The sequence below is a fragment of the Actinacidiphila sp. bgisy160 genome, from assembly GCF_057707815.1.
Genome location: NZ_JBYIQW010000008.1, coordinates 1 through 55705, shown reverse-complemented (window position 1 = coordinate 55705; position 55705 = coordinate 1). Strand labels below are relative to the sequence as shown.

Below are 55705 nucleotides of genomic sequence, written 5' to 3'. Positions count from 1 at the left end.
GTCCACGCCATCCTGGAGACCGCGACGGGCGTCGCGAACGTCGAGGAGATCGCCGGGGCCAGCCCCCGGATGCAGGGCATCTCTCTCGGCCCGGCCGACCTCGCGGCGAGCCGCCGTATGAAGACCACCCGCGTCGGCGGGGGGCACCCGGGGTACCTCGTGCGGGAGGACCCCAAGGACCCCGGGATGGAGCTGCCGCGACTGACCTTCCAGCAGGACCTGTGGCACTACACGATCGCACGCATGGTCGACGCCTGCGCCGCGCACGGGATCCTGCCGTACTACGGCCCCTTCGGCGACATCAAGGACACCACCGCCTGCGAGGACCAGTTCCGCAACGCCTTCCTGCTCGGCTGCGTCGGCGCGTGGAGCCTGCACCCGGGACAGATCGACATCGCCAAGCGGGTCTTCTCCCCGGCGCCGGCCGACGTGGCCTGGGCGCGCCGGGTCATCGACGCCATGGGCGACGGCACCGGCGCGGTGATGATCGACGGCAAGATGCAGGACGACGCCACGGTCAAGCAGTGCCACGTCGTCGTCGAGCTCGCCGAGGCGCTGGCCGCCCGCGACCCGGAGCTGGCCGAGGCCTACGCGGCCGCGTACAAGGAGCAGGAGCACAACCGATGACCGACGCGATCCTGCGGCCGCGCCGCTCCGTCCTCTACATGCCCGGCGCCAATGAGCGCGCCCTGGAGAAGGCGAAGGTCCTCCCCACCGACGCGCTCATCCTCGACCTGGAGGACTCCGTGGCGCCCGACGCCAAGCCCGACGCCCGCAAGCGGGTCGCCGCGGCCGCCGCCTCCGGCGCGTACGGGTACCGGGAGGTCACCATCCGGGTGAACTCGCCCGGCACGCCCTGGCACGAGGACGACCTGCGGGCCGCCGCCGAGGCGGGCCCGGACGCCGTGGTGGTTCCCAAGGTCGACTCGGCCGCCACCGTGCACGCCATCGAGCGCGCCCTGGAGGCCGCCGGCGCCCCGGACCACACCGCCATCTGGGCGATGGTGGAGACCCCCCGCGCGATGCTGGACGCCCGAGCCATCGCGGCGGCCTCGGAGCGGCTGCGCGTTCTCGTCATGGGCACCAACGACCTCGCCAAGGAACTGCACGCCGAGCACATCCCCGGCAGGGCCCCGCTGCTCACCGGGCTGTCGCTGGCCCTGCTGGGTGCCCGAGAGGCCGGCAAGGTCATCCTGGACGGCGTCTACAACGACGTCACCGACGAGACCGGCTTCGAGGCGGAGTGCGTCCAGGGCCGGCAGTTCGGCTTCGACGGGAAGACGCTGATCCATCCCGGGCAGGTGGAGATCTGCAACAGGGTGTTCGCTCCCTCGAAGGAGGAAGCCGACAAGGCCCGGCGCGTCATCGAGGCCTTCGAGGAGGCCGTGGCCGAGGGCCGCGGGGTGGTCACGGTGGACGGCCGGATGATCGAGAACCTCCATGTGGATGACGCCCGGCGTGTCCTTGCGCTGGCCGAGGCGGTATCCGGAAGGTAGCGCTCCCGTTGAGTCCGGGTGGACGACCGCTACAAAGAAAAGGTCCCGCACGTGCCGTGCGGGGCCTTTCTTGTGTTGGTTCTGTCCAGATGCTCCATGAAGCGGGTCCGGACACTGTACGAAGTCGACGCCGATTTTGACGGCCCTCCGCTCGTATGGTCGATGGCATGAGCGTTTTGGACGAGGTGCCGACCCAGCCCGCCGAGGCCGAAGGGGCCGACGAGGCCGCGCAGCCGGCGAACGACGCCCGCGGGCGCGTCGCGGAACTGCACGCCATCCGCGAGCAGGTCCGGCTCGGCCCCAGCGAGAAGGCCACCCAGGCCCAGAAGGCCAAGGGCAAGCTGACCGCGCGCGAGCGCATCGAGCTGCTGCTCGACGAAGGCTCCTTCAACGAGGTGGAGCCGCTGCGCCGGCACCGCGCCAGCGGGTTCGGCCTGGAGGCGAAGAAGCCCTACACCGACGGTGTCATCACCGGTTGGGGCACCGTCCACGGGCGGACCGTCTTCGTGTACGCCCACGACTTCCGGATCTTCGGCGGCGCTCTGGGCGAGGCCCACGCCAGCAAGATCCACAAGATCATGGACATGGCCATCTCGGCCGGCGCCCCGCTGGTCTCGCTCAACGACGGGGCCGGCGCCCGTATCCAGGAGGGCGTCTCGGCGCTCGCCGGCTACGGCGGCATCTTCCAGCGCAACACCCGCGCCTCCGGTGTGATCCCGCAGATCTCCGTGATGCTCGGCCCCTGCGCCGGCGGCGCCGCGTACTCCCCGGCCCTGACGGACTTCGTGTTCATGGTCCGGGAGACCTCCCAGATGTTCATCACCGGCCCGGACGTGGTCCAGGCCGTCACCGGCGAGAAGATCTCCCAGAACGGGCTCGGCGGCGCCGACGTCCACTCCGAGGTCTCCGGTGTCTCGCACTTCGCGTACGACGACGAGCAGACCTGCCTGGAGGAGGTCCGCTACCTGCTGTCGATGCTGCCGCAGAACAACCGCGAGAACCCCCCGTCGGTCCCCGCCGCGGATCCGGCCGACCGGCGCGGCGACGTCCTGCTGGACATCGTCCCGGCCGACGGCAACCGCTCCTACGACATGCACCAGGTCATCGAGGAGCTCGTCGACGACGGCGAGTACCTGGAGATCCACGAGCGCTGGGCGACCAACATCATCGTGGCGCTGGCCCGCCTCGACGGCCAGGTCGTCGGCATCATCGCCAACCAGCCCGCCTCCCTCGCCGGCGTCCTCGACATCGAGGCCAGCGAGAAGGCCGCGCGGTTCGTGCAGATGTGCGACGCCTTCAACATCCCGCTCATCACCCTTCTGGACGTCCCCGGCTTCCTGCCCGGCGTCGACCAGGAGCACGGTGGCATCATCCGGCACGGCGCCAAGCTGCTGTACGCGTACTGCAACGCGACCGTGCCGCGGATCTCACTGATCCTGCGGAAGGCGTACGGAGGTGCCTACATCGTCATGGACAGCCAGTCGATCGGCGCCGACCTGACCTACGCCTGGCCGACCAACGAGATCGCCGTCATGGGCGCCGAAGGCGCCGCCAACGTGATCTTCCGCCGCCAGATCGCCGAGGCCGACGACCCCGACGCCATGCGCGCCCGCATGGTGAAGGAGTACAAGTCCGAGCTGATGCACCCCTACTACGCCGCCGAGCGCGGCCTGGTGGACGACGTGATCGACCCCGCCGGGACGCGTGAGGTCCTCATCCGCTCGCTCGCGATGCTGCGCACCAAGCACGCCGACCTGCCGTCCCGCAAGCACGGCAACCCGCCCCAGTAAGGGAGAGACGAACCCCGTGAGCACCCCTGCCGACAGCACCTCCGCCGCGCTCGTGCGCGTGGAGCGCGGCCACGCCAGCGACGAGGAACTGGCCGCCCTGACCGCTGTCCTGCTCGCCCGCGCCGCGGCCCAGGGCCAGGACGCGACCGACTACGTCAAGCCCCGCTCCACGGCCGGCTGGCGCCGCCTCGAGCGGCAGTCCGGCTTCAGCGCGCCGCACAGCTGGCGCAGCTGACCCTCCGGCCACCTACGGCGGCGCGGCACCCCCTGGGCGCCGCGCCGCCGTCGTCGTACCGCAGGAGCGGTCGTCCCATCCCCGGGGCCACACGGCCGAGCCGGTACGACGCGAAGGCCCCGCACATGGCGTGCGGGGCCTTTCGCGTCGTACCGGAAGCGGGAACCGCTACCGCAGCCGCGCCATCAGCGCGTGCTCGACCAGCGTGATGAGCGCGCTCTTCGCCTCGCCGCGGTGACGGGCGTCGGTGGTGATGATGGGGGCCTCGGGGCCGATCTGGAGGGCCTCGCGGACCTCCTCGGGGTTGTACGGCTGGTGTCCGTCGAAGCCGTTGAGGGCGATGACGAACGGCAGGCCGCTGTTCTCGAAGTAGTCGACGGCCGGGAAGCAGTCGGCCAGCCGGCGGGTGTCCACGAGGACGACCGCGCCGATGGCGCCGCGCACCAGGTCGTCCCACATGAACCAGAAACGGTCCTGGCCCGGCGTACCGAACAGGTAGAGGATCAGGTCCTCGTCCAGCGTGATGCGGCCGAAGTCCATCGCCACGGTCGTGGTGGTCTTGTCCGGCGCGTGCGTCAGATCGTCGATCCCCGCGGAGGCGGAGGTCATCACGGCTTCGGTACGCAGCGGGTTGATCTCCGATACGGCACCGACGAACGTGGTCTTGCCCACGCCGAAGCCGCCCGCCACCACGATCTTCGCCGAGGTGGTTGAGCGAGCTGGACCGCTAGAGCTTGCGAAGTCCACTGAGCACCCTTTCGAGCAGTGTCACGTCTGGCTGTCCACCCGAGGCGTCGTCGCCACCGGGCTGGTGAATGGCGACGAGCCCGGCCTCCGCCAGGTCGGCGACGAGGATTCGGGCGACGCCGAGGGGGATGGAGAGGAGCGCGGAGATCTCCGCGACCGACTTGATCTCCCGGCAGAGGATGCAGATCCGCTGGTGCTCCGGCAACTGGCCCCGCAGCTGGACCGGGTCAGCGGTCGTGCTGACCAGTGCCTCGATGGCGAGCTGGTAGCGCGGCCGGGTGCGGCCGCCGGTCATGGCGTAGGGGCGTACCAGACCGGACGGCGGCTTGGAACGCCCGGTCTGCGCTGTCCGAGGCGGTGGCGCCTGCGGAGGTTCGTACGGCTGGATCCTCGGCTGCCGGTGCGGCGGCATGGGGCCCGGACCGGGGTTCCCCCCACCGTAGGAGGGGGGCGGCTCCTGGCTCGGTGCCGAGGGGAAGTCGAACCGCTTGAGGGGCGGCTGCTGTTGGTGATTGCCGTACTGATCTCCGCCTGGGGGCGTTGCCACGGTTCCTCCTCCAGCTGGGTAGCGCGTCTGAAAACCCTACGGGTCCCCAGACGCGCCCGCATGCCTGTCCGTTAGTTGAGCAGGCTGCCCTGCAATTCCGCACGCAGATCGGGGGTGAGCACATTGCCCGCCCGGTCGACCAGCAGGGCCATCTCGTAGCCCACGAGGCCGATGTCGCACTCCGGGTGCGCCAGCACGGCCAGCGAGGAACCGTCCGAGACGGACATGATGAAGAGGAAGCCGCGCTCCATCTCGACGACGGTCTGGTTCACGTGGCCGCCCTCGAAGATGCGCGAGGCACCCGCGGTCAGCGAGGTCAGACCGGAGGCCACCGCGGCCAACTGGTCCGCGCGGTCCCGCGGGAATCCCTCGGACATCGCCAGCAGCAGGCCGTCGGCAGAGACCACAACCGTATGGGAGACCCCCGGGGTCTGGTCCACGAAACTGGTGATCAACCAGTTCAGGTTCTGTGCCGCCTGGCTCATCGGACTCAACTAACGCTCCTGGTGCTTGGGGCCGAAGCCCTGGCCGTTCGTGTCAGTTCCCGCAGTGCGTCCCTGCTGGACGCCGCGCCGCAGATTGCTCAGCCGGCCGCGGACGTCCTCGGGTGCACGGGAGACCATCGGTCCGCCCTGCGGAGTCTGCTGTGCGGTACCCGGGACCAGGTTGGCCTTGGGGACCCGCCGGGGCAGGCCGGAGGGGGTGACCCCGCCCGCCTTGGGCTTACGGGCCTGTTCGGCCCGCTGCCAGTTCTCGTCGTTCGTGGAGCGCCACTCGGTGGACTCCCCGTCCGACGCCGGTGCGGAGGGCGCCGGCTGTGCCGGGAAGCCGTCCGCCGACTGGGGCTCCGGCTGCGCCGGGGCCGCGGGGCCGGACTGCTGCCATCCGCGGTCGCGCCGCGGCAGGCCCGCGTCGGTCACCGAGGAGTGCAGCGGGCCGGTGGCCGGACCCGGTCGGTCGAAGCCTACGCGCTCGGGGGCCTCGAAGGGGGCGGCTGTGACGGAATCGGCCGCGGCCTGGGCCGGGAAGCCCTGGGTCTGGGCCGGCTGCGGCAGCTCGCCGCCGGGTGCCGGCGTCCACTGCTCCTGGGCGTAGCCGTTCTGCTGCTGCCACTCGTCCTGGGCGTAGCCGTTCTGCGGGGCGGGGTACCCCTGCTCGGTGTAGCCGCCCTCGGCGAACGCCGGCTCCTGGAAGCCGGGCTGCGCGTCGAAGCCGTGCTGCTCCTGGAACGGCTGGGCCTGCGGCTCCTGGTAGCCCTGTTCGGCGTAGCCGTTCGCCTGGAAGCCGCCCTCCTGGAAGCCGCCCTCCTGGAAGCCGGCCTCCTGGAACGCGGTCTCGGAGCCGGCCTCCTGGTAGCCGCCCTGGAAGTCCTGCTCCTGCGCGTCCCCCTCGAAGGGCGCGCGCTCCGCGGTACGGTCACCGGCCGCGGCCCCGAGCTGGGCGCGGCGCTGGTCGCGCATGAGCGAGCGGCCGACGGGGTCGAGTGAGCGGGCGTCCTCGGGGCCGTCGGGGCGGTCGTAGCGCGAGTCGTCGAAGCCGAGCTCCGCGGCGGTCGGCCCATAGGCGGCCAGCTGCGGGGTCTCGAGCTCCGGCACGATCCGGGACACGGTGAAGTCGTCGTCCAGCGGCATCTCCTCGCCGCCGCCGCCATGGGTGATCGGCTCGGGGAGCATCACCAGCGAGGTGGTGCCGGCCTGCTCACCGGACGGGCGGAGCTGGACGCGGATGCCGTGCCGGTCGGCGAGACGGCCGACCACGAACAGGCCCATGCGCTTGGAGATCGACGCGTCGACGATCGGCGGGTCGGCCAGCTTGTGGTTGATGTCCGCGAAGTCCTCGGCGGTGAGGCCGATGCCCTTGTCGTGGATCTCGACCATGACGCGGCCGTCGGGCAGCCGGGTGGCGGTGACCCGCACCTTGGTCTGCGGCGAGGAGAACGTGGTGGCGTTCTCCAGCAGCTCGGCCAGCAGGTGCACGAGGTCGGTCACGGCGGTGCCGTGGATCTCGGTCTCCGGGATGCCGACCAGCTCGATGCGCTCGTACGCCTCCACCTCGGAGGCCGCGGCGCGGAGCACGTCGACCAGCGGGACGGGCTGGTTCCAGCGGCGGCCGGGCTCCTCGCCCGCGAGGACCAGGAGGTTCTCGCCGTTGCGGCGCATACGGGTCGCCAGGTGGTCCAGCTTGAAGAGGTTCTCCAGCTGGTCCGGGTCCGCCTCGTTGTTCTCCAGGTCCGTGATCAGCGTCAGCTGGCGCTGGATGAGGCCCTGGTTGCGGCGGGAGAGGTTGGTGAAGATCGCGTTGACGTTGCCTCGCAGCAGCGCCTGCTCGGCGGCGAGCCGCACGGCCTCGCGGTGGATCTGGTCGAAGGCGCGCGCGACCTCGCCGATCTCGTCGTTGGAGGTGATCGGGATCGCCTGGACGCGGGTGTCGACCTTGCCCGGGTCGGTGCGGGAGAGCTGGTCGACCAGGGCGGGCAGGCGCTGCTCGGCGACCTCGAAGGCCGAGGTGCGCAGGCGGCGCATGCTGTTGCTCATGGAGCGGGCGACCATCGCGGCCACGATGAAGGCGATGATCAGCGCGACCAGCACGACGGCGGAGTTGACGATGGCGTCGATGCGGGCGCTGTCGGCGATGTCGCTCGAGTCGTTGTACGCCTGGTTGGCCAGGTGCTGCTCGACGTTCTTGTAGGCGTCGAAGGCGAGGGTGGTCGCACCGAACCAGCTCTCCGCGGTCACGCCGTCGGCCTTGAGCTCCTCGGGGCTCGCGCCGGAGGCGATCTTCCTGATCATCTCCTCCAGAGCCGGCGGCGCCTTGAAGGGCTGGCCCGCCTGCTTGGCGGCCTGGGCGGCCTGGGCGACCTGCTCCTTGCCCTTCTCCAGAGCCGCGGCCTGCTCGTCCTGCAGACGCAGGTAGTCGGCGTCGGTCCCGCCGCCCCGGTACTCCTCGAGGGCGACCTGCTGGAGGTAGGCGTACGAGGTGAAAGCGGTGAGCTGGAGCTGCAGTTCGCCGCCTGCCAGCTTCCTGCGGTCCTCGACGAGGAGGTGGGTGCCGATGGAGCGGGTCAGCGACTCGGCGGCCTTGGCCAGCTCGAGCGCGTAGAGGGTGCGGCCGTAGGAGGCGACGCTGGTGGTGCCGAAGCCCAGTTCGTTGGCGAGCTCCATCAGCGGGTGCTGGACCTCGACGTACTTCTCCTCGGTCTGCACGCCCGGGAGCTGTCGGGTGAAGGCGGTGTCGCGCAGCTTCGTCAGGACCTTCTCACCCTCGCGGATGTTCGCCACGCGGCGCTGCAGCCGGTCGTTCACGGGCAGTTCGGCGGCGGCGGCGTCGAACTTCGCGGCGGCCTGGTCGGTGGCCGCGCGGGCCGCGACGACGTTCTTGTTCTCGGTGTCGCCGGCCAGCAGGGGAACGACGCTGAGGTCGCGTTCGTTCAGAATGGCGTTGGCATAGTCCACGGCGGCGCGCACGGCGTTGGCGGTCCGCACCGCGTCGTCGGCGTCCTGCCAGGTCTGCACCGAACTCTGCACCCGGAAGCCGCCGAAGACCAGGGCGACGAGCACCGGGATGAGGAGGATGACGTTCAGGCGGGTGGCCACCCGCCAGTTGCGCATGGCGAAGCGGCTGCCCGTGCTCGCCACCGGCTCGGGAGCGGTGGCGACCTCGGGGGCGGCGGCCTCGACCGTGCCGTGTCGCGCAGGCGGGGTGAAATTGCCACGCGGGTGGTCCGCGGGACCCGGCTCTGCTCGCCTCGTGTTCCTCACTCGACCAACAACCTCTCGGCGACGGCGCGGGCGGCGCCGTTCGTACTCTCGGGTTTCGATGAATTCCAGCACGTCATGGGGGTGCTCCACAAACGTCCGGCGAGGAGTGTGAAGTCATGATCACGCGCCGGTTAAAAGGGGCATAAGCATAAAGCGGTGGCAATTCACTGGGTAGATGTGTGCGCAGTGAAGCCGATTGGGCGCGGGCGGTGTTCGGGTTGTTCCGATTCGCGGTCGAAACGTTATGAACAGAAGGACCGGCCATGTCAAAAGACACAGCCGGTCCATACGCGAAGTGGCAAGCTGGAACGCTTACTTGAGGCGAGCGAGCAGCGCGTGTTCCACGAGCGTGATGAGCGCGCTCTTCGCCTCGGCGCGGTGCCGGGCGTCTGTGGTGATGATGGGAGCGTCCGGGCCGATCTGCAGCGCTTCCCGGACCTCGTCGGGCGTGTACGGCTGGTGGCCGTCGAAGCCGTTGAGGGCGATGACGAACGGCAGGCCGCTGTTCTCGAAGTAGTCGACCGCGGGGAAGCAGTCGGCCAGCCGGCGGGTGTCGACCAGGACGACGGCGCCGATGGCACCGCGGACCAGGTCGTCCCACATGAACCAGAACCGGTCCTGGCCCGGCGTACCGAACAGGTACAGGATCAGGTCGTCGTCGAGCGTGATACGACCGAAGTCCATGGCCACGGTCGTCGTGGTCTTGTCGGCCACGTGCGTCAGATCGTCCACGCCCGCGGACGCCGAGGTCATCACGGCCTCCGTACGGAGCGGGTTGATCTCCGAGACCGCTCCGACGAACGTGGTCTTGCCCACGCCGAAGCCACCCGCCACCACGATCTTCGCCGAGGTGGTGGACCGGGCCGCGGGCGGCGCACCGTACGCCGCCTGCTGCTGCCCCGGCCTAGAGCTTGCGAAGTCCACTGAGCACCCTTTCGAGCAGTGTCACATCAGGCTGTCCGCCGGCCTCGCCACTGCTCGGCTGGTGGATGGCGACCATACCGGCCTCAGCCAGGTCGGCCACCAGAATCCGGGCCACCCCCAGCGGGATCCCCAGCAGTGCGGAGATCTCGGCGACCGACTTGATCTCCATGCACAGGTGGCAGATGCGCTGGTGTTCGGGGAGCAGCCCCTGGAAGGCTCCCGGGTCCGCAGAGGTACTGACCAGTGCCTCGATGGCGAGCTGGTAGCGCGGCCGGGTGCGACCACCGGTCATGGCGTACGGCCGCACCAGCGGCTGGTCGCCTTCGCCCCCGTACGGCGCATGGTGGGGCGCGCCGTACGGGCCGGGCGAGGCGGGCGGCGGGGTCATGAATGGTCCTCCGGGTAAGAGCGGACGCGTGTCGCGAGTAGTCATGGGGCGTGCATTCGGCTGGGCTCCGGGGAGCTCAGCCCATCAGGCTGCCTTGGAGTTCTGCGCGCAGGTCGGGTGTGAGAACGGCGCCCGCCCGGTCGACGAGCAGGGCCATCTCGTAACCCACGAGGCCGATGTCGCACTCCGGGTGCGCCAGTACGGCCAGCGAGGACCCGTCGGAGATCGTCATCAGGAGGAGGAAGCCGCGTTCCATCTCCACGACGGTCTGGTTGACGCTGCCGCCCTCGAAGATGCGGGAGGCGCCCGCGGTCAGCGAAGTGAGACCGGAGGCCACGGCCGCCAGCTGGTCGGCACGGTCACGGGGGAAACCCTCGGACATGGCCAGCAGCAGGCCGTCGGCGGATACGACAACGGTGTGGGACACCCCGGGGGTGTTGTCCACGAAGTTGGTGATCAACCAGTTCAGATTCTGTGCCGCCTGGCTCATCTGACTCAACTAACGCTCCTGCTGGTGAGTGGTGCCAAAGCCGCGGCCGTCGGTCATTCCCGTACCGGCCTGGCGACCCTGCTGGATACCGCGACGGAGGTTGGTCAGGCGTCCGCGCACGTCGTCGGGGGCCCGGGAAACCTGCGGACCGCCCTGTGGGGCTTGCTGGGGAGCACCGGCTCCCGGGACGAGGTTGGCCTTGGGGACCCGCCGGGGCAGGCCCGAGGGGGTGACCCCGCCCGCGGACGGCTGTCGCACCTGGCCGGCGCGCTCCCACACCTCGTCGTTCGGTGAGGAACGCCACGTCGCCGGTTCGCGTCGCGGGGGCTGCGGCGGCTGCGCCGGCTGTGCCGGGTGCGAGGGCGGCGCCGGGTACTCGGCGGCGCGGGACCGCTGCGGCTGCTGGGGGTGCTGCTGCGGCGCGGGCTGCTGCGGACGCTGCGGCGGCCGGGTCGGCGCGCCGGCACCGGGGCCGTTGCCGTTGCGCTGAGGGGCGACCGGGCCGCTTTCGACGTGCACCTGCTGCATGCGCTCCGCGCGACCGGTGCGGAACCAGTCCGACTCGAGGGAGTCGAAGATCGGGCTCGCCTCGTCCCCGCGTACGGGGGCCGGGGGCAGCGCCATAGGCTCACTGGCGGCCGGCAGCGGCTGCCGGTCGGCCTGCGGCGCCGTGGGTTGCTGCTGCTGGCCGGCACCGGGGCCCTGGGCGTACGCGGCGGAGTGCCGCGGCCCCTGCGGCGCTGCCGGGGCGGGCGGCGGGGTCTGCGGGACGTGCGGGGTCTGCGGCGGAGCCGCGGGGCGCTGGAAGACGTCGCTGCGGGTGAACTGGCCCTGCTGCTGCGGGACCTGTCCACCGTGCTGCGGCATCGCCGGCGCCTGCGGGGCCTGGGGCATCTGCGGGGCCTGCGGCATCTGCGGGGCCTGGGGCATCTGCGGACCGCCGTACCCCTGCGGGGCGTGCGGCATGGCGTTGAAGTCCGGACGCTCGAACTGCGCCGTGGACTCCAGGTCTTCGTGACCGCGCGGCATGTCGGCCTCGGGGCCGTGGGCCGCGCCCATCGGCTGCGGCGCAGCCGGACGCTGCGGCGGAGCCGCGTGCCGCTGCGGTTGCTGCTGCGGCCTGCCCTGGCCACCCGGGACCTGCTCGTTGGCCCAGCTCGGGCCCGAGCGCTGCGGGCCGGGCGCCGCCGGAGCACCGGGGCCGCCCGGACGGCCGCCCTGCGGGCCCGTACCGGGACCGGAGTTGAGCGCCGGACGTGCGGCGGAACCGGACACCTGGCCGCGCTGCCCTCCGCGGTGCATGCCGGCCAGCCCCGTGCCTGGGGCGCCGGCGCCCATGGCCGCCGCGGGACCGCCCGGAACCGCGTCGGGGGCACCGCCCGGCTGCTGGCCGCGGTTGCCCGCGCCGGGCTGCGGCTTGGCGCCGCCCTGGGTGACGTCCACCGGCAGCATGACGAGCGCGGTGGTGCCGCCCGAGTCGGACGGACGGAGCTGGATCCGGATGCCGTGTCGCAGGGACAGGCGGCCGACCACGAACAGACCCATGCGGCGGGAGACGGAGACGTCCACCGTCGGCGGGTTGGCGAGCCGCTCGTTGATGTCGGCGAGGTCCTCCGGGGAGAGGCCGATGCCGGTGTCGTGGATCTCGATCAGCACGCGGCCGTCGGGCAGCGCGTGACCGGTGACCCTGACCTTGGTCTGCGGGGAGGAGAACGAGGTCGCGTTCTCCAGCAGCTCTGCGAGCAGGTGGACGAGGTCGTTGACGACGCGGCCGGTGACCTCGACGGCCGGCACCGAGGTGAGCTCGATGCGCTCGTACTGCTCCACCTCGGAGGCCGCGGCACGGAGGACGTCGACCAGCGGGACCGGGCGGGTCCAGCGGCGGCCGGGCTCCTCGCCCGCGAGGACGAGGAGGTTTTCGCCGTTCCGGCGCATACGGGTCGCGAGGTGGTCGAGCTTGAAGAGGCTGGACAGCTGGTCCGGGTCGGCCTCGCGGGACTCCAGTTCGGAGATCAGGCTCAGCTGACGCTGGATCAGGCCCTGGCTGCGGCGTGAGAGGTTGGTGAACATCGCGTTGACGTTCCCTCGCAGCAGCGCCTGCTCGGCGGCGAGGCGGACCGCCTCGCTGTGGACCTCGTCGAACGCGCGGGCCACCTGGCCGATTTCGTCCCGGGTGTGGATGCCGATCGACTCGACCGAGGTGTCGACGTCCTGCGGGTCGGACTCGGAGAGCTGCTTGACCAGCTCGGGCAGTCGCTTCTGGGCGACTTCCTGGGCGGTGTCCTGCAGCCGGCGCAGCGAGCGGACCATGGAGCGGGCGACGACGAAGGCGCCGACGACCGAGATGCCGAGCACGAGGAGGATCAGCGCACCGCTGATGATCGCCTCTTGCTGGGCCTCGTCGCGCAGCTTCAGGGCCTGCTGCTGCATCTGCTGCAGCAGGGTCTGCTCGATCTGGCCCATGAGCTGGAGCTTGGTCTTGGCGTCGTCGTCCCAGTCCAGGTAGGTGCCCTGGAAGTTCTGGATGCTCGACTCGGAGGCCGCGATGCGCTCGGCCTGCTCGTCGACCTTGGTGACGATGTCGTTGCCGCCGCTCAGGCCCTTGAGGAGGTCCTCGGAGTTCGCGCGGCCGTAGATCTGGCTGAACTGCTTGAGTTCCGTGCCCTCGGAGCGGTGGGCGCCCGCCAGGTAGCGGTAGTCGTTGGCGCTGAGGCGGCGGTCGTTGGCCAGCGCGGCACTGACGACGGCGCGCTGGATGGAGTCGTACTCCTTGGCGGCGGAGAACGCCGCCAGCGCGCGGGTGCTGGCGATCATGTCCGAGTTACCGGTGGCCTCGGCCATCTCCTGGGAGAGGTCGATCAGCGACTGGATGAGCTCGTCGTACTCGCTGACCGTCTGCGCGATGTAGCCGTCCTGCTCGTACGCACCCTCACGAATGGCGCTGAGGGAGCCGAGCTGACGGTTGATCGCGGTCAGGGAGGCGTTGACGCCCGTGAGGTCCGGCGAGACCTCGTTGGAGGCGTTGACGAAGGCCGTGCGCGCCAGCTTGGTCTTCTGCAGGGCCGCCTGGATGTTGTCGTCGTTCTCGTCCCGGGGCTTGCTGGACAGCGGGCCGGCCGAGACGTCTCGCTCCTCCTGGAGCGCGGCGGCGAGCTTGGTCGCCTGCTCCGTGAGGTCGGTCAGCGAGGTCATGGCCTCCAACTGCTGCACGTTCTCCAGCGAGCTCTGGATGCGCAGGGCACCCAGCGTGGTCGCGGCGACCACCGGCAGCGCGAGCAGCGACACCAGACGAGTGCTGATGCGCCAGTTGCGCATGGCTATTCGGGAGCCGTGCTTCGGGCCGGTGCGCACACCGCTCCCCGGCGTGGCGCCGCTCTGCGCGCCCGCGGTTCCGGCGTCTGCGGTCTCATCCCGGCGGGTGGGGCCGTGTTCGGTCCCACCGCGCTGTTCCGGGTCGCCCGCAGCGCCGCCATCCCTCTTGAAACGTCCCTGCACTAGCGTCGCAACCTCTGGACCAGGCGTCCCCCGCACGGGCGGCAGGACGGTGTCGAGTCTTCGGAGTCCCGCCCTCCCCGGCGGATACCCATTGGCCGCCGCCGCTCGGCGATCGCACGCTCCCCCCTGCGCGCCGGCATCTGTTGATACGGCGGTCCGGGGAATTCCAGCACAGTGCCGCACGTCCAACAAGGGCCGACAGGTTTCGAGTGGAACACGTGACTCAGCGCGTCCGGGTGATCACGCGGCGTCGGTGCGCTTTCGGATGTCTTCCGGCAATCCGGGCTTTCTCCAGGGGTGTTGGGGCATCCCGGCCGGTGCCCGGCTGTCACCAACCGGGGGTGAAGAGTCCGGATCGGCCGTGATGTCGGTTTCGGTGGTATCGACGAGCCGACCGATTCGCCCCGCTTGTCCTTGCGTTCGTGAGGAAAATCACAGGCTGGCCGTTGTATTGGTCATCCGAATCGGGGAATGGGCGCCGATAGATTGACGTTTGACACAGCCGTGTACTACGTCAACCGCGCCCCGGCGGGCGCCCGGTAACCACACGAGGTTCTGACCGTCCCATGAAGACGACCATGATCATGCGACCCATAGCCAACCCGCGCCGCACCACCCTCGCGCACCTCACGGACGCCGAGGACACGCGGACCGCAGAGGTCGCCCCGGCCGTCGAGGGCGCGGAAGCCGTTGTGCTGCCCCGGCAGACCGCCAACCCCCGCCGCACCGTCCTGACGGAGCTGCCGACCGCCTGAGGCGCGGCTCGGCGGGCGGGTCCGCAAGCCACCCCCGGGATAACCTGGAGCGTCAGTCTCCGGCCAGTGAGGTGAGCTGCTTCCCGTGCGCATCGCCAGGTTCTCCATCGACGGCAATGTCGCCTTCGGCGTCGTCGAGGGCGACGAGTCCGTCCCCGACGGACTCGTCCTCGACATCATCAAGGGCATCCCGTTCGCCGAGTTCGAGCGCTCCGGCACCAAGGTGCCGCTGAGCAAGGTCCGGCTGCTGCCGCCGGTGCTCCCCAGCAAGGTCGTCGCGATCGGCCGCAACTACGCCGAGCACGCCGCAGAGCTGGGCAACGAGGTGCCCGAGGTCCCGGTCGCCTTCTTCAAGCCGTCCACCTCGGTGATCGGCCCGGGCGACCCCATCGTGTACCCCTCCTTCTCGCACGAGGTGCACCACGAGGCCGAGCTCGCCGTCGTCATCGGCCGGATGTGCCGCGAGGTCCCGCGGGAGCGCGTGGCCGAGGTCATCCTCGGTTACACCTGCGCCAACGACGTCACCGCGCGGGACGCCCAGAAGGCCGAGAAGCAGTGGGCGCGCGCCAAGGGCTTCGACTCCTCGTGCCCCATCGGCCCCTGGATCGAGACGGACCTCGACCTCGCCGCCGCGAACGACCTCGCCGTCACCGCGACCGTGGGCGGCGAGTTGCGCCAGTCCGGCCGCACGAGCCAGATGATCCGCTCCATCGAGGACCTGATCGTGCACATCACGGAGGCCATGACGCTGCTCCCGGGCGACGTCGTCCTCACCGGCACCCCGGCGGGTGTCGGACCGCTCCACGTCGGCGACGAGGTCGCCGTCACCATCGAAGGCATCGGCACTCTCACCAACAAGGTGATCAAGCGTGACTAGCGCAGCACCCGTACGCGTACGTTTCTGCCCCTCGCCGACCGGCAACCCCCATGTGGGCCTGGTCCGCACCGCCCTGTTCAACTGGGCGTTCGCCCGCCACCACGGGGGCAGCCTGGTCTTCCGCATCGAGGACACCGACGCCGCCCGCGACTCGGAGGAGTCGTACCAGCAGTTGCTGGAGGCCATGCGCTGGCTCGGCTTCGACTGGGACGAGGGCCCCGAGGTCGGCGGCCCGCACGCGCCCTACCGGCAGTCGCAGCGCATGGACGTCTACCAGGACGTCGCCGCGAAGCTGATCGAGTCCGGGCACGCGTACAAGTGCTACTGCACCACCGAGGAGCTCGACGAGCGCCGCGACGCCGCCCGCGCCGCCGGCCGTCCCTCCGGCTACGACGGCCACTGCCGCGACCTCACCGCCGGGCAGGTCGACGCGTACGAGCGCGAGGGCCGCGAGCCCATCGTCCGCTTCCGCATGCCGGACGAGACGATCACCTTCACCGACCTGGTCCGCGGCGAGCTGACCTTCACCCCGGACAACGTGCCCGACTACGGCATCGTCCGGGCCAACGGCGCCCCGCTGTACACGCTGGTCAACCCGGTCGACGACGCGCTGATGGAGATCACGCACGTGCTGCGCGGCGAGGACCTGCTGTCCTCCACCCCGCGCCAGATCGCGCTCTACCGCGCGCTCGCCGAGATCGGCGTCGGCAACGGCACCACCCCGCTCTTCGGTCACCTGCCGTACGTCATGGGCGAGGGCAACAAGAAGCTCTCCAAGCGTGACCCGCAGTCCTCCCTCAACCTCTACCGCGAGCGCGGCTTCCTCCCCGAGGGCCTGCTCAACTACCTGTCGCTGCTGGGCTGGTCGCTCTCCGCCGACCGCGACGTCTTCACCGTCGAGGAGATGGTGGCCGCCTTCGACATCGACGCGGTCAACGCCAACCCGGCGCGCTTCGACCTCAAGAAGGCGGAGGCGATCAACGCCGACCACATCCGCATGCTGGACGTCAAGGCGTTCGTCGAGGCCTGTGGCCCGTGGCTGAGGGCCCCGTTCGCCCCCTGGGCGCCCGAGGCGTTCGACCAGGCCGCCTTCGAGGCGATCGCGCCGCACGCGCAGACCCGTCTGACCGTGCTCTCCGACATCACCGACAACGTCGACTTCCTCTTCCTCGACGCGCCGGCGGAGGACGAGGCGTCCTGGCAGAAGGCGATGAAGGACCAGGCCGCGGCCGCGGCGCTGCTCACCACCGCCCGCGAGAACCTGGCGGCCGCCGACTGGAACGCCGAAGCCCTCAAGAACGCCGTCCTCACCGCCGGTGAGACCCACGGCCTCAAGCTCGGCAAGGCCCAGGCGCCGGTCCGGGTCGCCGTCACCGGCCGCACCGTCGGACTGCCGCTCTTCGAGTCCCTCGAAGTGCTCGGCCGCGAGCGCACCCTGGCCCGCGTCGACGCCGCCCTGGCGAAGCTGGCCGGCTGACCGCGGTACACCGATCCGCCCCGGGCCTTGGCCAAAAGCCCGGGGCGGCACGCTTCCCGGACCGTCCCATGCGCCGCAGGACCAGCCCCCCGACAGCCCCGCTGCCCCAGCGCCGCGGGGTCGATCCCGTGCGCGTACGGCTGCCCGGCACCGGGGCGTGGGCGACGGTCCGCGACCATCTGGTGGACCGCCTGGGCGCGGCCGTCCCCCCGGAGCGGGTGGACGCCATGTTCGCGGCGGGGGAGGTGCACGGCGCCGACGGACCGCTCGCGCCTGACGCCGCCTACCGCCCGGGCGGCCACGTCTGGTTCCACCGGGAGCCGCCGCAGGAGGTCCCGGTGCCCTTCGCGATCGAGGTGCTCCACCGGGACGACCGGCTGCTCGTCGTCGACAAGCCGCACTTCCTCGCCACCATGCCGCGCGGCGGCCACGTCGTGCAGACGGCGCTGAGCCGGCTGCGCCACGACCTCGCGCTGCCCGGGCTCAGCCCGGCCCACCGGCTCGACCGGCTGACGGCGGGCGTGGTGATGTTCGTGATCCGCCCCGAGCTGCGCGGCGCCTACCAGACGATTTTCCGCGACCGGCTGGTGCGCAAGGAGTACGAGGCCGTCGCCCGGTACGACCCGGCCCTGGCGCTGCCGCGCACGGTGGAGAGCCGGATCGTGAAGGAGCGCGGTGAGATGGCGGCCCGCGAGGTCCCCGGCGAGCCCAACGCCCGCAGTCACGTGGAACTGCTGGAAGTGCCTGACCACCTCGGCGGGCCGGCCCGCTACCGGCTCCGTCCCGAGACCGGTCGCACCCACCAGTTGCGGGTGCACATGAACGCCCTCGGGGTGCCGATCCTCGGCGACCCCCTCTACCCGCACGTCCTGCCGCCGGCCGCGCCCGGAGACTTCTCCCGCCCGCTGCGGCTGCTGGCCCGGGTGCTGGAGTTCGACGACCCCGTGACGGGCGAACGGCGCCGTTTCGAGAGCCGCCGGACGCTGTTCACCCCGTGGCCGCCACACACCGGTACTCCGGACGGAGCACCGGACTAGAGTCGACGTATGCCGATCCGCGCCGTGCTCTGGGACATCGACGACACGATCTTCGATTACTCGGCCGCCGAGCGGGCCGGAGCGCTGCGTCACCTGGAGGCCGAGGGTCTGCTCGGCGCGCTCGGCGGCGAGGAGCGGGCGCTGCGGATGTGGCGCGAGGTGATGGAGACGCACTACGCGCGCTTCCTCAACGGGGAGCTGACCTTCACCGAACACCGCAGGGAGCGGGTCCGGGCCTTCCTGGGGCCGTCCGTGGGTGATGCCGTGGCCGACGCCTGGTTCGCGGCCTACTACGTGCACTTCGAGGCCGCCTGGTCGGTCTTCCCCGATGTCGTGCCGGCGCTGGAGGCCCTCACCCCGGGCTACCGGCACGGCCTGCTGTCCAACTCCAGCACCGCCCACCAGGAGCGCAAGCTGGCCCGGCTGGGGCTGCGCGACCGCTTCGAGTGCCTGGTGTGCTCGCAGGAACTGGGGCACGCCAAACCCGCGCCGGAAGCCTTCCTGGGAGGGTGCCGGGCACTGGGGCTGCCACCGGAGGAGGTCGCCTACGTGGGCGACAAGGCCGACACCGACGCGCGCGGCGCGGACGCGGCGGGCCTGTACGGAGTGTGGCTGGACCGTACGGATTCGGTGACCGAGCCGGACCTGCGGCGGATCACCGGGCTCGCGGAGCTGCCCGCGCTTCTGGCGGCGGATACTCGTTTTGGAGCCCCGTCACCGATCGGGTAATGTTCTTCCTGCGCCGCCCGGGCGGGCCGAAAAGGCTGGCACGGGGAGCGCGGCCAAACAAAACCCCCCGCGGGGGGTTGAGTTTTGGTGGGGTATGGTGTAATTGGCAGCACGACTGATTCTGGTTCAGTTAGTCTAGGTTCGAGTCCTGGTACCCCAGCGCAGATCTTCTGCAAAGCCCCCGTTGTGTAGCGGCCTAGCACGCTGCCCTCTCAAGGCAGTAGCGCCGGTTCGAATCCGGTCGGGGGTACTGATCTCTCTGGCAGGGATCGCTAGGGCCCCCGTTGTGTAGCGGCCTAGCACGCCGCCCTCTCAAGGCGGTAGCGCCGGTTCGAATCCGGTCGGGGGTACTTGACACACCATGGGGTATGGTGTAATTGGCAGCACGAGTGATTCTGGTTCATTTAGTCTAGGTTCGAGTCCTGGTACCCCAGCGCATTTCCACAAGGCTTGCCCCCGTTGTGTAGCGGCCTAGCACGCCGCCCTCTCAAGGCGGTAGCGCCGGTTCGAATCCGGTCGGGGGTACATCGAGGAGTGGCCCTCCGCTTCGGCGGGGGGCCTCTTCCGTTTCTCCCCCCGTCCCCATGCCCCGCCTCCGCGCCTGGTGTACTGCGGTGCCACGCCTCACCCAACTCCGAAGCGGCGCCGGGACTCCTCGGCCTCGGCGAGCCGGCGCAGGCTCAGCAGTACCGGCTCGTAGAGCACCGTGAGCGTCACGGCGGCGGCCGCCTGTTCCAGCGGGGTGTCGTAGGTCTCCACCAGATCCAGGTCGTGGACGGCCTGTTGGGCGGCGAGCCGCGCGTAGGGCGCCAAGTGCCGTGTGCTGCTGGGGTATCCGAGGCGGGTCAGGGCGGCGACCGCCGTGACGAGCATCCGGTACGCGGGGGCGGGGCCGTGCTCCTCGCCGCCGTACTGCCAGCCGAGTTCGGCCATCAGCCCGTCCACCTCGCGTCGGGCGGTCTCGGTCGCGGGGTCGTCCTCGTCGGGCTCCGGGCCGTGCGGCAGGACGTAGGTGGCGGCGCCGAGCCGCAGGTGCTGGTTGAGCGACTCGTCCTCCACCGCGGCGAGCACCTCGCGCGCGGTGGCCACCGGCACCTTGCCGATCTGGATCAGCGCCCGGACGAACCGCAGCCGGCGCAGGTGCTCCTCCCCGTACTCGGCCTGCGTGGCCGTGACGCGACGGCCGGGCGGGAGCAGGCCCTCGCGCAGGTAGTACTTGATCGTGGCCGTCGCCACGCCGCTGCGTTCGCTCAGCTCCGCCAGTCGCATTCCCTTGCGCCCTCCATTGGATAGTGGCACTATCTAAGCATGGATAGTGCCGCTATCCAATACGGATGGCAGGGGGAGAAGCATGTCCGCGCAGGTGATTCCGGGTCGCAGCACCGCCGCCGCCGAGGGGGGCATCGTCGTGTTCCTCATCGGGATGCGGATCAACCGCTTCCGGTCGCTGGGCAGCTGGCTCCCCGTGTTCCGGGCCATGCCGCGCATGCTGCGGGAGCTGTCGCAGGACGACGGGAGCGGCTTCCTCGGGTACCGGCTGCTGTTCGGCGGGCCCCGGGTGATCTACGTCGTCCAGTACTGGAAGTCCACGGAGGCGCTCTTCGCGTACGCCTCCCAGCAGGACAAGCAGCACCGGCCCGCGTGGGCGGCGTTCAACCGCCGCGCGCGGGCCGGCAAGGGCGCAGTGGGCTTCTGGCACGAGACGTATGCCGTGCCGGCGGGCGGCCACGAGTCCGTGTACGTCGACATGCCCGCTTTCGGGCTGGGCGCCGCGACGGGGGTCGTCCCGGTGGGACGCCGCGGTGAGACGGCGGCGCAGCGGCTGAAGGCGGGCGAGGAGCGGGCGGCCTGAGGCCGGTGCCCCGGCCTCAGCCGCTGCGACGCAGTGCCTCGGACAGGCGGGCGGCGGCGTCCACGACGGCCTGGGCGTGCATGCGCCCGGGGTGCCGGGTGAGCCGCTCGATCGGGCCGGAGACGGACACCGCCGCCACCACGCGGTTGGACGGGCCGCGCACCGGGGCCGAGACGGAGGCCACACCCGGCTCGCGCTCTCCGATCGACTGGGCCCAGCCGCGCCGCCGTACGCCGGAGAGCGCGGTGGCCGTGAAGCGGGCCCCCTGCAGTCCGCGGTGGAGCCGCTCCGGCTCCTCCCACGCGAGCAGGGCCTGGGCGGCGGATCCGGCCTTCATCGGCAGCGTGGAGCCGACCGGGACGGTGTCCCGCAGTCCGGACAGCCGCTCGGCGGCGGCCACGCAGATGCGCATGTCGCCCTGGCGACGGTAGAGCTGGGCGCTCTCGCCGGTGATGTCGCGAAGGTGCGTGAGCACCGGGCCGGCCGTGGCCAGCAGGCGGTCCTCGCCCGCCGCGGCGGCCAGTTCGGACAGCCGAGGGCCCAGGATGAAGCGCCCCTGCATGTCGCGCGCCACCATGCGGTGGTGCTCCAGGGCGACGGCGAGGCGGTGTGCGGTGGGGCGGGCGAGACCCGTGGCACCCACGAGCCCGGCCAGGGTGGCCGGGCCGGACTCCAGTGCGCTGAGCACCAGAGCCGCCTTGTCGAGAACGCCGACGCCACTACTGTTGTCCATGCAACGATACTTGCGTCTCACTCTGTGAAACGCAAGTTCAATTTTCCGGCGGACGCGGCACGCTGGATGCACAGGCCGCTGCGGCCACCCCTCACGAGGGGGCGGACACGCAGGGCAACGACGAACAGGCCGGCAGAGCGGCCGGTCGGAGGGAATGCGATGGCAAGGACACTCGCGGAAAAGGTCTGGGAGGATCACGTCGTGCGGCGCGCCGAGGGCGAGCCCGACCTCCTCTTCATCGACCTGCACCTGCTCCACGAGGTCACCAGCCCGCAGGCCTTCGACGGTCTGCGGATGAACGGCCGCCAGGTGCGCCGGCTGGACCTCACCATCGCGACCGAGGACCACAACACCCCCACCCTCGACATCGACAAGCCGATCTCCGACCCGGTCTCGCGCACGCAGCTGGAGACGCTGCGCAAGAACTGCGCCGAGTTCGGAGTGCGACTGCACCCGCTGGGCGACGTCGAGCAGGGCGTGGTGCACGTCGTCGGTCCGCAGCTGGGCCTGACCCAGCCGGGCATGACGGTCGTCTGCGGTGACAGCCACACCTCCACGCACGGCGCCTTCGGCGCGCTGGCGTTCGGCATCGGCACCAGCCAGGTCGAGCACGTGCTGGCCACCCAGACCCTGCCGCTGGCCCCGTTCAAGACCATGGCGATCACCGTCGACGGCGAGCTGCCCGACGGTGTCACCGCCAAGGACCTGATCCTGGCGATCATCGCCAGGATCGGCACCGGCGGCGGCCAGGGCTACGTCATCGAGTACCGCGGCTCGGCCATCGAGAAGCTCTCGATGGAGGCCCGGATGACCATCTGCAACATGTCGATCGAGGCGGGCGCCCGGGCCGGCATGATCGCCCCGGACCGGACCACCTTCGAATACCTGCAGGGCCGTCCGCACGCCCCGCAGGGCGAGGACTGGGACGCCGCGGTCGCGTACTGGGAGACGCTCAGGACCGACGAGGACGCCGTCTTCGACCGCGAGGTCGTCATCGACGCCGCCTCACTGTCCCCGTTCGTCACCTGGGGCACCAACCCCGGCCAGGGCGCCCCGCTGAGCGCCTCCGTGCCGGACCCGGCCGGCTTCGAGGACGCCAGCGACCGCCTGGCCGCAGAGAAGGCGCTGGAGTACATGGCACTGGAGCCCGGTACGCCGCTGCGCGAGGTGCGGGTCGACACCGTCTTCGTCGGCTCCTGCACCAACGGCCGTATCGAGGACCTGCGCTCCGCCGCCTCCGTCGTCAAGGGCCGCAAGATCGCCGACGGCGTGCGGATGCTGGTCGTCCCCGGCTCGGTCCGGGTCGCCCTGCAGGCCGTGGAGGAGGGCCTGGACAAGGTCTTCAAGGAGGCGGGTGCCGAGTGGCGGCACGCGGGCTGTTCGATGTGTCTGGGCATGAACCCCGACCAACTGGCCCCCGGTGAGCGCTCCGCGTCCACCTCCAACCGCAACTTCGAGGGACGGCAGGGCAAGGGCGGCCGCACGCACCTGGTGTCGCCGCAGGTCGCGGCCGCGACCGCGGTCACCGGCCGCCTCTCGTCCCCCGCCGATCTTCCCGGCGCAGCCGTCCTGGAGGCCTGAGAACGATGGAAGCTTTCACCACGCACACCGGCCGCGCCGTCCCGCTGCGCCGCAGCAACGCCGACACGGACCAGATCATCCCGGCCCACTGGCTGAAGAAGGTCACCCGCAACGGCTTCGAGGACGGCCTGTTCGAGGCCTGGCGCAAGGACCCCGAGTTCGTCCTCAACCGGCCCGAGCGCCAGGGGGCGACCGTGCTGGTCGCCGGCCCGGACTTCGGCACCGGCTCCTCCCGTGAGCACGCGGTGTGGGCCCTGCAGAACTACGGCTTCAAGGCCGTGATCTCCTCGCGCTTCGCCGACATCTTCCGCGGCAACTCCTTGAAGAACGGCCTGCTCACCGTGATCCTGCCGCAGGAGACGGTCGAGGAGCTCTGGCAGCTGACCGAGGCCGACCCGTCGGTCGAGATCACCGTCGACCTGCAGGCCCGCGAGGTCCGCGCCGAGGGGATCACCGCCCCCTTCGAGCTGGACGACAACGCCCGCTGGCGGCTGCTCAACGGCCTGGACGACATCAGCCTCACCCTGCAGAACGAGGCCGACATCGCCGCGTACGAGGCCAAGCGCCCCTCCTTCAAGCCGCAGACCCTGCAGGTCTGAGCGGTCCGGCGGCCCTCGCGGCCGCCCGTCGGCCCACCTCCGCAGCGCCCCCCGCCCCACCGGGCGGGGGGCGCTGCGGCGTGTTCGGCTCCACACCTCGTGACAACTCACCGCAGATGACACAATCGGCACATGGAACACGATGGCCAACTCGAGCTGTACGGGTTCCTCGCTGCCAGGTTGAAGCAGGCCCACACCCGTGTGGCGGGTCTGCAAGTGCCGGAGGACGTCAGGATGCAGTTGACCCGGCGGCTGCTCGTCATCACCGCGGCCGCGAAGCACGATCTCGCGGGTGCGGCAAGGCGTCTGGAGGAACTGATGAAGGACCTCGACGAAGGCCGATTCCCCGATCAAAGGCCTTCCTGAGCCCCGAGTTCGTTGCGGCACAAGGGTGATTCGCCCGTTTCGTATTTGATTTGCGGTATATATCCGCCTAGCGTGCGAAAAAGCCCGAACTTCATCGCCGGGCAAGTTTCCGAAGGGGAAGACGTGAACAAGGCGCAGCTCGTTGAAGCGATTGCCGACAAGCTCGGCGGCCGTCAGCAGGCCGCGGACGCGGTCGACGCCGTCCTGGACGCGATCGTCCGCGCGACGGTGAGCGGGGACCGGGTCTCGGTCACCGGCTTCGGCTCGTTCGAGAAGGTGGAGCGTCCCGCCCGCTACGCCCGCAACCCCCAGACCGGGGAACGGGTCCGGGTCAAGAAGACCTCCGTCCCGCGCTTCCGTGCCGGTCAGGGCTTCAAGGACCTGGTCAGCGGGTCGAAGAAGCTCCCCAAGGCCGGAGAGGTCTCCGTCAAGAAGGCGCCCAAGGGCAGCCTGAGCGGAGGCGTCACCGCCAAAGCCACCACCAAGAAGGCCGCCGCGAAGAAGACGACGGCGAAGAAGGCCACCACCGCGAAGGCGGCCGCCAAGAAGACCACCGCCGCCAAGGCCACGGCCAAGAAGGCCACCGCGGCCAAGGCGACGACGGCGGCCGCCAAGAAGACCACGGCGAAGAAGGCGGCCGCCAAGAAGACCGCCCCGGCCAAGAAGGCGCCCGCCAAGTCCGCGGCCCGGAAGGCCGCCACCAAGCGGACCGCCAAGCGGTAGCGATTCCGCGGACCCGCACACGCCGACGGGCCGGGTACCCCTGAGTCAGGGGCACCCGGCCCGTGTCGTCATGTGCTCAGGCCCCCGGGTCGGGGAAGGTCTGCAGCGTCACGAACACCACCCGGCGCCCGTCCCCGCTGCCCTCGGTGCGGATCCGCACCCGCTGGCCGGGCCGCAGCAGCCGCAGTCCACCGGCGTCGAACGCCGCCGCGTCGAACGGCAGCGGCGTCCCGTCATCCAGCAGCACGCTGCCGGCGCGGGTCTCGGGGTCGTAGGTGTACGCGGTGGCCTGCATGGGTCTCAGCCTATCGGGCACCGCTGCCCGGAGCCGGTGCGCCCGTGGCCGGGCACCCGCCGGGCCCGGCTCCCGCGGCGCCGTCCCGCGTGGCCGCCCGAAGTCCGGGCCGCAGCAGCGCCCGCGTATGCGGCCCGACCCCCAGGACCAGGGCGGCGGTCAGGTCCTCGCCCGTATCCACGTCCCGGCGTACGGAGTCCACGTCCGGCAGGGCGATCTCATGGGCGCCGGAGGCCCGGTGGCGGGCCCGCGAGGGACCTCCGAAGGCCGGCGCGAGGGCGGCCCCGGGGGTGGCCGCCAGCAGCGTGGTGCCGATTCCGGCCGCGTCGGCCAGAAACGACCGTCCAGGGCACCGGCCGGCCGCACGGAGCACCGCGGCCAGTTCGGCGGGCCGCAAGGCCGGGAGATCGGCGTTCAGGGCCGCCACGGCCGCCGCGGGCAGGCTCTGCCGGACCGCTTCGGCGCCGTGCCGCAGTGCGGCGTTGAGGCCGGCCGCCGGGGAGTCCGGCTGAATGCGCGCCCCAAGGGCCCCCAGCGCGGCCCCGGCGAGCGGGTCATCGGTGACGACCGTCACATTTCGTACCGCCTCGCAGGCGAGCGCGGCGGCCACGGTGTCCTGCGCGAAGGCCAGTGCCAGCCCGGTCCGCACCGGGCCGACGGCCTCCGCGAGGCGGCTCTTGGCGGCGGTCAGCGGCTTCAGCGGGACGACGAGCGACCATTCCACGGGTGGCGACACCGAACTATTGTGCTCGGGTCCGCCGGGGCCACCGCCACCCTGCCCCCAACCCCCCTTCCCGGCGGTCCGCCTCCGGGTGCACGATCTCCCGGATACGTGCCCGGACGGTACGCGCCCGGGCCCCTGGCCTCGGCGCTTGCGTCAGGGGCACACCCGGGGGCCTTTCGCCCTGGCGTTACGGTGCCCCTACCGGCGACACTTGTGCGGCCGCACCGGCCGTACGGTGCCGTCGACCACAGCAGGCCGCGGTCCGGTGATCCCGGGTCGGCGGCGGAACGAGGAGGAGTTCTGGTGTCCCGCCGCAGAATCGGCTTCTGGTACCGGCTCGCAGCCGTCATCGCCAAACCGCCGCTTGTCGTTCTCTTCAAGCGGGACTGGCGCGGAATGGAGCACATTCCGGCCGAGGGCGGATTCATCACGGCGGTCAACCACAACTCGTACCTCGACCCACTGTCGTACGCGCATTTTCAGTACAACACCGGGCGGGTCCCCCGCTTCCTGGCGAAGGCGCCGCTGTTCAAGCCCGCCTTCGTCGGCACGATCCTGCGCGGCACCGGCCAGATCCCCGTCTACCGGGAGAGCACCGACGCCGCCAACGCCTTCCGGTCCGCGGTGGACGCCATCAACTCCGGCGAGTGCGTCGCCTTCTACCCGGAGGGCACGCTGACCCGCGACCCCGAGATGTGGCCGATGGTGGGCAAGACCGGCGTCGCCCGGGTCGCGCTGATGACCAAGGCCCCCGTGATCCCGGTCGCCCAGTGGGGCGCCAACGAGGTCATGCCCCCGTACGCCAAGGAGAAAAAGCTCCGCCTCTTCCCGCGCAAGACCCTGCGGGTCGTCGCCGGGCCGCCGGTGGACCTGTCGGCCTTCTACGGGCAGGACGCCAGCGCCGAGGTGCTCAGGGACGCCACCGACGCCATCATGGCCGCCATCAGTGAACTGCTGGGCGAACTGCGCGGTGCGACCCCGCCCGCGGAGCGCTTCGACCCGCGCAAGCAGAAGGGGATCACCAAGTGACGACGCGCTGCGCGGTGTACGGCGCGGGCTCCTGGGGCACCGCCTTCGCGATGGTGCTCGCCGACGCCGGCGCCCAGGTGACCATGTGGGGCCGCCGTCCCGAGGTGGTCGAGGCCGTCAACAGCACGCGCACCAACCCGTACTACCTGCCCGGTGTCGAGCTGCCCCCGACGATCACCGCCACCACCGACCCCGCCGAGGCCGCCCGGGACGCGGAGTTCGTGATCCTCTCCGTACCGTCGCAGACGCTGCGTGGCAACCTGGCCGAGTGGCAGTCGCTGCTGCCCCGCGACTCGGTGCTGGTCAGCCTGATGAAGGGCGTCGAACTCGGCACGGCCAAGCGGATGAGCGAGGTCATCGAGGAGGTCGCCAAGGCGGGCCCGGAGCGCGTCGCCGTGCTGTCCGGCCCCAACCTGGCCAAGGAGATCGCCGCGCGGCAGCCCGCCGCCTGCGTGGTCGCCTGCCGCGACGAGGCCGTCGCCAAGCGGCTGCAGGCCGCCAGCCACACGGCGTACTTCCGTCCGTACACCAACACCGACGTCGTCGGCTGCGAACTCGGCGGCGCGGTGAAGAACGTGATCGGCCTGGCCGTCGGCATCGCGGACGGCATGGGACTGGGCGACAACACCAAGGGCTCCTTGATCACGCGCGGGCTGGCGGAGACCACTCGGCTCGGCATCGCGCTCGGCGCGGACCCGCTGACCTTCTCCGGTCTGGCGGGCCTGGGCGACCTCGTCGCGACCTGCTCCTCGCCGCTGTCCCGCAACCACACCTTCGGCTTCAACCTGGGCAAGGGCATGACGCTGGAGGAGACCATCGCGGTCACCCGGCAGACCGCCGAGGGCGTCAAGTCCTGTGAGTCGGTGCTCGACCTGGCGCGCCGGCACGGCGTCGACATGCCCATCACCGAGACCGTCGTCGACATCGTGCACAACGGGAAGCAGCCGGTCGTCGCGGTCAAGGAGCTGATGTCGCGGTCCGCGAAGTCGGAACGCTGACGTCCGGAACCGGTAAGGTCAACGCGACATGAGCATTCAGCCTTCTTCCCGCAAGCCGCGCGTCGCCGTCGTCTTCGGCGGACGCAGCTCCGAGCACGCCATCTCGGTCGTCACCGCAGGCGCCGTGCTGAGCGCGATCGACCGCGACAAGTACGACGTGCTGCCGATCGGCATCACCACCGACGGCCGTTGGGCGCTGACCGCCGACGACCCGTCCCGGATGGCGATCGCCGACCGTACGCTGCCGAGCGTCGCGCAGCTCACCGAGTCCTCCGACGGCTCGGTGCTGCTGCCGGTGGACCCGGCCAGCCGCGAGGTCGTCTACAGCGAGCCCGGCTCGGTGCCCAAGGTCCTGGGCGACGTCGACGTCGTCTTCCCCATGCTGCACGGCCCGTACGGCGAGGACGGCACCCTCCAGGGCCTGCTGGAGCTTTCCGGCGTGCCCTACGTGGGCTCCGGCGTGCTCTCCTCCGCCGTCGGTATGGACAAGGAGTACATGAAGCGCGTCTTCACCTCCTTCGGCCTGCCCGTCGGCCCGTACGTCGTGATCCGCCCCCGGGAGTGGGAGCACGACCCGGCCGCGGCCCGCAAGAAGGTCGTGGACTTCGCCGCCGACCACGGCTGGCCGGTCTTCGTGAAGCCGGCCCGCGCCGGGTCCTCGATGGGCATCAGCAAGGTGGACGACCTCGCCGGCCTGGACGCGGCGATCGAGGAGGCCCGTCGGCACGACCCCAAGGTGCTCGTGGAGTCGCTGCTGCGGGGCCGCGAGATCGAATGCGGCGTCCTGGAGTTCGAGGACGGCCCGCGCGCCTCCGTCCCCGCGGAGATCCCGCCGGTCACGGCGCACGACTTCTACGACTTCGAGGCCAAGTACATCGACTCCGCCGAGGGCGTCGTCCCCGCGCCGCTGACCCCGCAGCAGACAGCCGAGGTGCAGCGGCTGGCCGTGGCCGCTTTCGACGCGGCCTCCTGCGAGGGCCTGGTCCGCGCGGACTTCTTCCTGCAGGACGACGGCGAGTTCGTGATCAACGAGATCAACACGATGCCCGGCTTCACGCCGATCTCCATGTACCCGCGCATGTGGCGGGAGAGCGGCGTCGGCTACGCGGAACTGGTGGACCGGCTGATCCAGGCCGCGCTGCGGCGCCCCACCGGCCTGCGCTGAGCCGGGGCCCGCCGGCAGTGGTGGGCCGGGTCCGTCAGAGCTCGGAGGGGATCGTCGTCTCCACGGCGTGCCCGAGGTCGGTCAGCGGGTCGACCTCGGGCCGGTACTTGGCGGGTACGGTCACCTCGACGAAGGCCTTGCGGCCGGTCGTCGTGAAGCGGTAACCGTCGTCGGTCCTCTCGATGAGCCAGCTCACGCCATTGACCTCCACCGCCTCCGCGGTGGGGTTGTACGCCGGGTTGCCGGGGGTCAGCATCTCCGGTCGCGGCACGCCACAGCGCAGCACCACCGTAGGATCCCCCCATCCGGCGGTGAGGCCGGAGACGGGGCTCACCGATCGCTTCGACAGGCCGTCGACCTTCCCGGGCAGCGCGTCGTGGAGGGCACCGCACAACCGGGCGGCGTCGGCGGAGGGCGACGGGACGGCGACCCCGCCCGCGGCACCGTCGGAGGCGGAAATCCAGACCGCCGCCGCGGACAGGCACGCGACGGCGGACACGGAGACTAGCGCTACCCGGCGGTACATCACCCGCCGAGCCTACAGGGGGCCTACAGATGGACGACCGGACAGGTCAGGGTGCGGGTGATCCCGTCCACCTGCTGCACCTTCGCCACCACGAGGCGCCCCAGGTCGTCGACCGTGTCGGCCTGGGCACGCACGATCACGTCGTACGGCCCGGTGACGTCCTCGGCCTGGATGACCCCGGAAATCTTGGAGATCACCTCCGCTACTGCCGAGGCCTTCCCGACCTCGGTCTGGATCAGAATGTACGCCTGTACCACGGAACCTCCAGGGCGGCTACGAGGATCATGTGGGAGGGAACGTCACGGTACCGCGTCGCCGCATGCCGCGGGGAGACCCGCGCGGTACCGGCCGTGCCGAAGCCGCCGCGCCAGCGCACACAGAAGGGGACCGGCCAGGTGAAGGGGACAGTCAGATGAAGGGCACCGTGGGCGAACTGGGGGAGTTCGGGCTCATCAGGGAGTTGACCGCCCGGCTCACCTCCAGCCCCGCCGTCCGGCTCGGACCGGGTGACGACGCCGCCGTGGTCGCCGCCCCGGACCGGCGGGTGGTGGCCACCACCGACGCGCTTGTCGAGGGGCGGCACTTCCGCCGTGACTGGTCCACCGCCTACGACGTGGGTCGCAAGGCCGCCGCGCAGAACCTCGCCGACATCGCCGCCATGGGCGCCGTGCCGACCGCGGTGCTGCTGGCCCTGGTGGTCCCGGCCGACCTGCCGGTGACCTGGCCGGTCGAGCTGATGGACGGCATCCGGGACGAGTGCCAGGTGGCCGGCGCGGCCGTGGTCGGCGGCGACGTCGTCCGCGGTGACACGATCATGGTGTCCATCACGGCACTGGGTGACCTGCGCGACCGGGAACCCGTCACCCGATCCGGTGCCCGCCCCGGGGACGTCGTCGCCGTCACCGGCTGGCTGGGCTGGTCCGCGGCGGGACTCGCCGTCCTCTCCCGGGGATTCCGTTCCCCGCGCGCCTTCGTCGAGGCGCACCGCCGTCCCGAACCGCCGTACCACGCCGGTCCCGCCGCAGCGGAACTCGGCGCGACGGCCATGACCGACGTCAGCGACGGGCTCGTCGCCGACCTCGGCCACATCGCCGCCGCCAGCGGCGTCACCATCGACCTGTCCTCCGCCGACATCGACATCCCGGCGCAGATGGCCGACATCGGCCAGGCCGTCGGGGTCGACCCGCTGCACTGGGTGCTGACCGGGGGAGAGGACCACGCGATAGTCGCGGCCTTCCCCCCGGACGCGAAGCTGCCCGCCCGCTGGCGGGTCATCGGCCGGGTGGTGAAGGTCACCACGACACCCCAGGTCACCGTGGACGGCGCCCCTTGGGACAAGGCGGGCGGCTGGGACCACTTCGGGGCCGAGTAGCGGCGACTAGATTCGCCGTATGACGATCCCACCACGCGTGCTCACCGTCGCCGGCTCCGACTCCGGCGGCGGCGCGGGCATCCAGGCCGACCTGAAGACCATGCTCGCCCTCGGCGTCCACGGGATGAGCGTGGTCACCGCCGTCACCGCGCAGAACTCGCTGGGCGTCCAGGGCGCCTGGGAACTCCCGGTCGAGGCCGTACGGGCCCAGTTCCGCAGCGTCGTGGACGACATCGGCGTACAGGCGGTGAAGACCGGGATGCTCTCCTCGGCCGGGCTCGTCACCGCCGTCGCCGAACTCCTCGCCCCACTCGACGTCCCCGTGGTCGTCGACCCCGTCGGCGTCTCCAAGCACGGCGACCCGCTGCTGGCGGCCGACGCGGTCGAGGTCGTACGGACGCGGCTGCTGCCGCTGGCCACCGTCGCGACCCCCAACCTGGACGAGGTGCGCCAGATCACGGGAGTCGTGGTGGACTGCGAGCCGGCCATGCGCGAGGCCGCGGCGGCCGTCCTCAAGTGCGGCCCCCGCTGGGTGCTGATCAAGGGCGGCCACCTGAGCGGCGACGCCGTCGACCTGTTCACCGACGGCAGCAGTGAGTACTGGTTGCGCGCCACGCGCCACGACAACCGGCACACCCACGGCACCGGCTGCACCCTGGCGTCCGCCGTCGCCTCGTTCCTGGCACGGGGGCTGGACGTCCCGGATGCGGCCCGCGCCGCCAAGGAGTACGTCACCGGCGCCATCGCGGCGGGCTTCCCGCTGGGCGGCGGGATCGGCCCTGTGGACCACGCCTGGCGGCAGCGCTGACGGGGCCTACGGGAGAGCACAGCAGAAAGCCGGTCCACCACGAGGGTGGACCGGCTCCGGTAGCCGCAAAGGCTGCGCTACGACGTCCTATGCGTCAGCGCGCGACCTTGCCGGCCTTGATGCACGAGGTGCAGACATTGAGGCGCTTCGGCGTCCGACCGACCACAGCACGCACCGTCTGGATGTTGGGGTTCCAACGACGGCGGGTACGGCGGTGCGAGTGCGAGATGTTGTTGCCGAAGCCCGGCCCCTTGCCGCAGACGTCGCAGTTGGCAGCCACGGGTCACTCCAAAGACTTCAGATGCACTTACGGATAAATCCCGGCGGCGCCCGACGTCCGTCCAAGTGCATTGAAGGAAGACCGGTGGTGCCGAGGGACGGCCCGGGACAGCCCCGGGCAACCGGAGCAGCATACTACGTCCGCTCCTGTCCCTCGAAATTACCATGGTCAGCGGTGCGGGGCGGTCACCCGGAGGGTCGCGGCCCTCAGTACGCTGCGTGCGGACACCTCCCCACCCCAGGTCCCCGGCCGCCCCCGCAGGAGGAACACGTGCCGCCGACGCTCGACCCTCCCGCGGTGCGCGCATGGTGCCGGCTGTCGCTCCAGGCGCTGGGCCGGGCACGCGAGGAGATCGACGCGATCAACGTCTACCCCGTCGCCGACGGGGACACCGGTACGAACCTCTTCCTGACCGTGGAGTCCGCCACCCAGTCCGTGGACGCCGTCTTCGAGGGCCACGCCGCCTCCGGCAGCACCCCGGACCTCACCTCGTGCCTGCGCTCCATGGCGCACGGCGCGCTCATAGGAGCGCGCGGCAACTCCGGGACGATCCTCGCCCAACTGCTGCGCGGCATGGCCGAGGTCCTCGCCGAGGACGCGGGCGATCTTCGGCCGGCCCTGCGCCGGGCCGCGGAGTCCGCGTACCAGGCGGTCGCGCATCCGGTCGAGGGCACGATGCTGACCGTCGCCACGGCGGCCGCGGAGGCCGCCTCCGTGGTGAACGGTGACGTTCACGAGGTGTCCCGGGCCGCGTACGAGGCGGCGCGCCTGGCGCTGGCGGCGACTCCGCGGCAGCTGGCCGTCCTCGGCGACGCCGGTGTCGTCGACGCCGGCGGCCGCGGCCTGGTGGCCGTCCTGGGCGCCCTCGCGGACGCGGTCTCCGGCCAGGCCCCGATGGGCCCGCTCGACGACGCCCTTCGGGTGCCGTTGCCCAGGGGCGCGTCCTCGGTCGTGCCGTACGGCTGCGCGAGCGGCGAGGCCGCCGCGGACGGCAGGGACCCGCACGCGGTGCCCGGGGGCCCGGGCTTCGAGGTCATCTACCTTCTGGAGGCGCCCGACCGCGCCGTCCCCGCCCTGCGCACGCGGCTGGACCGGCTCGGCGACTCACTCGTGGTGGTGGGCGGGGACGGGCTGTGGAACGTCCACGTCCACGTCGACGACGTGGGTGCCGCCATCGAGGCGGGGATCGAGGCGGGACGGCCGTACCGCATCAAGGTGACGCATTTCGGCGACCAGGCCCGCGCGCTCCAGCGGGACCGCCGCGGGACGTCCGGCGAGCGGGTTGAACGCGCGCTGCGGGCCGTCGTCGCCGTGGTGCGCGGCGACGGCCTCGCCGGGCTGTGCGCCCAGGCCGGCGCCACCGTGGTTGCCGTACGGCCCGGAGATCCGCCCGCGAGCGGCGACATCGCGGAGGCCATCCGCCGTGCCCACGCCCGCGAGGTCGTGCTCCTGCCCAACGACGTGGAACTGCGGCACGCGGTGGGCGCCGCGGCCGAACAGGCCCGCGCGGAGGGCGTCCGCGTGGCGCTCATCCCCACCCGGTCCGCGGTGCAGGGCATCGCCGCCCTCGCCGTCCACGAGCCCACCCGGCGCTTCGACGAGGACGTCGTCGCCATGACCTCCGCGGCCGGCGCCACGCGTTACGCCGAACTCGCCGTCGCGCAGGCCCAGTCCTGGACCATGGCCGGCGTCTGCCAGGCCGGGGACGTCCTCGGCCTCATCGACGGGGACGTCGCCGTGATCGGCGGCAACCTCGTGGAGACCGGGATCATCGTCCTGGACCGCATGCTCGCCGCGGGCGGGGAGATGGTCACACTCGTCATCGGGGCCGACGCCCCCGCGGATCTGGCGGACCGGCTCGAGGCCCACGTCCGCGACAGCCACCTCGCGGTCGACACGGTCGTCTACGACGGCGGCCAGCAGACCTGCCCCCTCCTGATCGGCGTGGAGTAGCCGTCCCCACACGTAGCCCTCCGGTGGTGCGCGGGGTGCCCCCTGCGGCCGGTGGTTGTGTGCGGCGCCGCTGTGTGCTGCGGTTGCGGTTTCTCCCCCGCCCGCCCCAACGGCCTCACCCCCCTGTTGCGCCGGGCGCCTGACGGCCGGGGCGGGGGTTCATCAAGGCGACCCGCACACGACAACGGCCGCGCCCACACAATGTCCGCGCCGTGCGCGAAGATGGACGGGATGTCTGCTGCCCTTGACGAACCGCTCGCAAAATCCGTCGGCGGCCGCACCGCAAAGGTGTTCGCCGACCACCTCGGCCTGCGCACGGTCGGCGACCTGCTGCACCACTACCCCCGCCGCTACGCGGAACGCGGCGAGCTGACCCGCCTGTCCGACCTCCCGCTCGACGAGCACGTCACCGTCGTCGCCCGCGTCGCCAAGGCGACGAAGAAGACTTACGGCCCGGGCAAGGCGCGCCTGGAGGTGGTCGTCACCGACGGCAGCGGCTCGCTGACGCTGGTCTTCTTCGGCCGGGGGGTGTTCAAGCCGGAGCACGACCTGCTCCCGGGCCGCCGCGGCATGTTCGCCGGAAAGGTGTCGGTGTTCCACCGGACCGTGCAGCTGATGCACCCCGAGTACCAGCTGCTGGACGCGGAGGACGGCAAGGAGGCCGTGGACGCCTTCGCGAGCCGGCTGATCCCGATCTACCCGGCGGTCAAGCAGGTCAACTCGTGGACGATCGCGAAGACCGTGGACACCGTGCTGACCTCCCTGGGGGCCACGCAGTGGGCCGGCACGGGCGAGCCGCTGCCCGCCGCGCTCCGGGAGTCGCGGGGGCTCGCGCCGCTGCCGGAGGCGCTGGAGAAGATCCACCGCCCGCGGTCCAAGGCCGACATCATGGTGGCCAAGGAGCGCCTGAAGTGGGACGAGGCGTTCGTGCTGCAGGTGGCCCTCGCGCGGCGCCGGGCGGCGGACGACGCGCTGCCCGCCGTGCCGCGCGTGCCGGCGGAGGACGGGCTGCTGAAGGCGTTCGACGCGCGGCTGCCGTTCACGCTCACCGAGGGCCAGCAGAAGGTGTCGGCGGAGATCTTCGCGGACCTCGCGACAGACCACCCGATGCACCGGCTGCTGCAGGGCGAGGTGGGTTCAGGCAAGACGATGGTGGCGCTGCGCGCCATGCTCGGCGTGGTCGACGCGGGCGGCCAGGCCGCGATGCTGGCGCCGACGGAGGTGCTGGCGCAGCAGCACCACCGGTCGATCACGGAGATGATGGGCGACCTCGCCGAGGGCGGCATGCTCGGCGGCTCGGACCTGGGCACGAAGGTCGTGCTGCTGACCGGTTCCATGGGGGCCGCCGCCCGCCGTCAGGCGCTGCTCGACCTGGTGACCGGCGAGGCCGGGATCGTCGTGGGCACGCACGCGCTGATCGAGGACAAGGTGCAGTTCCACGACCTGGGCCTGGTCGTGGTCGACGAGCAGCACCGCTTCGGCGTCGAGCAGCGCGACGCTCTGCGCAGCAAGGCCAAGCAGCCGCCGCACCTGCTGGTGATGACGGCGACGCCGATCCCGCGCACCGTCGCGATGACGGTCTTCGGTGACCTGGAGACCTCCGTGCTGGACCAGTTGCCGGCCGGCCGTTCGCCGATCGCCACGCACGTCGTGCCGGCGAAGGACAAGCCGCACTTCCTGGCGCGCGCCTGGGAGCGGGTGCGCGAGGAGGTCGAGAACGGGCACCAGGGGTACGTGGTGTGCCCGCGGATCGGCGACGAGGAGCCGGACGCGAAGAAGAAGTCCGCGGAGGACGAGGCGGAGCGGCGGCCGCCGCTGGCCGTGCTGGAGACCGCCGAGCAGCTGGCCAAGGGGCCGCTGGCGGGGCTGCGCGTGGAGGTGCTGCACGGGCGGATGCAGCCGGAGGCGAAGGACGACGTGATGCGCCGCTTCGCCGCGGGCGAGGTCGACGTGCTGGTGGCGACCACGGTGATCGAGGTCGGCGTCAACGTGCCCAACGCCACCGCCATGGTGATCATGGACGCGGACCGCTTCGGCGTCTCGCAGCTGCACCAGCTGCGCGGCCGGGTCGGCCGGGGTTCGGCGGCCGGCCTGTGCCTGCTGGTGTCCGAGATGCCCGAGGCGACCTCGGCCCGCGCCCGGCTGGACGCCGTGGCCGGGACGCTGGACGGTTTCGAACTCTCCCGCATCGACCTGGAACAGCGGCGCGAGGGCGATGTGCTGGGGCAGGCCCAGTCCGGGACGCGTTCGTCGCTGCGCATGCTCACGGTGATCGACGACGAGGACGTGATCGCGGCCGCCCGCGAGGAGGCCACCGCACTGGTCGCCGCGGACCCGGAACTGGCCGGTCAGCCGGATCTGCGCAGCGCGTTGGAGAGTCTGGTCGACGCGGACCGCGAGCAGTACCTCGACAAGGGCTGACGGGCCCTCATTGTCAGTGCCCCCTGGGAGAATGGACACAGTCCGCGCCGATCCGCTCGGGAATAGGCGTAGTTGGACCTTTGGGGGCTGATTTCATGTCGTTCCGTCACCTCAACGAACTGCCGCTCGGCGAGAAGGTCTTCCGGATCGAGCTCTCCAGCGACGACGACACCACCGTCACCCTGACCCTGGCCGGCTGGTCCGAGGGCGACCCGGACAGCCTCCTCGCCTCCGGCACGCTCGCTCTGCCCCTGACCGACGTCCCGTCCCTGCGCATCGCCCTCAACCGGGCCCTGCGCGCCCTCGCGCTCGTGGCGGACGTCGCCGAGCCCATTCCGGACCGCGACGTGCTGCGCGAGCTCTTCCCGGGGCACGGCGCGCCCTGGGTGCCGCAGCACGAGGAGGAGCTGGTCCGCCGGTTCCACGACGGAGAGTCCATCGCCCGGATAGCCGCCCGCTTCGGCCGCACGCCCGACTCCGTCCGGACGAAGCTGCGTGAGCTCGGTCACGACCCGCGCCGCCCCGAGTTCTGCCCGCCCGACGGCTGCCTGTCCTGGTCGCGCTACGCCTCGCCCACGCTCGTCGGGACCGTGACGGGGTCCCCTCTGCCGGAGACCAGGGGCGAGCAGGGCCGGGACTGACCTACGTATCGTGGGGGAGCGGCGCCGCGCAGGCGCCGTTCCCGCCCACGAGACGAGTGAGCCGCAGATGACCCGCGTGATCGCCGGAGCCGCCGGTGGCCGTCGCCTGGCCGTGCCGCCGGGCAACGGAACCCGGCCCACCTCGGACCGGGCGAAGGAGGGGCTGTTCTCCACCTGGGAGTCGCTGCGCGGCGCTCTGCACGGGGCGCGGGTCATCGACCTGTACGGGGGGTCGGGCGCCGTCGGCCTGGAGGCGCTGTCGCGTGGCGCGGCACACGTGCTGCTGGTCGAGGCCGACCCCCGCGCCGCACGGGTCATCCGGGAGAACGTCCGCGTTCTCGGGCTGCCCGGGGCCGAGGTGCGGGCCGGCAAGGCCGAGAAGGTGATCGCGGGAGAGCCCCCGGCGGACCCGTACGACCTGGTGTTCCTGGACCCGCCGTACGCCGTCACGGACGACGAGCTGCGCGAGATCCTGCTCACACTCCGCACCCAGGGCTGGCTCGACGCGGACGCCGTCGCCACCGTGGAAAGGGCCACCCGAGGCGGGGAATTCCGCTGGCCCGAGGGGTACGAAGGGATCAGGGCCCGGCGGTACGGAGAAGGGACGCTTTGGTACGGTCGCGCCGCCGACGTTACTGACGCGTCATGAACCACCCGCAGAACCCTCAGAGCGAGGAGTCACCGTTGCGCCGCGCAGTCTGTCCGGGGTCCTTCGACCCCGTCACCAATGGACACCTCGACATCATCGCCCGAGCCTCGCGCCTGTACGACGAGGTCTACGTGGCCGTGATGATCAACAAGTCGAAGAAGGGTCTCTTCTCGATCGAGGAGCGCATCGCCCTCATCGAGGAGGTCACCGCCGAGTACGGCAACGTGCGCGTGGAGTCCTTCCACGGCCTGCTGGTGGACTTCTGCAAGCAGCGCGACATCCCCGCCATCGTGAAGGGCCTGCGCGCGGTCAGCGACTTCGACTACGAGCTGCAGATGGCCCAGATGAACAACGGGCTGACCGGCGTGGAGACCCTGTTCGTCCCCACCAACCCCACCTACAGCTTCCTGTCCTCCAGCCTCGTCAAGGAGGTGGCGCAATGGGGCGGCGACGTCGCGCACTTGCTGCCCCCCGTCGTGCTGGAGGCCCTCAAGAAGAAGCTCGAGCAGCAGTAGAGTCTGGGACGTGGACGTCCAGAAGAAGCTCGATGAGATCGTGGCCGCCGTGGAGGCCGCCCGGTCCATGCCGATGTCGGCCTCCTGCGTGGTCAACCGTGCCGAGCTGCTCGCCATGCTCGAAGACGTGCGGTCGGCGCTGCCCGACTCGCTCTCCCAGGCCCAGCAGCTGCTGGGCGGGCGCGAGCAGATGGTCGAGGAGGCCCGGGCCGAGGCCGGCCGGATCATCGAGGCCGCGCACGCGGAACGCGGTTCGCTGATCTCCGACACCGAGATCGCCCGCCGCTCCCAGCAGGAGGCCGAGCGCATCGTCACCGAAGCGCAGCGCGAGGCCGACGAGATCAGGGCCGAGGCCGACGACTACGTCGACAGCAAGCTCGCCAACTTCGAGGTCGTACTGACCAAGACCATCGGCTCGGTGGACCGCGGCCGCGAGAAGCTGCTGGGCCACGGCCCGGCCCTCGACGAGAACGGCTACCCGTACGAGGACGACGTACCGGAGCGCAGCGCCGACCCCGAAACCCTGCGCCGCCGCGCCGACGAGTACGTGGACGCCAAGCTGGGCGCCTTCGAGGCGGTGCTCAGCAAGACCCTGGAGGCCGTCGGACGGGGCCGGCTGAAACTCACCGGCCACCGCCCCATCGACGAGCTCGGCGCCCACATGACCGACGCGGACCCCGAGGGCCAGATGCCCGGGCAGTCCGACGCCGAGTACCTCGCGGGGCTGGCCGCCCCCGCGGCGCCGGGCGACTACCAGTACGACGCGAACACCGTGCAGCAGCCCGACTACGGCTACCAGCAGCACGACCCGTACCAGCAGCAGGTCCAGCAGCCGGACCCCTACCAGCAGCAGGGGCAGTACGCCGACCCGTACGCGGCGCAGCCGCAGCAGGCGTACTACGACCCGAACTACGGATGGCAGCAGCCGCAGCAGCCGCAGCAGACCGGGTATGAGCAGCACCAGCAGTACATCCCGCAGCAGCACCAGCAGGGTCAGGGCGCGGCGCTGGACGAGACGAGCTTCTTCGACACCAGCATGATCGACCTGAACCGGCTGCGGGAGCTGGAGCAGGAGCGCGGTTTGGGCTGAGCCCCGGGGACCGGTATCCTGATCCCTCAGCCGTGTGATCCCCGGCGCTTTGGCGTGCCCGCCGTCGTACCGACGGGCACGCACCGGACCGATGAAAGCAGGAGCCCTGAACACCCGCCTCGACCACCGCAACCCGCTCGTGTTCGACACGCACGAGCTGGGTCGTCGTCCTGGGGCGATGAAGAAGGTCTCCCGCTCGGTCCCGGCCCCCAGGGACATGGGCATCGAGGTCATCGGTGTCCGCGAGGGCGCGGAGATCACGCTGGACCTCCGCCTGGAGTCGGTGATGGAGGGGGTGCTCGTCACGGGCACCGCCCGCGCGCCGCTCTCGGGGGAGTGCGTAAGGTGTCTGGAGCCGCTCGAGCGTGAGCTCGAGACGGACTTCCAGGAGTTGTACTCCTACCCCGACGCCGACACCCGGACCGGTGGGCACCATGGTGCCGCCGACGCCGGTGACGACGCCGAGGAGGAGGACACACTCTTCCTCGAGGGCGACCTGCTCGACCTCGAGCCCGTGCTGCGGGACGCGGTGGTTCTCGAACTGCCGCTGCAGCCGGTGTGCCAGGACGACTGTCCCGGTCTGTGCTCCGAGTGCGGGGCGCGGCTGGCGGACGACCCGGACCACCACCATGAGGTCACCGACATCCGTTGGGCGGCCCTGCAGGAAATCCAGCTGAGCGGTGCCGAGGACGGCGCCGACGAGAACCAGGAGAAGTAGCCGTGGCTGTTCCCAAGCGGAAGATGTCGCGCAGCAACACGCGCCACCGCCGTTCGCAGTGGAAGGCTGCGCCCGTGAGCCTGGTGGCGTGCGAGCGCTGCCACGAGCCGAAGCAGCAGCACATCGCGTGCCCGAGCTGCGGCACCTACAACCGTCGTCAGGTCCTCGAGGTCTGATCGGCGGGTGAGGGGCTCCATGTCGTCAGACGGCGCAACGTCGACGGACGCCGGTAAGGCAGCCTCGTCCCCCGCGGTTCTGGAAGGGCGGCTCGGGTACACACTCGAACCCGCCCTTCTGGTGCGTGCGCTGACCCACCGCTCGTACGCGTACGAGAACGGCGGCCTGCCTACGAACGAGCGGCTGGAGTTCCTCGGGGACTCCGTGCTCGGCCTGGTGGTCACGGACACGCTCTACCGCACCCACCCGGACCTCCCGGAGGGCACGCTCGCCAAGCTGCGCGCCGCGGTGGTCAACTCGCGTGCCCTGGCCGATGTCGGTCGCGGCCTCGACCTGGGCAGTTTCATCCGCCTCGGCCGGGGCGAGGAGGGCACGGGCGGCCGGGACAAGGCGTCGATCCTCGCGGACACCCTCGAGGCGGTGATCGGGGCGGTCTACCTGGACCAGGGCCTGGACGCCGCGTCGGAGCTGGTGCACCGGCTCTTCGATCCGCTGATCGAGAAGTCCTCCAACCTCGGGGCGGGACTGGACTGGAAGACCAGCCTCCAGGAACTCACCGCGGGCGAGGGCCTCGGTGTACCGGAGTACGTGGTCTCCGAGACCGGACCCGACCACGAGAAGACCTTCACGGCTGCCGCCCGCGTCGGTGGTGTCCAGTACGGCACCGGCACCGGCCGCAGCAAGAAGGAAGCAGAGCAGCAGGCCGCCGAGGCCGCCTGGCGCGGGATCCGTGCCAAGCGCGACGCGAACGGCACTGTCGCGAGCTGAGTCCGTCAGGCCCGCCCGGCCGGCCCCAGAGGCCGCCCGGGCGGGCCTTGCGGTTCCCCCGGGCGGGGAACCGCCTTCCGAGAGGAGCGCGCCGCGTGCCGGAGCTGCCCGAGGTCGAAGTCGTACGCCGTGGCCTGGACCGCTGGGTGAGCGGCCGCACCGTCGCCCGGGCCGAGGTGCTGCACGCCCGGTCCGTGCGCCGTCACCTCGCCGGCGGCGCGGACTTCGCCGCCCGGCTGGAGGCGCAGACCCTCGGTCCCGCCCTGCGCCGCGGCAAGTACCTGTGGCTGCCACTCCAGGACTCGCCGCTCGCGCTCCTCGGCCACCTCGGCATGAGCGGCCAACTGCTCGTCCAGCCCGAGGACGCGCCGGCCGAGGCCCATCTGCGGATCCGGATCCGCTTCGAGGACGACCTCGGCACGGAGCTGCGCTTCGTCGACCAGCGCACCTTCGGCGGCCTGTCGCTGCACGAGTGCGTGCCCGGCGACCCCGAGCGGCTGCCGGTCCCGCTGTCGCACATCGCCCGCGACCCGCTCGACCCCCGCTTCGACGACGCGGCCTTCCACACCGCGCTGCGCCGCCGCCGCACCACGATCAAGCGGGCGCTGCTCGACCAGTCCCTGATCAGCGGGGTCGGCAACATCTACGCCGACGAGGCGCTGTGGCGCACCAAGCTGCACTACGAGCGGCCGACCGCGAACCTGACCCGGCCGGTCACCACCGAACTGCTCACCCACATCCGCGAGGTCATGACGGACGCCCTCGCCGCCGGCGGCACGAGCTTCGACAGCCTGTACGTCAACGTCAACGGGGAGTCCGGCTACTTCGACCGCTCCCTGGACGCCTACGGCCGCGAGGACGAGCCCTGCCGCCGCTGCGGCACCCCGATCCGCCGCCGCCCCTGGATGAACCGGTCCAGCTACTTCTGCCCGCGCTGTCAGCGACCGCCGCGCGGACCGGCCGGCACGGCCGCCGTCGTCCGCTCGTCGTAGCGACCCTGCGCCGCCGGCACTTCCGGCATCCGCGACTCCACAAACCCGATCAGCGAGACAGCCGCTCGGCCGCCCCCACCGACCGGTCACGTGCTCCAGCGCGGGTCGCGGCGGGGGCCCCGGAACACGCCGAGCTCCGGGGCCGCCGCCCCTGCACCTTCGCCGGCGGCGTCGTACGCCAGTACGGGCGTCTGCGCGGGCGGTGAGCTCGCCTCGTGAACCCCCGGCGCGACCGGGGCCGTACGGCGCACAATGGGCGGATGCTTCCCGACGGCCCGCCCGCTTCGCCCGCCCCCGCCGCCACGTACGCCGAGGCCGCCGAGCCGCAGCCGGAGATACCCCTGATCGGCGGTGACGTGACCGAGGGCGTCGTCCGCGTCGGTGACACGGTCCGCCGTCCGACCGGAGCCCACAGCCCCCTGGTGCACGCCCTGCTCCGTCACCTGGAGGACGTCGGTTTCCCCGGTGCCCCTCGCCTTCTCGGCATCGACGCCGCGGGCCGCGAGGTGCTCACCTATGTCACGGGCGAGGTCGCCGGACGTCCGCGGCCCACCTGGATCGCCGACGAGGAGCGCCTCGTCTCGGTCGGCCGCCTGGTCCGCGCCTACGACGACGCGGTCGCGGGCTTCACGCCGCCCGACGGTGTCCGGGCGCCCTCCGGTCCCGACCCGCACCCGGACATGCCTCCCGCGCCCGCCCATCCCACCGAGGTGATCGGGCACATGGACTTCACGCCCGACAACATCGTCTTCCGCGACGGCCGGGCCGCCGCGCTCATCGACTTCGACCTGGCCAGGCCGGTCCCCAGGGTCGAGGAGATCCACAACGCGATGCTCTACTGGGCCCCCATCGGCGATCCTGCCGACGCCGACCCCCACCTGTGCGACGTCGACGTCCCCCGCCGCTGCCGGCTCCTCGCCGACGCGTACGGCATGTCCGGTACCGACCGCGGCCGCCTGCTGGAGGTCGCCGTGCTGCGGACCCGCCGCGCGTGGTTCTCCATGAAGCGGATGGCCGAGACTGAGGGCGGCGGCTGGGCCCGTATGTGGCACGAGGGGGTCGGCGACCGGATCAAACGCCGCGAGGCGTGGCTGGAGCGCCACGGTTCCTCGCTGGAGGCGGCGCTGACCGCTCCGTAGGCCCGCGGGCAGCGCCCCTCGGTCCTTCCAGTCCCGGGGCCGCTGCCCGCGGCCGGGCCCGACGCCGTACAGTTCGAGCGCCGGCCCCGCTGACCACGCCAGGAAGCGCCCCGCCCCGGGGTGCCACTGGGCCGCCCTGCGGCGGCGCGTCCTTCGCGACCACGCCCACCTTTACGTGCGCGGAGCCGTCGGCGCTCAACGGAGCACCGGCGGGCGGTGCCTGCCTCAGTAGCCGAAGTCCTGCGTCCACCAGGGGCCGCCCTCGCCGAAGACGGCGCCTACGCCGATCTTCTTGAAGTCGCAGTTGAGGATGTTGGCGCGGTGGCCCTCGCTGTTCATCCAGGCGTCCATGACCTCCTGGGCCGTGGCCTGGCCGCGGGCGATGTTCTCGCCGCCGAGCTTGTTGACACCGGACTGCGCGGCGCGGTCCCAGGGGTCGTCGCCGTCGGGGTCGGTGTGGTCGAAGAAGCCCCGGGCGGCCATGTCGGCGCTGAAGTCGGAGGCGAGCTCGGAGAGCTTCTTGTCGGCGTGCAGCGGCTGGCAGCCGGCGGTGGCCCGGACCGTGTTCACCAGGGCGAGGACGGAGACCTCGGCGACGCTCTGGTCGGGGTCCTGCACCGCGTCGTCGTCGCCCGGCACGGTGGTGGCCGCGGGCGGGGACGGGACGGTGGCCGGCGTGGAGCTCGCGGAGGCCTGCGGCGCGGCGGGGGTGCCGGCGCGCTCGCCCGGGGTCGATGCGGAGGGGGCCGGCGTCGTGGTGGTCGCCGGTGCCGACGGGGCCGCGGGAGGCGCGGTCGTACGGGCGTCGCCACGGCTGGCGGGCGCCGAGGTGTCGCGGTCGGCGGGGACGGCGCCGACGTCCTGGGGGCTCGCGGTGTTCGGCAGCCCGGCGGCCTGCACCTGGCCGGGAGCGTCGTCGTGGTACGCGAACCCGCCGGAACCGTCCGGCGAGGGCAGCAGCCCGCTGGAGACGCCGATCGCGCCGACGGCCAGCGCGGCGGACGAGGCCAGCAGCCCGGTGCGCACCGGGTTCTGCTTGCGCCGCCGGGCCCTGCTGCTCTGCCCGCGGTGGCGCGGCGCCACCTCGGAGAACGGCGCCGGCTCAAAGGCTTTACGGCTGTGGCGGCCCATCCGGTGCAGTCCTTTATGTCGACGGTGTTCACCCGAACGGGTGAGTCCTGTTGCGGCGCGACTGTACCGAAAGACAGGAGGGGCCGGTGTGAAGCCTGGGCAACTGACGGGTTAGCGTGCTTTCATGAACGACGCTGTCAGACTCACCGCCTGGGTGCGAGGCCGCGTACACCAAGTGGGTTTCCGCTGGTGGACACGGGTGCACGCGCTGGAGATCGGTGGACTCGACGGCTATGTGAGCAATCTCTCGGACGGCCGGGTGCAGATCGTGGCCGAAGGCGAGCGGTCGCGTTGCGACGGTCTGCTCGACTGGCTGCGGACCGGCGACACGCCCGGACGCGTCGACGGCGTCACCGAAATCTGGGGCGAGCCGCGCGGCGGTTACGACGGGTTCGCGATCCGCTGACGCACTGCCCGGCACACCGCCTCGTCCTCGCAGGTGAGGGCCGAGGTGACAGATCACCGGCAATCTCACGTGGCAAGAGCGACAAGGAGGTTGCCATTTCGCGTACCGCGTGCGAGGCTGCCGACATCGAGGACGCGGTGATCTTCGGGGAGCGATCGACGGCCCCGTCCTCCACGCCACGCGGGACGCCCGCGGCGCCCTTCTCGCGCCGTGTTTTCTTAGGCGCACCCGACGACCGGGCTGTGATCGTGTTGACCGTCCAACTATTTGGTGAGACGCTGGAAGCCCCGCGCACCGCAGCTGTAGGCATGGCGAAGGGCAGCTTCGGCGCACACGGCGCGGGTGCCTCTAACCCCTCACTCACGACCCACACCGCTCCCCGGTCGGTCACTCAGCGTGGAGGACCATCCATCATGGCAAAGGCGCTTCTCGGTTACGTCGGCGGCCCCGACCCTCGACTCCTCGCCGAGATGCGAAGGCTGCAGCAGCGTGTCCAGGACCTGGAAACCGAGCTCGTACGGATCCAGGCCGAGAACGATGCGCTGGCCGCCGCCTCGCACGAGCTCGTCGACGTACCTCACGCGGAGCCGGTTCTCGCCTGACCCGGCCTTTCGGCCGATCAGTGGAAACGACTCCGTTTGGGAATGTGCAAGGGACGCCCCGGCGTCCCTTCGTCGTTTTGCCGCCCCGTTCGCCCTCCCATGATCTCCGCCCTTGCATTGCATGTGCCCCCCGCATTCCTCGGTGAAACCGGGAGCGGGAGGTAGAGTCCAGCGGCGTGCACCTCAAGAGCCTGACCCTGCGCGGGTTCAAGTCATTCGCCTCGGCGACGACCTTGCGATTCGAACCCGGAATCACCTGTGTCGTCGGTCCGAATGGTTCCGGCAAGTCCAACGTCGTGGACGCGCTGTCCTGGGTCATGGGCGAACAGGGCGCCAAGTCGCTGCGCGGCGGCAAGATGGAAGACGTGATCTTCGCCGGCACGACGGGGCGGCCGCCGCTCGGCCGTGCCGAGGTGTCGCTCACGATCGACAACAGCGACGGTGCCCTCCCGATCGAATACGCCGAGGTCACCATCACGCGGATCATGTTCCGCAACGGCGGCAGCGAATACCAGATCAACGGCGACACCTGCCGGTTGCTGGACATCCAGGAACTGCTCTCCGATTCCGGTATCGGCCGCGAAATGCACGTCATCGTCGGCCAGGGACAGCTGGATTCGGTGCTGCACGCCGATCCGATGGGCCGCCGCGCCTTCATCGAGGAGGCGGCCGGCGTCCTCAAGCACCGCAAGCGCAAGGAAAAGGCGTTGCGGAAGCTGGACGCCATGCAGGCGAACCTGGCTCGCGTCCAGGACCTGACCGGTGAGCTGCGCCGTCAGCTCAAGCCGCTGGGACGGCAGGCACAGGTGGCCCGCCGCGCGGTGGTCATCCAGGCCGACCTGCGCGACGCCCGGCTGCGGCTGCTCGCCGACGACCTGGTCACCCTGCGGGAGGCGCTGCGTTCCGAGGTCGCCGACGAGGCCGCGCTCAAGGAGCGCCGCGACGCCGTCGAGACGGACCTGGCGGCCGCGATACAGCGCGAGGCGCGGCTGGAGGAGCAGGTCAGGGCCCTCGCGCCGCGGCTCGCCGACGCCCGCGCCACCTGGTACGGGCTGTCGCAGCTGGCCGAGCGGGTGCGCGGCACCATCGGCCTGGCCGAGCAGCGCGTACGCCATGCCACCGCGCAGCCCGCGGAGGAGCGGCGCGGCCGCGACCCGGAGGACATGGAGCGCGAGGCCGCCCGCATCCGCGAGCAGGAGGCGGAACTCACCGACGCCCTGGAGGCGGCCCAGCGCGCGCTGGACGACACGGTCCACCATCGCGCCGAACTGGAACGCCGCCTTGCGGAGGAGGACAAAGCCCTCAAGGCCGCCGCCCGCGCCATCGCCGACCGCCGCGAGGGCCTGGCCCGGCTGCAGGGACAGGTCAACGCCGCCCGTTCCAAGGCCGGCTCGGCCGAGGCCGAGATCGGCCGGCTGACCGCCGCCCGCGACGAGGCGCGCGAGCGCGCCGAGTCCGCCCAGGAGGAGTACGAGGAACTCCGCGCCCGGGTCGAGGACCTGGACGCCGGCGACTTCGAGCTCGACGAGCGCCTCGAAGCGGCCAAGGTCGAGCAGGCACGCGCCGACGAGGCCCACTCCGCCGCCCGCGATGCCGCCACCGCCGCCGAACGCGAGCGGGCCGCCCTCGCCGCGCGCCACGACGCCCTCGCCCTCGGTCTGCGCCGCAAGGACGGCACCGGTGCCCTGCTCGCCGCGGGCGACCGCCTGACCGGACTGCTCGGCCCCGCCGCCGAACTGCTCACCGTCGCCCCCGGCCACGAGGTGCCGGTCGCGGCCGCGCTCGGCGCCGCCGCCGACGCCGTCGCCGTCTCCGGCCCGGCCGCCGCCGCCGAGGCGCTGCGGCTGTTGCGCAAGGACGACGCGGGACGCGCCGCGCTGCTCGTCGCCGGCGACGCCGGCCCGCGGGCGGCCGCCGAGGTGCCGGCGGGCGCACGCGCGGCGGCCGCGCTCGTCGGTGGTCCCGACGAACTGCTCCCGGCCGTGCGCCGTCTGCTGCGGGACTACGTCGTCGTGGAGACCCTCGCCGACGCCGAGTCATTGGTCGCCGCCCACCCGGGGCTGACCGCGGTGACCGCGGAAGGCGACGTCCTCGGCGCCCACTTCGCCCACGGCGGCTCGGCCGGCGCCCCCAGCCTGCTGGAGGTCCAGGCCGCCGTCGACGAGGCAGCCGCGGAGCTGGAGGCACTGGCCGGGCGCTGCGAGGCGCTCGCGGAGGAGCAGGCCGCCGCCAAGGAACGCCGGTCCGCCGCCGCCCGCGTGGTCGACGAGCTGACGCAGCGTCGCCGGGCCGCGGAGAAGGAGAAGTCGGCCGTGGCCCAGCAACTGGGCCGGCTGGGCGGCCAGGCACGTGCCGCGGCGGGGGAGGCGGAACGTTCTGCCGCCTCCGTGGGCCGCGCCGAGGAGTCCATGGCGGCCGCCATGGAGGAGCTCGAGGAGCTCTCCTTCCGGCTGAGCGAGGCGGAGGCCGCGCCCGCCGAGGAGGAGCCGGACACCACTGTGCGGGACCGGCTGGCCGCCGACGGCGCCAACGCCCGCCAGACCGAGATGGAGGCGCGGCTCCAGGTCCGCACCCACGAGGAGCGGGTCAAGGGCCTGGCCGGCCGCGCCGACGGCCTGGACCGCGCCGCCCGCGCCGAGCGCGAGGCCAGGGCCCGGGCCGCCCGCCGCAAGGCACGCCTGGAGTACGAGGCGCAGGTCGCCTCAGCGGTGCTGACGGGCGCGCAGGGCCTGCTGGCCTATGTTCAGGTCTCGCTGGGGCGCGCGGACGAGGAACGGGGAGCGGCCGAGCGCGCCAAGGCCGAACGTGAGGCGGAGCTGGACACCGCGCGCCGCCGGGGCCGGGAGCTGAAGTCCGAACTGGACCGGCTGACCGACTCCGTCCACAAGGGTGAGGTGCTGGGCGCCGAGAAGCGGCTGCGGATCGAGCAGCTGGAGGGCAAGGCGCTGGAGGAGTACGGCGTCGAGCCCGAGGGCCTGGTCGCGGAGTACGGACCGGACCAGCTCGTGCCGCCGTCCCCGCCCGCCGAGGGCGAGGTGCTGCCGGAGGACCCGGAGCACCCGCGCAACACACCGCGCCCCTACCACCGGGGCGAGCAGGAGAAGCGGCTGAAGGCGGCGGAGCGGGCGTACCAGCAGCTGGGCAAGGTCAACCCGCTGGCGCTGGAGGAGTTCGCGGCGCTGGAGGAGCGGCACAAGTTCCTCTCCGAGCAGCTGGAGGACCTCAGGAAGACCCGGGCCGACCTGCTTCAGGTGGTGAAGGAGGTCGACGAGCGGGTCGAGCAGGTCTTCACCTCCGCCTACCACGACACGGCCCGCCAGTTCGAGGGCGTGTTCTCCCGGCTCTTTCCCGGCGGCGAGGGCCGGCTGATCCTCACCGACCCCGAGAACATGCTCACCACCGGCGTGGAGGTGGAGGCCCGTCCGCCGGGCAAGAAGGTCAAGCGGCTGTCGCTGCTGTCGGGCGGCGAGCGCTCGCTGACCGCCGTGGCGCTGCTGGTGTCGATCTTCAAGGCCCGGCCGAGCCCGTTCTACGTGATGGACGAGGTCGAGGCCGCGCTGGACGACACCAACCTGCAGCGGCTCATCGGCATCATGCGGGAGCTGCAGGAGAGCTCGCAGCTGATCGTGATCACCCACCAGAAGCGCACCATGGAGGTCGCCGACGCGCTGTACGGCGTGTCCATGCAGGGCGACGGCGTGTCGAAGGTCATCAGCCAGCGGCTCAAGGCCTGATCGAGCGAGGCCAGGCTTCATGTGGTGAACGCATGGAGGGGATCTCCAAGGGCGCGCCGGGCCGCTCGCGGCCGGGCCCGGTCAGTCCTTGAGCCGGGGCAGGACCCGCTCCGCGAACAGGCGCAGGCTTCGCCAGCCCTCCTCGACCGGCATGCCCCCGCACAGCGGGTGCAGCACGAGGGCGATGGCCGGCTCGGTGCTCGCCTCCGCGAAGGCGAGGCACTCTTCGGGGGTGACCACGCGGTAGACGCCCTCGCGGCGCAGTTCCTCCGGTGAGGCCGCCGTGGAGCGCACCGCCGAGCGGATGCCGGAGGACTGCCAGGAGGCGTAGGTGGCGGCCTCGTGGAACAGGTGCCGGCCGTACTCGGCCCAGGCGCGGTCGGGGTCCTCGGACAGGTGCAGCATCGGCACCTGCGGCGCGGGCATCAGGCACCAGCCCTCGGTGCCGTGCTCGGCGAGCTGCCCGCGGTAGTACGTCTCCAGCTCCGGGAGGTGGGCGCTGGGGAAGAACGGCAGTCCGAACCGCGCCGCCCGGCGCGCCGCGGCGCGCGAACTGCCACCCACGATCAGCAGCGGGTGCGGGGAGCTGTGGGGGCGGGGTGTGACGCGCACGGTCCGGCCGCGGAAGACGAAGGGCTCACCGGTCCACGCCGTGAGCAACGTCTCCAGCAGCTCGTCCTGGAGCGCGCCGCGCCGGTGCCAGTCCACCCCGAGGGCCTGGTACTCCTCCGGTCGGTAGCCGATGCCGGCGACGGTGACCAGGCGTCCGCCGCCGATGTGGTCGAGCACCGCGAGGTCCTCCGCCAGCCGCAGCGGGTCGTACAGCGGCCCGATCAGGGCGGAGACGGTGACCGCGATCCTGCGGGTCGCGCCGAGGACGGCCCCCGCGAAGGTGAGCGGCGAGGGCAGCCAGCCGTCGGGTGAGCCGTGGTGCTCCTCGGTCTGGAGGGTGGCGATGCCGTGCTCGTCGGCGTACGCGGCCATGTCCAGGGCCGCCCGGTAGCGGTGGCCGAGCGCCCCGGGCGAGGCCGTGGGGTCGACGAGGTTGAAGCGTACGACAGTGGCGGGCATGCGCCGACGTTAGCTGAGGAATCATCAGAACAGAGTCGCGGACGCCCGCCGGGTGGCTCCCGGGAGGGCGGGTCGCGTGACCGATACTGGACGGGTTATGGAAACCGTCATTCTTGCCGTAGTCATCGCCCTGGTCGTGATCCTGGCGGCCGGCGGGCTGGTGGTGGGCAGCCGCCGCAGGAAGCAGCTGCCCCCCGCGCCGCCCACCGAGCAGCCGACGATCACCGCGCCCCCCGCCGAACCGCACGTCGGCGACGAGGCGGAGGCCCCGCGGGACGAGCCCCGCCGGACCATCGAAGAGGTCGAGCTCCCCGAGTCCGAGGACGCCCCCGCCGGCGGTGTCCTCGTCGAGGAGCGCCCGGCCGCCCCCGAGATCGAGCGGCCCGAGCCCACCGCCGGCCGCCTGGTGCGGCTGCGCTCCCGGCTCTCGCGCTCGCAGAACGCGCTCGGGCAGGGGCTGCTCACGCTGCTCTCGCGCGAGCGCCTCGACGAGGAGACGTGGGAGGAGGTCGAGGACACCCTGCTCACCGCGGACGTCGGTGTCGCCCCCACCCAGGAACTGGTGGAACGGCTGCGTACCCGGGTGAAGGTGCTCGGCACCCGTACCCCCGCCGACCTGCGGCAGCTGCTGCGCGAGGAACTGCTGGCCCTGATCGGCACGGACCTGGACCGCACCCTCCACACGGACGGGCTGCCGAACGCGGACGGCGCCGACCAGCCGGCCGTGCTGATGGTGGTGGGCGTCAACGGCACCGGCAAGACCACCACCACCGGCAAGCTCGCCCGCGTCCTGGTGGCCGACGGCCGCAGCGTCGTGCTGGGCGCCGCCGACACCTTCCGTGCCGCGGCCGCGGACCAGCTGCAGACCTGGGGCGAGCGCGTCGGCGCCCGCACCGTGCGCGGGCCCGAGGCCGGCGACCCCGCGTCGGTGGCCTTCGACGCGGTGAAGGAGGCCATCGCCGAGGGCGCGGACGTCGTGCTCATCGACACCGCGGGCCGGCTGCACACCAAGACCGGCCTGATGGACGAGCTGGGCAAGGTCAAGCGCGTCGTGGAGAAGCACGGCCCGGTGAACGAGGTCCTGCTGGTGCTGGATGCCACGACGGGGCAGAACGGCCTGGTGCAGGCCCGGGTCTTCGCCGAGGTCGTCGACATCACCGGCATCGTGCTCACCAAGCTCGACGGCACCGCCAAGGGCGGCATCGTCGTCGCCGTCCAGCGGGAGCTGGGTGTACCGGTCAAGCTGATCGGCCTGGGCGAGGGAGCGGACGATCTCGCGCCGTTCGAGCCCGAGGCCTTCGTGGACGCGCTGATCGGCTCGTAGCCGGCGGCGGCCGCGGGCACGTGGCCGAGGGGACGTCAAGCGGGCAAGGGGCGCACTCACGGGAGTGCGCCCCTTGCCCGTTGTTCACGCGTGCGCGCGGTCCCGGTGGCAGACGTAGGCCAGCGTGCCGAGCAGCAGCCGTGCCTCCGGCGGCTGGCGGGCGGCGTCCAGGGCCGGCGGCCGCAGCCAGCGGACCGGGCCGAGGCCGCCGAGGTCGGAGGGCGGGGCCGTGACGTGGTCGCCCGGCCCGAGGCAGCGCAGGTCGAGGTCGGCGTCGTCCCAGCCCATGCGGTACAGCAGGTGCGGGAGCTCGGCGGCGGCACCCGGCGCGACGAAGAACTGGGCCCGGCCGTCCGGGGTGGCGATGACCGGGCCGAGTCGCAGTCCCATGCGCTCCAGGCGCACCAGAGCGCGCACGCCGGATCGTTCCGCCACGTCGATCACGTCGAAGGCGCGCCCCACGGGCAGCATGAGCGCCGCGCCCGGCACGCGCTCCCAGGCGGCCACGGCCTCCTCGAGGGTGGCCCCGGCCGGCACCTCGCCGGCGAACTCCAGTGCGTGGGCGCCCGGTGCCTCGCACCCCGGGTCACCGCAGGAGCAGTGCCCGCCCCCGCGCGTGGCGCGCGCACCCGGCGCCACCGCCCATCCGCACAACCCGGTGTACTCCGCCACGGTGGTGCACGCCGAGGCGTGCGTCCGGCGGCGCGCGCCGGAGCGGATGTGACGCATCTCCCGCATGCTGCCGATCGTGAAGCCCATGACACCCCCAACGGGTCGCAGTTGCCGATGGTTACGCCCGTGCCTGATCGGCATGTGTCAAGTGAATCGCGCCGTGTGCACATGTAGTTCATTCGAAGGGGTGGCGAATGGTGGCGTTTTCGCTGGAGGCATCGCCGGATGGGTGATCGTAGGATTACTTTCGGTTTGCAAGCCCCGGAAGTGTGCGGGCCGGCGGGTATGCCGGAGGCAAGACTCACAGGACACTGAGGCACTGGGGGCCAGGCAGGCAACGGCCCTCATCCCCGGAGGTGTTGGGCGACGGAATGGGGGCGTCACGGTGGGCGGCACACAGGACAAGCAGCCCAACGCGCAGTTGACCTCTTGGTTTGTGCGCAGCGGCTGGTCCAAGGGCGAACTCGCCCGTCAGGTGAACCGCAGAGCACGCCAGATGGGTGCGCTGCACGTGAGCACGGACACCTCACGGGTGCGCCGCTGGCTGGACGGCGAGCAGCCGCGCGAACCCATTCCGCGCATCCTGTCCGAGCTGTTCTCCGAACGCTTCGGCACCGTCGTCCCCGTGGAGGACCTGGGGCTGCGCCCCGCCCACCAGCCGCCCGCCTCGACCGGAGTCGACCTGCCGTGGGCGGGGCCGCAGACGGTCCAGCTGATCAACGAGTTCTCCCGCAGTGACCTGATGCTCGGCCGCCGCGGCTTCCTCGGGACCTCCCTGGCGCTGGCCGCCGGCCCCGCCCTCGTCGAGCCGATGCAGCGCTGGCTGGTGCCCACCCCCGCGTCCGGTGCCGATGTCCCCCCGCCGCGCGACGCCCGGGCCAGGGTCCGGCTCTCCGAGCCCGAGCTGGAGTTGCTGGAGGCCACCACGGTGATGTTCCGGCAGTGGGACAACCAGTGCGGCGGCGGCCTGCGCCGCAAGGCCGTGGTGGGTCAGCTGCACGAGGTCACCGACCTGCTCCAGGAGACCCATCCGCAACCCGTCGCCAAGCGGCTCTACCGGGTCACCGCCGAGCTCGCCGCGCTCGCCGGCTGGATGTCGTACGACGTCGGCCTGCACCCCACGGCGCAGAAGTACCTGGTCCTGGCCCTGCACGCGGCCAAGGAGGCCGACGACCGCCCGCTGGGCGCCTTCATCCTGTCCAGCATGAGCCGCCAGATGATCCACCTGGACCGGCCCGACGACGCACTGGAGCTCATCCACCTCGCGCAGTACGGCAGCAGGGACAGCGCGACCGCCACCACCCAGGCGATGCTGTACGCGATGGAGGCCCGCGCCTACGCCAACATGGGCCAGGTCAGCAAGTGCCACCGCGCCGTGCGGCTGGCCGAGGACTCCTACACCGACTCCCGCCCCGCCGAGGACCCGGACTGGATCAGCTTCTTCAACGAGGCCGAGCTCAACGCGGAGAACGCCCACTCCTACCGCGACCTGGCGTACGTGGCCGGCCGCAGCCCCACGTACGCCTCGCTGGCCCACCCGGTGATGCAGCGGGCGGTCGAACTCTTCGCCGGGGACGGGGTCCACCAGCGCGCCTACGCCCTCAACCTGATCGGCATGGCCACAGTGCACCTGCTCCAGCGCAACCCGGAGGAGGCCGCAAGCCTCACCGTCCAGGCCATCGACGTCGCCAAGCACGTCCGCTCCGAGCGGGTGAACACCCGCATCCGCAAGACCGCGGACAGCGCGCTGCGCGACTACGGCAAGGTCGCCGAGGTCGCCCAGCTCAGCGAGCGCCTGGCGTCCGACCTCCCCGAGGTCGCCGCGACCGCCTGACCCGGCGGTCCACCCCGCACCCCGGCCGCGGCCGGCCATCCCGACAGCCCGACTCGGCTCCCCCATGCCAGGTCAACCGGGTGGCTCGCCGCGGCCGGTCCTCGTGCATCTCCTCGATCACCCACGCCTGCCTTCGACGGCGTGGCGAGGTTTGTACACCCCGGCCCGCGCGGCACGTATACAGCTCGTCGGCCCGCCCGAGGGGTCACGGAGTCATGACGGTGTCGTCATGGCGGCGTCCGCTGGGGTGGCGGTTCATCGCCCCGTAACACGGACGACTTCTTCGTCACGGTTCCGAAACACCCGATGGCGTCGACGGAAACCCGGCTGGGACAACCTCGTGGCGAAAACCGGCCCACCGAGCCCGCATCCCGCACGGGCCGTTCGGATGACGAGGAGACGCCGATGGCAGCAGGCTTTTTGACGCTTGCCGCAGACACGCCCACGCTCGACAGCGGTAGCACGGCGTTCATGCTGCTGAGCGCGGCACTGGTGCTCGTGATGACCCCCGGCCTGGCCTTCTTCTACGGGGGCATGGTCCGGGTCAAGAGCGTCCTGAACATGCTGATGATGAGCTTCATCGCCATCGGCATCGTCACGGTGCTCTGGACGCTCTACGGCTTCAGCGTCGCGTTCGACTCCGGGAACGCCTTCTTCGGCGGCTTCGAGTGGGCCGGCATGCGCAACATCGGGATCGCCCAGCTGTGGGACGGCTACACCATCCCGGTGTACGTCTTCGCCGTCTTCCAGCTGATGTTCGCGATCATCACACCCGCCCTGATCAGCGGTGCCCTGGCGGACCGGGTGAAGTTCACCGCCTGGTCGCTCTTCGTGGCCCTGTGGGCGACGGTCGTGTACTTCCCGGTCGCCCACATGGTCTGGGCGTCCGACGGCTTCCTGTTCACCCGCGGCGTGATCGACTTCGCCGGCGGAACCGCGGTGCACATCAACGCCGGTGCCGCGGCGCTCGGCGTGATCCTCGTCATCCGCAAGCGCGTGGGCTTCAAGAAGGACCCGTTCCGGCCGCACAACCTGCCGCTGGTCATGCTCGGCGCCGGTCTGCTGTGGTTCGGCTGGTTCGGCTTCAACGCCGGCTCCTGGCTCGCCTCCGACGGCGTCGCGGCCGTGGCCTTCACCAACACCCAGGTCGCCACCGCCTCCGCGATGCTCGGCTGGCTCGCCTACGAGAAGATCAAGCACGGCTCCTTCACCACCCTGGGCGCCGCCTCCGGTGCGGTCGCCGGTCTGGTCGCCATCACCCCGGCCTGCGGCTCGGTCAGCCCGCTCGGCGCCATCGCCGTCGGTGTCATCGCCGGTGTGGGCTGCGCCGCCGCCGTCGGCCTGAAGTACAAGTTCGGCTACGACGACTCCCTCGACGTGGTCGGCGTCCACATGGTCGGCGGCATCATCGGCTCGCTGCTCATCGGCTTCTTCGCCACCGGCGGGGTCGGCCAGACGGCCAAGGGCGTGTTCTACGGCGGCGGCTTCGACCAGCTGTGGAAGCAGTTCCTCGGCGTCGGTGTGGTCCTGGCCTACTCGCTGGTCGCGTCGGCGATCCTTGCCAAGCTCATCGACCTGGTGATCGGATTCACCGTCAGCGAGGACACCGAGGTCGCGGGCATCGACCAGGCCGAGCACGCGGAGACCGGCTACGACTTCGCGGGCGTGGCCGGCGCGGTCCGCTCCGCCCTGACCTCCCTGGACAGCAGCAGTGGCACCGGCACCCAGGTGACCGACGCCCCGTCGAAGAAGGTGGACGCGTGAAGCTCATCACCGCGGTCGTGAAGCCGCACCGGCTGGACGAGATCAAGGAGGCCCTGCAGGCCTTCGGCGTCCAGGGTCTGACGGTCACCGAGGCCAGCGGCTACGGCCGGCAGCGGGGCCACACCGAGGTCTACCGCGGTGCCGAGTACACCGTCGACCTCGTGCCCAAGATCCGTATCGAGGTGCTCGTCGAGGACGATTACGCCGACCAGCTGATCGACGTCATCGTCAAGGCGGCCCGCACCGGCAAGATCGGTGACGGCAAGGTCTGGAGCATCCCCGTCGACACCGCCGTACGGGTCCGGACC

The 55705-nt window shown here is 71.7% G+C and carries 55 protein-coding genes and 5 tRNA genes (1 of these 60 cut by a window edge); 42 read left to right on the top strand and 18 right to left on the bottom strand.

What is annotated here, in order from left to right; translation table 11 throughout:
- From AC3EUJ_RS09980 to AC3EUJ_RS09965, 4 genes are all read left to right on the top strand, one after another.
- On the top strand, nucleotides 1–627 hold the 3' portion of the coding sequence (locus AC3EUJ_RS09980; RefSeq protein WP_431960693.1) for an HpcH/HpaI aldolase/citrate lyase family protein. It extends 450 nt beyond the left edge of the window; the window shows 627 of its 1077 coding nt (coding positions 451–1077); its start codon lies off the left edge, out of view; its stop codon occupies nucleotides 625–627.
- The gene (locus AC3EUJ_RS09975; RefSeq protein ID WP_431960692.1) at nucleotides 624–1496 is read left to right on the top strand and encodes an HpcH/HpaI aldolase/citrate lyase family protein; all 873 of its coding nucleotides are present in this window, start codon (nucleotides 624–626) and stop codon (nucleotides 1494–1496) included. Before AC3EUJ_RS09980 ends, AC3EUJ_RS09975 begins: the two co-directional genes overlap by 4 nt.
- A gap of 167 nt (nucleotides 1497–1663) precedes the next feature.
- Nucleotides 1664–3286: an acyl-CoA carboxylase subunit beta gene (locus tag AC3EUJ_RS09970; protein ID WP_431960691.1), complete on the top strand. Its 1623-nt coding sequence runs from the start codon at nucleotides 1664–1666 to the stop codon at nucleotides 3284–3286.
- Nucleotides 3287–3302: 16 nt separating this feature from the next.
- Nucleotides 3303–3521, top strand: coding sequence for an acyl-CoA carboxylase epsilon subunit (locus tag AC3EUJ_RS09965; protein WP_089224994.1), 219 nt, complete (start codon nucleotides 3303–3305; stop codon nucleotides 3519–3521).
- Nucleotides 3522–3689: 168 nt separating this feature from the next.
- Here the strand turns inward: AC3EUJ_RS09965 and AC3EUJ_RS09960 are convergent, their stop codons facing one another.
- From AC3EUJ_RS09960 to AC3EUJ_RS09925, 8 genes are all read right to left on the bottom strand, one after another.
- Entirely contained in the window at nucleotides 3690–4268 is a 579-nt protein-coding gene (locus AC3EUJ_RS09960; RefSeq protein WP_360911084.1) for a GTP-binding protein, read from the bottom strand.
- A complete protein-coding gene (locus tag AC3EUJ_RS09955; protein WP_431960690.1) occupies nucleotides 4249–4815 on the bottom strand; it encodes a DUF742 domain-containing protein in 567 nt (188 codons plus the stop codon). The genes AC3EUJ_RS09960 and AC3EUJ_RS09955 overlap by 20 nt, the downstream gene beginning before the upstream one ends.
- Nucleotides 4816–4886: 71 nt before the next feature.
- Entirely contained in the window at nucleotides 4887–5300 is a 414-nt protein-coding gene (locus tag AC3EUJ_RS09950; protein ID WP_018562059.1) for a roadblock/LC7 domain-containing protein, read from the bottom strand.
- 9 nt (nucleotides 5301–5309) lie between these two features.
- On the bottom strand, nucleotides 5310–8423 hold the full coding sequence (locus AC3EUJ_RS09945; RefSeq protein WP_431960799.1) for a sensor histidine kinase: 3114 nt from the start codon (nucleotides 8421–8423) through the stop codon (nucleotides 5310–5312).
- Nucleotides 8424–8885: 462 nt separating this feature from the next.
- On the bottom strand, nucleotides 8886–9497 hold the full coding sequence (locus AC3EUJ_RS09940) for a GTP-binding protein (RefSeq protein WP_431960689.1): 612 nt from the start codon (nucleotides 9495–9497) through the stop codon (nucleotides 8886–8888).
- Nucleotides 9478–9885 (bottom strand): DUF742 domain-containing protein, encoded by a 408-nt coding sequence (locus AC3EUJ_RS09935; protein WP_431960688.1) that lies wholly within the window; start codon nucleotides 9883–9885, stop codon nucleotides 9478–9480. The genes AC3EUJ_RS09940 and AC3EUJ_RS09935 overlap by 20 nt, the downstream gene beginning before the upstream one ends.
- Nucleotides 9886–9961: 76 nt before the next feature.
- A complete protein-coding gene (locus AC3EUJ_RS09930; protein WP_431960798.1) occupies nucleotides 9962–10375 on the bottom strand; it encodes a roadblock/LC7 domain-containing protein in 414 nt (137 codons plus the stop codon).
- Nucleotides 10376–10384: 9 nt separating this feature from the next.
- On the bottom strand, nucleotides 10385–13870 hold the full coding sequence (locus AC3EUJ_RS09925; protein WP_431960687.1) for a sensor histidine kinase: 3486 nt from the start codon (nucleotides 13868–13870) through the stop codon (nucleotides 10385–10387).
- A 566-nt stretch (nucleotides 13871–14436) separates the two neighbouring features.
- Between AC3EUJ_RS09925 and AC3EUJ_RS09920 the strand changes: the two genes are divergently transcribed.
- The 10 genes from AC3EUJ_RS09920 to AC3EUJ_RS09875 all read left to right on the top strand — a co-directional run bounded on the left by AC3EUJ_RS09920 (nucleotide 14437) and on the right by AC3EUJ_RS09875 (nucleotide 19270).
- The gene (locus tag AC3EUJ_RS09920) at nucleotides 14437–14625 is read left to right on the top strand and encodes a hypothetical protein (protein ID WP_354795788.1); all 189 of its coding nucleotides are present in this window, start codon (nucleotides 14437–14439) and stop codon (nucleotides 14623–14625) included.
- A gap of 85 nt (nucleotides 14626–14710) precedes the next feature.
- Nucleotides 14711–15502 carry a fumarylacetoacetate hydrolase family protein gene (locus AC3EUJ_RS09915; RefSeq protein ID WP_431960686.1) on the top strand — a complete coding sequence of 264 codons (792 nt, stop codon included), beginning with the start codon at nucleotides 14711–14713 and terminating at the stop codon, nucleotides 15500–15502.
- Entirely contained in the window at nucleotides 15495–16979 is a 1485-nt protein-coding gene (gltX, locus tag AC3EUJ_RS09910) for a glutamate--tRNA ligase (protein WP_431960685.1), read from the top strand. The genes AC3EUJ_RS09915 and gltX overlap by 8 nt, the downstream gene beginning before the upstream one ends.
- A 68-nt stretch (nucleotides 16980–17047) precedes the next feature.
- Nucleotides 17048–18016, top strand: coding sequence for a pseudouridine synthase (locus tag AC3EUJ_RS09905; RefSeq protein ID WP_431960684.1), 969 nt, complete (start codon nucleotides 17048–17050; stop codon nucleotides 18014–18016).
- 9 nt (nucleotides 18017–18025) lie between these two features.
- Complete coding sequence (locus tag AC3EUJ_RS09900) at nucleotides 18026–18745, top strand: HAD family hydrolase (RefSeq protein ID WP_431960683.1); 720 nt, start codon at nucleotides 18026–18028, stop codon at nucleotides 18743–18745.
- Between the two features lie 88 nt (nucleotides 18746–18833).
- A tRNA-Gln gene (locus AC3EUJ_RS09895) sits at nucleotides 18834–18905 on the top strand.
- A gap of 17 nt (nucleotides 18906–18922) precedes the next feature.
- A tRNA-Glu gene (locus tag AC3EUJ_RS09890) sits at nucleotides 18923–18995 on the top strand.
- Nucleotides 18996–19022: 27 nt separating this feature from the next.
- Nucleotides 19023–19095 (top strand) — tRNA-Glu (locus AC3EUJ_RS09885).
- 12 nt (nucleotides 19096–19107) lie between these two features.
- A tRNA-Gln gene (locus tag AC3EUJ_RS09880) sits at nucleotides 19108–19179 on the top strand.
- 18 nt (nucleotides 19180–19197) lie between these two features.
- Nucleotides 19198–19270, top strand: a tRNA-Glu gene (locus AC3EUJ_RS09875).
- A 99-nt stretch (nucleotides 19271–19369) separates the two neighbouring features.
- Here AC3EUJ_RS09875 and AC3EUJ_RS09870 read toward each other — a convergent pair.
- Nucleotides 19370–20014 carry a MerR family transcriptional regulator gene (locus tag AC3EUJ_RS09870; RefSeq protein ID WP_431960682.1) on the bottom strand — a complete coding sequence of 215 codons (645 nt, stop codon included), beginning with the start codon at nucleotides 20012–20014 and terminating at the stop codon, nucleotides 19370–19372.
- Between the two features lie 82 nt (nucleotides 20015–20096).
- On the opposite strand from AC3EUJ_RS09870, the gene AC3EUJ_RS09865 reads away from it, so the two are divergent.
- Entirely contained in the window at nucleotides 20097–20597 is a 501-nt protein-coding gene (locus AC3EUJ_RS09865) for a DUF4188 domain-containing protein (protein ID WP_431960680.1), read from the top strand.
- Between the two features lie 16 nt (nucleotides 20598–20613).
- Here the strand turns inward: AC3EUJ_RS09865 and ndgR are convergent, their stop codons facing one another.
- A complete protein-coding gene (ndgR, locus tag AC3EUJ_RS09860; RefSeq protein WP_431960678.1) occupies nucleotides 20614–21330 on the bottom strand; it encodes an IclR family transcriptional regulator NdgR in 717 nt (238 codons plus the stop codon).
- 159 nt (nucleotides 21331–21489) lie between these two features.
- Here ndgR and leuC point away from each other — a divergent pair, with 159 nt between their 5' ends.
- The 4 genes from leuC (at nucleotide 21490) to AC3EUJ_RS09840 (ending at nucleotide 24599) form a co-directional block, all read left to right on the top strand.
- Nucleotides 21490–22911 carry a 3-isopropylmalate dehydratase large subunit gene (gene leuC / locus AC3EUJ_RS09855; RefSeq protein ID WP_431960676.1) on the top strand — a complete coding sequence of 474 codons (1422 nt, stop codon included), beginning with the start codon at nucleotides 21490–21492 and terminating at the stop codon, nucleotides 22909–22911.
- A gap of 5 nt (nucleotides 22912–22916) precedes the next feature.
- On the top strand, nucleotides 22917–23510 hold the full coding sequence (gene leuD, locus AC3EUJ_RS09850; RefSeq protein ID WP_431960674.1) for a 3-isopropylmalate dehydratase small subunit: 594 nt from the start codon (nucleotides 22917–22919) through the stop codon (nucleotides 23508–23510).
- Nucleotides 23511–23642: 132 nt separating this feature from the next.
- Nucleotides 23643–23876 carry an SCO5555 family protein gene (locus AC3EUJ_RS09845; RefSeq protein ID WP_361012465.1) on the top strand — a complete coding sequence of 78 codons (234 nt, stop codon included), beginning with the start codon at nucleotides 23643–23645 and terminating at the stop codon, nucleotides 23874–23876.
- A 123-nt stretch (nucleotides 23877–23999) separates the two neighbouring features.
- On the top strand, nucleotides 24000–24599 hold the full coding sequence (locus tag AC3EUJ_RS09840; protein ID WP_431960672.1) for an HU family DNA-binding protein: 600 nt from the start codon (nucleotides 24000–24002) through the stop codon (nucleotides 24597–24599).
- Between the two features lie 76 nt (nucleotides 24600–24675).
- Here the strand turns inward: AC3EUJ_RS09840 and AC3EUJ_RS09835 are convergent, their stop codons facing one another.
- Both AC3EUJ_RS09835 and cofC read right to left on the bottom strand, forming a co-directional pair.
- On the bottom strand, nucleotides 24676–24894 hold the full coding sequence (locus AC3EUJ_RS09835) for a hypothetical protein (RefSeq protein ID WP_018562077.1): 219 nt from the start codon (nucleotides 24892–24894) through the stop codon (nucleotides 24676–24678).
- Nucleotides 24895–24904: 10 nt separating this feature from the next.
- Nucleotides 24905–25618, bottom strand: coding sequence for a 2-phospho-L-lactate guanylyltransferase (gene cofC, locus AC3EUJ_RS09830; RefSeq protein WP_488180953.1), 714 nt, complete (start codon nucleotides 25616–25618; stop codon nucleotides 24905–24907).
- 303 nt (nucleotides 25619–25921) lie between these two features.
- On the opposite strand from cofC, the gene AC3EUJ_RS09825 reads away from it, so the two are divergent.
- Genes AC3EUJ_RS09825 through AC3EUJ_RS09815 form a run of 3 tightly spaced genes read left to right on the top strand, consistent with a single transcriptional unit; the run spans nucleotide 25922 to nucleotide 28810 of the window.
- Entirely contained in the window at nucleotides 25922–26647 is a 726-nt protein-coding gene (locus tag AC3EUJ_RS09825; protein ID WP_431960668.1) for a lysophospholipid acyltransferase family protein, read from the top strand.
- Nucleotides 26644–27645: an NAD(P)H-dependent glycerol-3-phosphate dehydrogenase gene (locus AC3EUJ_RS09820; protein WP_431960667.1), complete on the top strand. Its 1002-nt coding sequence runs from the start codon at nucleotides 26644–26646 to the stop codon at nucleotides 27643–27645. The genes AC3EUJ_RS09825 and AC3EUJ_RS09820 overlap by 4 nt, the downstream gene beginning before the upstream one ends.
- 28 nt (nucleotides 27646–27673) lie before the next feature.
- Nucleotides 27674–28810 (top strand): D-alanine--D-alanine ligase family protein, encoded by a 1137-nt coding sequence (locus tag AC3EUJ_RS09815; protein ID WP_431960666.1) that lies wholly within the window; start codon nucleotides 27674–27676, stop codon nucleotides 28808–28810.
- A gap of 34 nt (nucleotides 28811–28844) precedes the next feature.
- Here the strand turns inward: AC3EUJ_RS09815 and AC3EUJ_RS09810 are convergent, their stop codons facing one another.
- Nucleotides 28845–29309, bottom strand: a complete 465-nt coding sequence (locus AC3EUJ_RS09810; RefSeq protein WP_431960665.1) for a DUF3515 domain-containing protein — start codon at nucleotides 29307–29309, stop codon at nucleotides 28845–28847.
- 50 nt (nucleotides 29310–29359) lie between these two features.
- Nucleotides 29360–29593: an Lrp/AsnC family transcriptional regulator gene (locus AC3EUJ_RS09805; protein ID WP_431960664.1), complete on the bottom strand. Its 234-nt coding sequence runs from the start codon at nucleotides 29591–29593 to the stop codon at nucleotides 29360–29362.
- Nucleotides 29594–29748: 155 nt separating this feature from the next.
- On the opposite strand from AC3EUJ_RS09805, the gene AC3EUJ_RS09800 reads away from it, so the two are divergent.
- Entirely contained in the window at nucleotides 29749–30708 is a 960-nt protein-coding gene (locus AC3EUJ_RS09800; protein ID WP_431960663.1) for a thiamine-phosphate kinase, read from the top strand.
- Nucleotides 30709–30727: 19 nt separating this feature from the next.
- On the top strand, nucleotides 30728–31516 hold the full coding sequence (gene thiD, locus AC3EUJ_RS09795; protein ID WP_431960662.1) for a bifunctional hydroxymethylpyrimidine kinase/phosphomethylpyrimidine kinase: 789 nt from the start codon (nucleotides 30728–30730) through the stop codon (nucleotides 31514–31516).
- Between the two features lie 94 nt (nucleotides 31517–31610).
- Here thiD and rpmB read toward each other — a convergent pair whose 3' ends face one another.
- The gene (rpmB, locus tag AC3EUJ_RS09790; RefSeq protein WP_014628431.1) at nucleotides 31611–31796 is read right to left on the bottom strand and encodes a 50S ribosomal protein L28; all 186 of its coding nucleotides are present in this window, start codon (nucleotides 31794–31796) and stop codon (nucleotides 31611–31613) included.
- A 270-nt stretch (nucleotides 31797–32066) separates the two neighbouring features.
- Here rpmB and AC3EUJ_RS09785 point away from each other — a divergent pair, with 270 nt between their 5' ends.
- From AC3EUJ_RS09785 to AC3EUJ_RS09735, 11 genes are all read left to right on the top strand, one after another.
- Complete coding sequence (locus tag AC3EUJ_RS09785) at nucleotides 32067–33749, top strand: DAK2 domain-containing protein (protein WP_431960661.1); 1683 nt, start codon at nucleotides 32067–32069, stop codon at nucleotides 33747–33749.
- A gap of 222 nt (nucleotides 33750–33971) precedes the next feature.
- On the top strand, nucleotides 33972–36170 hold the full coding sequence (gene recG / locus AC3EUJ_RS09780) for an ATP-dependent DNA helicase RecG (RefSeq protein WP_431960660.1): 2199 nt from the start codon (nucleotides 33972–33974) through the stop codon (nucleotides 36168–36170).
- A gap of 95 nt (nucleotides 36171–36265) precedes the next feature.
- Entirely contained in the window at nucleotides 36266–36811 is a 546-nt protein-coding gene (locus AC3EUJ_RS09775; protein ID WP_431960659.1) for a helix-turn-helix domain-containing protein, read from the top strand.
- 67 nt (nucleotides 36812–36878) lie between these two features.
- Nucleotides 36879–37460 carry a 16S rRNA (guanine(966)-N(2))-methyltransferase RsmD gene (gene rsmD / locus AC3EUJ_RS09770; RefSeq protein WP_431960658.1) on the top strand — a complete coding sequence of 194 codons (582 nt, stop codon included), beginning with the start codon at nucleotides 36879–36881 and terminating at the stop codon, nucleotides 37458–37460.
- A 35-nt stretch (nucleotides 37461–37495) separates the two neighbouring features.
- On the top strand, nucleotides 37496–37975 hold the full coding sequence (gene coaD / locus AC3EUJ_RS09765) for a pantetheine-phosphate adenylyltransferase (RefSeq protein ID WP_431960657.1): 480 nt from the start codon (nucleotides 37496–37498) through the stop codon (nucleotides 37973–37975).
- A gap of 10 nt (nucleotides 37976–37985) precedes the next feature.
- On the top strand, nucleotides 37986–39065 hold the full coding sequence (locus AC3EUJ_RS09760) for a F0F1 ATP synthase subunit B family protein (protein WP_431960656.1): 1080 nt from the start codon (nucleotides 37986–37988) through the stop codon (nucleotides 39063–39065).
- Nucleotides 39066–39156: 91 nt separating this feature from the next.
- The gene (locus tag AC3EUJ_RS09755) at nucleotides 39157–39783 is read left to right on the top strand and encodes a YceD family protein (RefSeq protein WP_431960655.1); all 627 of its coding nucleotides are present in this window, start codon (nucleotides 39157–39159) and stop codon (nucleotides 39781–39783) included.
- A 2-nt stretch (nucleotides 39784–39785) separates the two neighbouring features.
- Nucleotides 39786–39959 (top strand): 50S ribosomal protein L32, encoded by a 174-nt coding sequence (gene rpmF / locus AC3EUJ_RS09750; RefSeq protein WP_026251550.1) that lies wholly within the window; start codon nucleotides 39786–39788, stop codon nucleotides 39957–39959.
- A 19-nt stretch (nucleotides 39960–39978) separates the two neighbouring features.
- Entirely contained in the window at nucleotides 39979–40728 is a 750-nt protein-coding gene (rnc, locus tag AC3EUJ_RS09745; protein WP_431960653.1) for a ribonuclease III, read from the top strand.
- Nucleotides 40729–40823: 95 nt separating this feature from the next.
- Nucleotides 40824–41720, top strand: a complete 897-nt coding sequence (gene mutM / locus AC3EUJ_RS09740; RefSeq protein WP_431960652.1) for a bifunctional DNA-formamidopyrimidine glycosylase/DNA-(apurinic or apyrimidinic site) lyase — start codon at nucleotides 40824–40826, stop codon at nucleotides 41718–41720.
- Nucleotides 41721–41980: 260 nt separating this feature from the next.
- Nucleotides 41981–42859, top strand: coding sequence for a phosphotransferase (locus AC3EUJ_RS09735; RefSeq protein WP_431960651.1), 879 nt, complete (start codon nucleotides 41981–41983; stop codon nucleotides 42857–42859).
- A gap of 225 nt (nucleotides 42860–43084) precedes the next feature.
- On the opposite strand, the gene AC3EUJ_RS09730 is transcribed toward AC3EUJ_RS09735, so the two are convergent.
- Nucleotides 43085–43990, bottom strand: a complete 906-nt coding sequence (locus AC3EUJ_RS09730; protein ID WP_431960650.1) for a CAP domain-containing protein — start codon at nucleotides 43988–43990, stop codon at nucleotides 43085–43087.
- Between the two features lie 124 nt (nucleotides 43991–44114).
- On the opposite strand from AC3EUJ_RS09730, the gene AC3EUJ_RS09725 reads away from it, so the two are divergent.
- The 3 genes from AC3EUJ_RS09725 (at nucleotide 44115) to smc (ending at nucleotide 48732) form a co-directional block, all read left to right on the top strand.
- Nucleotides 44115–44396: an acylphosphatase gene (locus AC3EUJ_RS09725; protein WP_431960649.1), complete on the top strand. Its 282-nt coding sequence runs from the start codon at nucleotides 44115–44117 to the stop codon at nucleotides 44394–44396.
- A gap of 413 nt (nucleotides 44397–44809) precedes the next feature.
- On the top strand, nucleotides 44810–44998 hold the full coding sequence (locus AC3EUJ_RS09720; protein ID WP_319131640.1) for a hypothetical protein: 189 nt from the start codon (nucleotides 44810–44812) through the stop codon (nucleotides 44996–44998).
- 176 nt (nucleotides 44999–45174) lie between these two features.
- Entirely contained in the window at nucleotides 45175–48732 is a 3558-nt protein-coding gene (smc, locus tag AC3EUJ_RS09715; RefSeq protein ID WP_431960648.1) for a chromosome segregation protein SMC, read from the top strand.
- Nucleotides 48733–48813: 81 nt separating this feature from the next.
- On the opposite strand, the gene AC3EUJ_RS09710 is transcribed toward smc, so the two are convergent.
- Entirely contained in the window at nucleotides 48814–49803 is a 990-nt protein-coding gene (locus AC3EUJ_RS09710) for an LLM class flavin-dependent oxidoreductase (protein ID WP_431960647.1), read from the bottom strand.
- Nucleotides 49804–49900: 97 nt separating this feature from the next.
- On the opposite strand from AC3EUJ_RS09710, the gene ftsY reads away from it, so the two are divergent.
- Nucleotides 49901–51127 (top strand): signal recognition particle-docking protein FtsY, encoded by a 1227-nt coding sequence (gene ftsY / locus AC3EUJ_RS09705; protein WP_431960646.1) that lies wholly within the window; start codon nucleotides 49901–49903, stop codon nucleotides 51125–51127.
- Nucleotides 51128–51211: 84 nt separating this feature from the next.
- Here ftsY and AC3EUJ_RS09700 read toward each other — a convergent pair whose 3' ends face one another.
- Nucleotides 51212–51886, bottom strand: coding sequence for a bifunctional DNA primase/polymerase (locus AC3EUJ_RS09700; RefSeq protein WP_431960645.1), 675 nt, complete (start codon nucleotides 51884–51886; stop codon nucleotides 51212–51214).
- Between the two features lie 298 nt (nucleotides 51887–52184).
- Here AC3EUJ_RS09700 and nsdA point away from each other — a divergent pair, with 298 nt between their 5' ends.
- The 3 genes from nsdA to AC3EUJ_RS09685 all read left to right on the top strand — a co-directional run.
- Complete coding sequence (nsdA, locus tag AC3EUJ_RS09695) at nucleotides 52185–53633, top strand: transcriptional repressor NsdA (RefSeq protein ID WP_431960644.1); 1449 nt, start codon at nucleotides 52185–52187, stop codon at nucleotides 53631–53633.
- A 405-nt stretch (nucleotides 53634–54038) separates the two neighbouring features.
- On the top strand, nucleotides 54039–55397 hold the full coding sequence (locus AC3EUJ_RS09690) for an ammonium transporter (protein ID WP_431960643.1): 1359 nt from the start codon (nucleotides 54039–54041) through the stop codon (nucleotides 55395–55397).
- Nucleotides 55394–55705, top strand: a 312-nt coding sequence (locus AC3EUJ_RS09685) for a P-II family nitrogen regulator (protein ID WP_431960642.1), incomplete at its 3' end; no start/stop codon positions are given. The genes AC3EUJ_RS09690 and AC3EUJ_RS09685, both read left to right, overlap by 4 nt.

Excerpts from the sequence above, each read along its gene's own strand:
- AC3EUJ_RS09975 (WP_431960692.1), top strand. The coding sequence starts at position 624 with ATGACCGACGCGATCCTGCGGCCGCGCCGCTCCGTCCTCTACATGCCC.
- AC3EUJ_RS09970 (WP_431960691.1), top strand. The coding sequence starts at position 1,664 with ATGAGCGTTTTGGACGAGGTGCCGACCCAGCCCGCCGAGGCCGAAGGG.
- AC3EUJ_RS09950 (WP_018562059.1), bottom strand. The coding sequence starts at position 5,300 with ATGAGCCAGGCGGCACAGAACCTGAACTGGTTGATCACCAGTTTCGTG.
- AC3EUJ_RS09945 (WP_431960799.1), bottom strand. The coding sequence starts at position 8,423 with ATGCGCAACTGGCGGGTGGCCACCCGCCTGAACGTCATCCTCCTCATC.
- AC3EUJ_RS09935 (WP_431960688.1), bottom strand. The coding sequence starts at position 9,885 with ATGACCCCGCCGCCCGCCTCGCCCGGCCCGTACGGCGCGCCCCACCAT.
- AC3EUJ_RS09930 (WP_431960798.1), bottom strand. The coding sequence starts at position 10,375 with ATGAGCCAGGCGGCACAGAATCTGAACTGGTTGATCACCAACTTCGTG.
- AC3EUJ_RS09920 (WP_354795788.1), top strand. The coding sequence starts at position 14,437 with ATGAAGACGACCATGATCATGCGACCCATAGCCAACCCGCGCCGCACC.
- AC3EUJ_RS09905 (WP_431960684.1), top strand. The coding sequence starts at position 17,048 with ATGCGCCGCAGGACCAGCCCCCCGACAGCCCCGCTGCCCCAGCGCCGC.
- AC3EUJ_RS09900 (WP_431960683.1), top strand. The coding sequence starts at position 18,026 with ATGCCGATCCGCGCCGTGCTCTGGGACATCGACGACACGATCTTCGAT.
- AC3EUJ_RS09870 (WP_431960682.1), bottom strand. The coding sequence starts at position 20,014 with ATGCGACTGGCGGAGCTGAGCGAACGCAGCGGCGTGGCGACGGCCACG.
- AC3EUJ_RS09865 (WP_431960680.1), top strand. The coding sequence starts at position 20,097 with ATGTCCGCGCAGGTGATTCCGGGTCGCAGCACCGCCGCCGCCGAGGGG.
- ndgR (WP_431960678.1), bottom strand. The coding sequence starts at position 21,330 with ATGGACAACAGTAGTGGCGTCGGCGTTCTCGACAAGGCGGCTCTGGTG.
- leuC (WP_431960676.1), top strand. The coding sequence starts at position 21,490 with ATGGCAAGGACACTCGCGGAAAAGGTCTGGGAGGATCACGTCGTGCGG.
- leuD (WP_431960674.1), top strand. The coding sequence starts at position 22,917 with ATGGAAGCTTTCACCACGCACACCGGCCGCGCCGTCCCGCTGCGCCGC.
- AC3EUJ_RS09845 (WP_361012465.1), top strand. The coding sequence starts at position 23,643 with ATGGAACACGATGGCCAACTCGAGCTGTACGGGTTCCTCGCTGCCAGG.
- AC3EUJ_RS09835 (WP_018562077.1), bottom strand. The coding sequence starts at position 24,894 with ATGCAGGCCACCGCGTACACCTACGACCCCGAGACCCGCGCCGGCAGC.
- AC3EUJ_RS09815 (WP_431960666.1), top strand. The coding sequence starts at position 27,674 with ATGAGCATTCAGCCTTCTTCCCGCAAGCCGCGCGTCGCCGTCGTCTTC.
- AC3EUJ_RS09800 (WP_431960663.1), top strand. The coding sequence starts at position 29,749 with ATGAAGGGCACCGTGGGCGAACTGGGGGAGTTCGGGCTCATCAGGGAG.
- thiD (WP_431960662.1), top strand. The coding sequence starts at position 30,728 with ATGACGATCCCACCACGCGTGCTCACCGTCGCCGGCTCCGACTCCGGC.
- recG (WP_431960660.1), top strand. The coding sequence starts at position 33,972 with ATGGACGGGATGTCTGCTGCCCTTGACGAACCGCTCGCAAAATCCGTC.
- AC3EUJ_RS09775 (WP_431960659.1), top strand. The coding sequence starts at position 36,266 with ATGTCGTTCCGTCACCTCAACGAACTGCCGCTCGGCGAGAAGGTCTTC.
- rsmD (WP_431960658.1), top strand. The coding sequence starts at position 36,879 with ATGACCCGCGTGATCGCCGGAGCCGCCGGTGGCCGTCGCCTGGCCGTG.
- AC3EUJ_RS09755 (WP_431960655.1), top strand. The coding sequence starts at position 39,157 with ATGAAAGCAGGAGCCCTGAACACCCGCCTCGACCACCGCAACCCGCTC.
- rnc (WP_431960653.1), top strand. The coding sequence starts at position 39,979 with ATGTCGTCAGACGGCGCAACGTCGACGGACGCCGGTAAGGCAGCCTCG.
- AC3EUJ_RS09735 (WP_431960651.1), top strand. The coding sequence starts at position 41,981 with ATGCTTCCCGACGGCCCGCCCGCTTCGCCCGCCCCCGCCGCCACGTAC.
- AC3EUJ_RS09730 (WP_431960650.1), bottom strand. The coding sequence starts at position 43,990 with ATGGGCCGCCACAGCCGTAAAGCCTTTGAGCCGGCGCCGTTCTCCGAG.
- AC3EUJ_RS09725 (WP_431960649.1), top strand. The coding sequence starts at position 44,115 with ATGAACGACGCTGTCAGACTCACCGCCTGGGTGCGAGGCCGCGTACAC.
- AC3EUJ_RS09720 (WP_319131640.1), top strand. The coding sequence starts at position 44,810 with ATGGCAAAGGCGCTTCTCGGTTACGTCGGCGGCCCCGACCCTCGACTC.
- AC3EUJ_RS09710 (WP_431960647.1), bottom strand. The coding sequence starts at position 49,803 with ATGCCCGCCACTGTCGTACGCTTCAACCTCGTCGACCCCACGGCCTCG.
- ftsY (WP_431960646.1), top strand. The coding sequence starts at position 49,901 with ATGGAAACCGTCATTCTTGCCGTAGTCATCGCCCTGGTCGTGATCCTG.
- AC3EUJ_RS09700 (WP_431960645.1), bottom strand. The coding sequence starts at position 51,886 with ATGGGCTTCACGATCGGCAGCATGCGGGAGATGCGTCACATCCGCTCC.
- AC3EUJ_RS09690 (WP_431960643.1), top strand. The coding sequence starts at position 54,039 with ATGGCAGCAGGCTTTTTGACGCTTGCCGCAGACACGCCCACGCTCGAC.